This is a genomic window from Exiguobacterium sp. SH3S1 (assembly GCF_004337105.1).
GTDB classification, from domain to species: Bacteria; Bacillota; Bacilli; order Exiguobacteriales; family Exiguobacteriaceae; genus Exiguobacterium; species Exiguobacterium aurantiacum_A.
Genome location: NZ_SJUW01000005.1, coordinates 55874 through 112990, shown reverse-complemented (window position 1 = coordinate 112990; position 57117 = coordinate 55874). Strand labels below are relative to the sequence as shown.

General features: G+C 53.5%; 58 protein-coding genes (2 of these 58 only partly in view). 44 read left to right on the top strand and 14 right to left on the bottom strand.

Going from position 1 to position 57117, the window contains the following annotated elements:
• The 8 genes from EVJ26_RS07350 to EVJ26_RS07315 form a co-directional block, all read left to right on the top strand.
• Positions 1–1128 carry the 3' portion of a competence/damage-inducible protein A gene (locus tag EVJ26_RS07350; RefSeq protein ID WP_131458414.1) on the top strand. It extends 99 nt beyond the left edge of the window, so the window shows 1128 of its 1227 coding nt (coding positions 100–1227); the start codon falls outside the window, past its left edge; it ends in the stop codon at positions 1126–1128.
• A gap of 76 nt (positions 1129–1204) precedes the next feature.
• Entirely contained in the window at positions 1205–2254 is a 1050-nt protein-coding gene (gene recA / locus EVJ26_RS07345) for a recombinase RecA (protein WP_070327130.1), read from the top strand.
• 189 nt (positions 2255–2443) lie between these two features.
• Positions 2444–4006 carry a ribonuclease Y gene (gene rny / locus EVJ26_RS07340; protein ID WP_370246299.1) on the top strand — a complete coding sequence of 521 codons (1563 nt, stop codon included), beginning with the start codon at positions 2444–2446 and terminating at the stop codon, positions 4004–4006.
• Between the two features lie 48 nt (positions 4007–4054).
• Complete coding sequence (locus tag EVJ26_RS07335) at positions 4055–4849, top strand: TIGR00282 family metallophosphoesterase (protein ID WP_035386387.1); 795 nt, start codon at positions 4055–4057, stop codon at positions 4847–4849.
• A gap of 26 nt (positions 4850–4875) precedes the next feature.
• Positions 4876–5136: a stage V sporulation protein S gene (locus EVJ26_RS07330; RefSeq protein WP_016509762.1), complete on the top strand. Its 261-nt coding sequence runs from the start codon at positions 4876–4878 to the stop codon at positions 5134–5136.
• A 169-nt stretch (positions 5137–5305) separates the two neighbouring features.
• On the top strand, positions 5306–6382 hold the full coding sequence (gene tdh / locus EVJ26_RS07325; RefSeq protein ID WP_131470176.1) for an L-threonine 3-dehydrogenase: 1077 nt from the start codon (positions 5306–5308) through the stop codon (positions 6380–6382).
• Positions 6383–6397: 15 nt separating this feature from the next.
• Positions 6398–7579: a glycine C-acetyltransferase gene (locus EVJ26_RS07320; RefSeq protein WP_131467903.1), complete on the top strand. Its 1182-nt coding sequence runs from the start codon at positions 6398–6400 to the stop codon at positions 7577–7579.
• A 282-nt stretch (positions 7580–7861) separates the two neighbouring features.
• Entirely contained in the window at positions 7862–8341 is a 480-nt protein-coding gene (locus EVJ26_RS07315; protein WP_131467905.1) for a hypothetical protein, read from the top strand.
• 24 nt (positions 8342–8365) lie between these two features.
• Here EVJ26_RS07315 and EVJ26_RS07310 read toward each other — a convergent pair whose 3' ends face one another.
• The gene (locus EVJ26_RS07310; RefSeq protein ID WP_131470175.1) at positions 8366–8914 is read right to left on the bottom strand and encodes a DUF4256 domain-containing protein; all 549 of its coding nucleotides are present in this window, start codon (positions 8912–8914) and stop codon (positions 8366–8368) included.
• 90 nt (positions 8915–9004) lie between these two features.
• On the opposite strand from EVJ26_RS07310, the gene EVJ26_RS07305 reads away from it, so the two are divergent.
• From EVJ26_RS07305 to EVJ26_RS07295, 4 genes are all read left to right on the top strand, one after another.
• On the top strand, positions 9005–9406 hold the full coding sequence (locus EVJ26_RS07305) for a hypothetical protein (RefSeq protein WP_131470174.1): 402 nt from the start codon (positions 9005–9007) through the stop codon (positions 9404–9406).
• Positions 9407–9655: 249 nt separating this feature from the next.
• Positions 9656–9820: a DUF2167 domain-containing protein gene (locus tag EVJ26_RS14415; RefSeq protein ID WP_161567612.1), complete on the top strand. Its 165-nt coding sequence runs from the start codon at positions 9656–9658 to the stop codon at positions 9818–9820.
• Complete coding sequence (locus EVJ26_RS07300; protein WP_201738344.1) at positions 9810–10184, top strand: hypothetical protein; 375 nt, start codon at positions 9810–9812, stop codon at positions 10182–10184. The genes EVJ26_RS14415 and EVJ26_RS07300 overlap by 11 nt, the downstream gene beginning before the upstream one ends.
• A 151-nt stretch (positions 10185–10335) precedes the next feature.
• Positions 10336–10884, top strand: a complete 549-nt coding sequence (locus EVJ26_RS07295; protein ID WP_131467914.1) for a GNAT family N-acetyltransferase — start codon at positions 10336–10338, stop codon at positions 10882–10884.
• Positions 10885–10922: 38 nt separating this feature from the next.
• Here EVJ26_RS07295 and EVJ26_RS07290 read toward each other — a convergent pair whose 3' ends face one another.
• Complete coding sequence (locus EVJ26_RS07290) at positions 10923–11918, bottom strand: tyrosine-type recombinase/integrase (protein WP_070327139.1); 996 nt, start codon at positions 11916–11918, stop codon at positions 10923–10925.
• 104 nt (positions 11919–12022) lie between these two features.
• Between EVJ26_RS07290 and hflX the strand changes: the two genes are divergently transcribed.
• The 4 genes from hflX (at position 12023) to glnA (ending at position 16450) form a co-directional block, all read left to right on the top strand.
• Positions 12023–13267, top strand: coding sequence for a GTPase HflX (gene hflX / locus EVJ26_RS07285; RefSeq protein WP_070327140.1), 1245 nt, complete (start codon positions 12023–12025; stop codon positions 13265–13267).
• A 3-nt stretch (positions 13268–13270) separates the two neighbouring features.
• A complete protein-coding gene (locus EVJ26_RS07280; protein ID WP_131458794.1) occupies positions 13271–14566 on the top strand; it encodes a methionine gamma-lyase family protein in 1296 nt (431 codons plus the stop codon).
• 93 nt (positions 14567–14659) lie between these two features.
• Entirely contained in the window at positions 14660–15064 is a 405-nt protein-coding gene (locus EVJ26_RS07275) for a MerR family transcriptional regulator (protein ID WP_070327141.1), read from the top strand.
• A gap of 45 nt (positions 15065–15109) precedes the next feature.
• Complete coding sequence (glnA, locus tag EVJ26_RS07270) at positions 15110–16450, top strand: type I glutamate--ammonia ligase (protein ID WP_131458795.1); 1341 nt, start codon at positions 15110–15112, stop codon at positions 16448–16450.
• Between the two features lie 103 nt (positions 16451–16553).
• Here glnA and EVJ26_RS07265 read toward each other — a convergent pair whose 3' ends face one another.
• Both EVJ26_RS07265 and lexA read right to left on the bottom strand, forming a co-directional pair.
• Positions 16554–16994 (bottom strand): metal-binding protein, encoded by a 441-nt coding sequence (locus EVJ26_RS07265; RefSeq protein ID WP_070327142.1) that lies wholly within the window; start codon positions 16992–16994, stop codon positions 16554–16556.
• Entirely contained in the window at positions 16994–17614 is a 621-nt protein-coding gene (gene lexA / locus EVJ26_RS07260) for a transcriptional repressor LexA (protein WP_131470173.1), read from the bottom strand. The genes EVJ26_RS07265 and lexA overlap by 1 nt, the downstream gene beginning before the upstream one ends.
• A gap of 200 nt (positions 17615–17814) precedes the next feature.
• On the opposite strand from lexA, the gene EVJ26_RS07255 reads away from it, so the two are divergent.
• From EVJ26_RS07255 to EVJ26_RS07225, 7 genes are all read left to right on the top strand, one after another.
• Complete coding sequence (locus tag EVJ26_RS07255; RefSeq protein ID WP_236634058.1) at positions 17815–18051, top strand: hypothetical protein; 237 nt, start codon at positions 17815–17817, stop codon at positions 18049–18051.
• A gap of 73 nt (positions 18052–18124) precedes the next feature.
• On the top strand, positions 18125–18769 hold the full coding sequence (locus EVJ26_RS07250) for a YneB family resolvase-like protein (protein ID WP_035386380.1): 645 nt from the start codon (positions 18125–18127) through the stop codon (positions 18767–18769).
• Between the two features lie 60 nt (positions 18770–18829).
• Positions 18830–19063: a DUF896 domain-containing protein gene (locus EVJ26_RS07245; RefSeq protein WP_070327145.1), complete on the top strand. Its 234-nt coding sequence runs from the start codon at positions 18830–18832 to the stop codon at positions 19061–19063.
• A gap of 199 nt (positions 19064–19262) precedes the next feature.
• Entirely contained in the window at positions 19263–21254 is a 1992-nt protein-coding gene (tkt, locus tag EVJ26_RS07240) for a transketolase (RefSeq protein ID WP_131467916.1), read from the top strand.
• Between the two features lie 128 nt (positions 21255–21382).
• Positions 21383–21616, top strand: a complete 234-nt coding sequence (locus EVJ26_RS07235) for a YneF family protein (protein WP_131439735.1) — start codon at positions 21383–21385, stop codon at positions 21614–21616.
• 124 nt (positions 21617–21740) lie between these two features.
• Positions 21741–23495: an ABC transporter transmembrane domain-containing protein gene (locus EVJ26_RS07230; RefSeq protein WP_131458800.1), complete on the top strand. Its 1755-nt coding sequence runs from the start codon at positions 21741–21743 to the stop codon at positions 23493–23495.
• Complete coding sequence (locus EVJ26_RS07225; protein WP_131470171.1) at positions 23485–25248, top strand: ABC transporter ATP-binding protein; 1764 nt, start codon at positions 23485–23487, stop codon at positions 25246–25248. Before EVJ26_RS07230 ends, EVJ26_RS07225 begins: the two co-directional genes overlap by 11 nt.
• Before the next feature lie 80 nt (positions 25249–25328).
• On the opposite strand, the gene EVJ26_RS07220 is transcribed toward EVJ26_RS07225, so the two are convergent.
• Positions 25329–25508: an aspartyl-phosphate phosphatase Spo0E family protein gene (locus EVJ26_RS07220; protein WP_131458802.1), complete on the bottom strand. Its 180-nt coding sequence runs from the start codon at positions 25506–25508 to the stop codon at positions 25329–25331.
• Positions 25509–25697: 189 nt separating this feature from the next.
• Here EVJ26_RS07220 and EVJ26_RS07215 point away from each other — a divergent pair, with 189 nt between their 5' ends.
• Positions 25698–26396, top strand: coding sequence for a cytochrome c biogenesis CcdA family protein (locus tag EVJ26_RS07215; protein ID WP_131470170.1), 699 nt, complete (start codon positions 25698–25700; stop codon positions 26394–26396).
• Positions 26397–26409: 13 nt separating this feature from the next.
• The gene (locus EVJ26_RS07210; RefSeq protein ID WP_201738343.1) at positions 26410–26868 is read left to right on the top strand and encodes a CcdC family protein; all 459 of its coding nucleotides are present in this window, start codon (positions 26410–26412) and stop codon (positions 26866–26868) included.
• A gap of 36 nt (positions 26869–26904) precedes the next feature.
• Here the strand turns inward: EVJ26_RS07210 and EVJ26_RS07205 are convergent, their stop codons facing one another.
• The 3 genes from EVJ26_RS07205 to EVJ26_RS07195 all read right to left on the bottom strand — a co-directional run bounded on the left by EVJ26_RS07205 (position 26905) and on the right by EVJ26_RS07195 (position 29492).
• Entirely contained in the window at positions 26905–28467 is a 1563-nt protein-coding gene (locus tag EVJ26_RS07205; protein WP_131467918.1) for a solute symporter family protein, read from the bottom strand.
• On the bottom strand, positions 28464–28796 hold the full coding sequence (locus EVJ26_RS07200; RefSeq protein ID WP_131458804.1) for a DUF485 domain-containing protein: 333 nt from the start codon (positions 28794–28796) through the stop codon (positions 28464–28466). The genes EVJ26_RS07205 and EVJ26_RS07200 overlap by 4 nt, the downstream gene beginning before the upstream one ends.
• A gap of 264 nt (positions 28797–29060) precedes the next feature.
• On the bottom strand, positions 29061–29492 hold the full coding sequence (locus tag EVJ26_RS07195) for a DUF2621 family protein (RefSeq protein ID WP_070327153.1): 432 nt from the start codon (positions 29490–29492) through the stop codon (positions 29061–29063).
• Positions 29493–29672: 180 nt separating this feature from the next.
• Here EVJ26_RS07195 and EVJ26_RS07190 point away from each other — a divergent pair, with 180 nt between their 5' ends.
• The 12 genes from EVJ26_RS07190 to EVJ26_RS07135 all read left to right on the top strand — a co-directional run bounded on the left by EVJ26_RS07190 (position 29673) and on the right by EVJ26_RS07135 (position 44002).
• Entirely contained in the window at positions 29673–31268 is a 1596-nt protein-coding gene (locus EVJ26_RS07190) for a peptide chain release factor 3 (RefSeq protein ID WP_131458805.1), read from the top strand.
• A 200-nt stretch (positions 31269–31468) separates the two neighbouring features.
• Entirely contained in the window at positions 31469–34183 is a 2715-nt protein-coding gene (gene acnA, locus EVJ26_RS07185) for an aconitate hydratase AcnA (protein WP_131458806.1), read from the top strand.
• Positions 34184–34289: 106 nt separating this feature from the next.
• The gene (locus EVJ26_RS07180) at positions 34290–34778 is read left to right on the top strand and encodes a DUF3939 domain-containing protein (RefSeq protein WP_083273944.1); all 489 of its coding nucleotides are present in this window, start codon (positions 34290–34292) and stop codon (positions 34776–34778) included.
• A gap of 127 nt (positions 34779–34905) precedes the next feature.
• A complete protein-coding gene (locus EVJ26_RS07175; RefSeq protein ID WP_131470169.1) occupies positions 34906–36471 on the top strand; it encodes a BCCT family transporter in 1566 nt (521 codons plus the stop codon).
• Between the two features lie 103 nt (positions 36472–36574).
• Positions 36575–37261 (top strand): hypothetical protein, encoded by a 687-nt coding sequence (locus EVJ26_RS07170; protein ID WP_131458705.1) that lies wholly within the window; start codon positions 36575–36577, stop codon positions 37259–37261.
• A gap of 57 nt (positions 37262–37318) precedes the next feature.
• Entirely contained in the window at positions 37319–39580 is a 2262-nt protein-coding gene (locus tag EVJ26_RS07165) for an AAA family ATPase (RefSeq protein WP_131458706.1), read from the top strand.
• 30 nt (positions 39581–39610) lie between these two features.
• Positions 39611–40030 carry an acyl-CoA thioesterase gene (locus EVJ26_RS07160; protein ID WP_070327159.1) on the top strand — a complete coding sequence of 140 codons (420 nt, stop codon included), beginning with the start codon at positions 39611–39613 and terminating at the stop codon, positions 40028–40030.
• A 76-nt stretch (positions 40031–40106) separates the two neighbouring features.
• Positions 40107–40991: a M15 family metallopeptidase gene (locus tag EVJ26_RS07155; protein WP_236634060.1), complete on the top strand. Its 885-nt coding sequence runs from the start codon at positions 40107–40109 to the stop codon at positions 40989–40991.
• A gap of 11 nt (positions 40992–41002) precedes the next feature.
• The gene (gene plsY, locus EVJ26_RS07150) at positions 41003–41617 is read left to right on the top strand and encodes a glycerol-3-phosphate 1-O-acyltransferase PlsY (RefSeq protein ID WP_370250774.1); all 615 of its coding nucleotides are present in this window, start codon (positions 41003–41005) and stop codon (positions 41615–41617) included.
• A 226-nt stretch (positions 41618–41843) separates the two neighbouring features.
• Entirely contained in the window at positions 41844–42614 is a 771-nt protein-coding gene (locus EVJ26_RS07145; RefSeq protein ID WP_131458708.1) for a DeoR/GlpR family DNA-binding transcription regulator, read from the top strand.
• An 18-nt stretch (positions 42615–42632) separates the two neighbouring features.
• Complete coding sequence (locus tag EVJ26_RS07140) at positions 42633–43295, top strand: copper homeostasis protein CutC (protein WP_131458709.1); 663 nt, start codon at positions 42633–42635, stop codon at positions 43293–43295.
• Between the two features lie 59 nt (positions 43296–43354).
• The gene (locus EVJ26_RS07135) at positions 43355–44002 is read left to right on the top strand and encodes a DUF975 family protein (protein ID WP_131439712.1); all 648 of its coding nucleotides are present in this window, start codon (positions 43355–43357) and stop codon (positions 44000–44002) included.
• Between the two features lie 22 nt (positions 44003–44024).
• Here EVJ26_RS07135 and EVJ26_RS07130 read toward each other — a convergent pair whose 3' ends face one another.
• From EVJ26_RS07130 to EVJ26_RS07120, 3 genes are read right to left on the bottom strand one after another with little or no spacing between them, the layout of a single operon-like run.
• Positions 44025–44261, bottom strand: a complete 237-nt coding sequence (locus EVJ26_RS07130) for a DUF2188 domain-containing protein (protein ID WP_131470168.1) — start codon at positions 44259–44261, stop codon at positions 44025–44027.
• A gap of 42 nt (positions 44262–44303) precedes the next feature.
• Entirely contained in the window at positions 44304–45176 is an 873-nt protein-coding gene (locus tag EVJ26_RS07125) for an NAD(P)-dependent oxidoreductase (RefSeq protein ID WP_131467924.1), read from the bottom strand.
• Positions 45173–46906, bottom strand: coding sequence for an ABC transporter ATP-binding protein (locus EVJ26_RS07120; protein WP_131467926.1), 1734 nt, complete (start codon positions 46904–46906; stop codon positions 45173–45175). The genes EVJ26_RS07125 and EVJ26_RS07120 overlap by 4 nt, the downstream gene beginning before the upstream one ends.
• 105 nt (positions 46907–47011) lie before the next feature.
• On the opposite strand from EVJ26_RS07120, the gene EVJ26_RS07115 reads away from it, so the two are divergent.
• From EVJ26_RS07115 to EVJ26_RS07085, 7 genes are all read left to right on the top strand, one after another.
• Positions 47012–48118: an exonuclease SbcCD subunit D gene (locus tag EVJ26_RS07115; protein WP_131467928.1), complete on the top strand. Its 1107-nt coding sequence runs from the start codon at positions 47012–47014 to the stop codon at positions 48116–48118.
• Positions 48115–51126 (top strand): AAA family ATPase, encoded by a 3012-nt coding sequence (locus tag EVJ26_RS07110; protein ID WP_131470167.1) that lies wholly within the window; start codon positions 48115–48117, stop codon positions 51124–51126. Before EVJ26_RS07115 ends, EVJ26_RS07110 begins: the two co-directional genes overlap by 4 nt.
• Positions 51127–51131: 5 nt before the next feature.
• Positions 51132–51914 (top strand): AAC(3) family N-acetyltransferase, encoded by a 783-nt coding sequence (locus EVJ26_RS07105; RefSeq protein WP_201738342.1) that lies wholly within the window; start codon positions 51132–51134, stop codon positions 51912–51914.
• A gap of 41 nt (positions 51915–51955) precedes the next feature.
• Positions 51956–52843: an alpha/beta hydrolase gene (locus EVJ26_RS07100; RefSeq protein ID WP_131470166.1), complete on the top strand. Its 888-nt coding sequence runs from the start codon at positions 51956–51958 to the stop codon at positions 52841–52843.
• A gap of 91 nt (positions 52844–52934) precedes the next feature.
• On the top strand, positions 52935–53345 hold the full coding sequence (locus tag EVJ26_RS07095; protein WP_070327171.1) for a WapI family immunity protein: 411 nt from the start codon (positions 52935–52937) through the stop codon (positions 53343–53345).
• A 225-nt stretch (positions 53346–53570) separates the two neighbouring features.
• Positions 53571–53927, top strand: a complete 357-nt coding sequence (locus EVJ26_RS07090; protein ID WP_070327172.1) for a hypothetical protein — start codon at positions 53571–53573, stop codon at positions 53925–53927.
• Positions 53928–54013: 86 nt separating this feature from the next.
• Entirely contained in the window at positions 54014–54865 is an 852-nt protein-coding gene (locus EVJ26_RS07085) for a sulfite exporter TauE/SafE family protein (protein ID WP_236635525.1), read from the top strand.
• Positions 54866–54893: 28 nt separating this feature from the next.
• Here the strand turns inward: EVJ26_RS07085 and EVJ26_RS07080 are convergent, their stop codons facing one another.
• From EVJ26_RS07080 to argH, 3 genes are all read right to left on the bottom strand, one after another.
• Positions 54894–55088, bottom strand: a complete 195-nt coding sequence (locus EVJ26_RS07080; protein ID WP_131458717.1) for a hypothetical protein — start codon at positions 55086–55088, stop codon at positions 54894–54896.
• A gap of 64 nt (positions 55089–55152) precedes the next feature.
• Entirely contained in the window at positions 55153–55683 is a 531-nt protein-coding gene (locus EVJ26_RS07075) for a biotin transporter BioY (RefSeq protein ID WP_131470165.1), read from the bottom strand.
• Positions 55684–55793: 110 nt separating this feature from the next.
• On the bottom strand, positions 55794–57117 hold the 3' portion of the coding sequence (gene argH, locus EVJ26_RS07070) for an argininosuccinate lyase (RefSeq protein WP_131458719.1). It continues 62 nt past the right edge of the window; 1324 of the gene's 1386 nt are visible here — the last part of the coding sequence; its start codon lies off the right edge, out of view; the stop codon is at positions 55794–55796.

The following is a 57117-nucleotide window of genomic DNA, read 5'->3' as shown; positions in this document are numbered from 1 at the left end:
GGACTGTCCGTACTGTATCATGTAGTGGTCGGGGATAACTTCGATCGCTTAAGAGAAACATTCGAGCAAGCGAACCGACGGAGCGAACTCGTGATCGTCACCGGGGGACTCGGTCCGACGAATGATGACATCACGAAACAAGTGCTCGCTGACTTGCTCGGCCGCCCGCTCGTTCGGGACGAAGCGTCTTTAGACACGATCCAGCGCTTTGTCGCCTCGCGGGGACGAGCGATAAACGACGGGGACGCCAGACAAGCGGATGTTTTATCAGGAGCTGAAGTGCTTCACAATCCGGCCGGTCTCGCTCCCGGCATGTGGGTCGAGGACGAGACGACGTGGCTGCTCTTGCCCGGGGTGCCGCGCGAGATGACAGCGATTGTCGAAGCGACGTTTCCGAGCAAATTTTCGGGTGCGACGATCGTTTCTGAATCACTACGTTTTTATGAGATCGGTGAGTCGGCGCTCGACGAGGCGGTATCCGATCTAATGGACGGGGTGAACCCGACTGTCGCCCCGTACGCGGAGTCAGGGGAAGCGCGACTGCGTGTCAGCGCGAAAGCGGAGACCGAGGACGCGGCCCGGCAGATGATCGACCGCGTCAAACGAGACATTCTGTCCCGTGTCGGCGCCTATTATTTCGGTTCGGACGAGGATACGCTGGCTGCGCATTTGATTCGCGAGCTAAGACGGCGCCACGCGACGCTATCGATCGCCGAATCGTTGACTGGGGGACAAGTCCAAGCGATGCTGACGGCGGTCCCAGGGGCGTCAGAAGTCTTTCTAGGAGGCGTCGTCACGTACTCGGACAAGCTAAAAAATAGGTTTTTAGGGGTATCCCTTGCTACAATTGAGTCACAGTCGGTCGTCTCAAAACAAGTTGCTTTAGAAATGATCCAAGGGCTCGTTGATCAGACGGATTCGGATTACGGATTGTCCTTCACCGGTGAGGCCGGACCCGTCTCAAATTCGGGTCGACCGGTCGGCACCGTGTTCATCGGGGTGAAGACGCCGTCAGGTATGGAAGTGATCGAACGCGTCTATCCGCACCAACAGCGGAACGTCATCCAGGCGCGGGCGGCCAAGGACGGGTTATGGGCATTGTGGCAACGAATGAAAAAAGGCGAATAAACGTTCGTAAAAACCTTGTGTAAAAGGTTGGGTTCGTTTATAATGAAGATACAAATCAAAGGAGGCTCATTAATTTATGAGTGATCGTAAACAAGCGTTAGAAATGGCATTACGCCAAATTGAGAAACAATTCGGTAAAGGCTCAATCATGCGCCTCGGTGAAAATACAGATCAACAAGTATCCGTCACTCCGTCAGGATCGATCGCCCTCGACATCGCGCTCGGCGCAGGCGGCTATCCACGTGGTCGTGTCATCGAAGTGTACGGACCGGAATCTTCAGGTAAGACGACAGTGGCGCTCCATGCGATCGCTGAAGTCCAAAAACGCGGTGGCCAAGCAGCGTTCGTCGATGCGGAGCACGCGCTCGATCCGAAGTACGCGCACAACCTCGGTGTCAACATCGATGAACTGCTCTTGTCACAGCCGGACACAGGGGAGCAAGCGCTCGAAATCGCAGAAGCGCTCGTTCGTTCTGGTGCCGTCGACATCCTTGTCGTCGACTCGGTAGCGGCACTCGTGCCAAAAGCTGAAATCGAAGGTGAGATGGGTGACTCACACATGGGACTTCAAGCCCGTCTCATGAGCCAAGCGCTCCGTAAGTTGTCGGGTGCGACGAACAAATCGAAGACGATCGTCATCTTCATCAACCAGATTCGTGAAAAAATCGGTGTCATGTTCGGGAACCCGGAAACAACTCCAGGTGGACGTGCCTTGAAATTCTATTCGTCGGTTCGTTTAGAAGTTCGTCGTGCAGAGACGTTGAAGCAAGGCCAAGAAATGGTCGGTAACCGGACGAAGATCAAAGTCGTCAAGAATAAGGTTGCCCCACCATTTAAAACAGCTGAAGTCGACATCATGTACGGTCTAGGGATCTCACGTGAAGGTGAACTCATCGATATCGGTGCCGATCTTGATATCGTTCAAAAAAGTGGTGCTTGGTATTCGTACAACGAAGAACGCGTTGGACAAGGTCGTGAAAATGCGAAGCAGTTCATGAAAGAAAATCCACAAATCGCCGCAGCGATCGAACAACAAATTCGTGATCACTACGGTCTCAACGGTGAGAAGACGGTCACGGTCGAAGCCGACAGTGATGAAGTGCTCTCACTCATCGAAGAAGATTAAACAAGCGACCCGCCGGATGCGTCCGAGCGGGTTTTTTGTATATCACAATATTTTTTAAGGAATTGGGAGTTCTATCCTGTCCTTGCATTGCATTCTAACAAGTAAATAAGTACAATAAAGCTATGCGCGGGTCCACCCGTGTCATTCAATCTTAAAAAAATAAAATAACCTTGCGAAAGGGAGGTGAACATGATGGAATGGCTAAATTGGCTTATTCTGATCCTCCTTTTGCCGATAGCTTTTGTTGCAGGTTTTTTTGTGCGTAAATCGATCGCCGAAGCGAAGATTCAAGGTGCTGAGACGGAAGCGACCAAGATTGTGGAGCAAGCGAAACAACAATCGGAAGCGATGCAAAAAGAGGCACGGCTTGAAGTAAAAGAAGAGATGATTCAACTTCGCAATGAGACGGAACAAGAGTTACGCGAACGTCGCGAAGAGCAGAAAGTGAAAGAGAATCGCTTCGTTCAAAAAGAAGAGCTTCTTGACCGGAAAGCAGACATGCTCGAACGGAAAGAAGATGCTTTGGATGAACGCGAGGCGGGCATTGCGAAACGGAAACGGGAAGCAGAGACGCTCGAAAGCAAAGTGGAGGAATTATACGAGGAAGCCCGTCAAGAACTTGTACGCGTGGCGGCCTTGTCGAAAGAAGAAGCACGAACCATCATCATGGACGAAGCGAAGCAGGAAGCGCTTCACGATGCTGCTCTCCTTCAAAAAGACATCGAGCAAAAAGCAAAACTTGAAGCTGATAAAAAAGCGAAACACTTGTTGTCTCTCACGATGCAACGTTATGCGGCTGAACATGTCGCTGAGACGACGGTATCCGTCGTCAACTTGCCGAGTGACGAGATGAAAGGGCGCATCATCGGTCGTGAAGGACGTAACATCCGCACGCTCGAGACGCTCACTGGGATCGATCTCATCATCGATGACACGCCTGAAGCGGTCATCTTGTCCGGATTTGACCCGGTCCGTCGTGAGATCGCCAAGATGACGCTAGAAAAACTCGTGCAAGACGGACGGATCCATCCGGCCCGGATCGAAGAGATGGTCGAGAAGTCACGCCGCGAAGTCGATGAGCGCATCCGTGAATACGGTGAGGAAGCGACGTTTGAGGCTGGGATCCACGGGGTACATCCTGACCTTATCAAAACACTCGGACGCATGCGTTACCGGACGAGTTACGGTCAAAACGTACTCGCCCATTCGGTCGAAGTGGCCCACCTCGCCGGCATGATGGCCGCCGAGCTCGGGGAAGACGTGACGCTCGCCAAGCGAGCGGGACTCCTCCACGATATCGGGAAAGCGATCGACCATGAAGTCGAGGGCAGCCATGTCGAAATCGGCGTCGAGCTGGCCACGAAGTATAAAGAACATCCGGTCGTCATCAACTCGATCGCCTCGCACCATGGAGACGTCGAAGCGACATCGACGATCGCTGTTCTCGTCGCGGCGGCAGACGCGTTGTCTGCGGCACGGCCGGGCGCTCGTCAAGAGACGCTCGAGAGTTACATTCGCCGCTTAGAACGCCTCGAGTCAATTTGTGAGTCGTTCGAAGGTGTCGAGAAATCATATGCGATCCAAGCAGGACGCGAAGTCCGCATCATCGTCCGCCCAGACGTCGTCGACGACGTCGTGGCGAACAAGATGGCCCGCGATATTTGCAAACGGATCGAAGATGAACTGGATTATCCAGGACAAATTAAAGTGACGGTCATTCGTGAAACGCGTGCCGTCGATTATGCGAAGTAAAAAGCGGAGACATTCTCCGCTTTTTCTGTTTTGAAGGAGGAAATATTTATGAAGATTTTATTTATCGGTGACGTCGTCGGGAAACCGGGTCGTGACATCTTGGCAGCACAAATCGGGCGCCTGAAAAGCAAGTACAGTCCGACGTTCATGCTCGTCAACGGTGAGAACGCAGCCAACGGGCGCGGTATCACAAAAAAAATATACCAACAATTTCTCGAACTTGGATTCCACGGCGTGACGATGGGGAACCATACATGGGACAACCGTGAAATCTTTGATTGGATCGACGACGCCGAGCGCATCGTCCGTCCGGCCAACTATCCGGACGGCACGCCCGGTGTCGGCATGATGGTGCTCAAGCAGAACGGGAAGAAGCTTGCCGTCATCAACGTCATGGGGACGGTGTTCTTGCCGTCGCTCGATTGTCCGTTCCGCAAAGTCGACGCCCTCGTCGATGAGGTTCGGGATGACGTCGATGCCATCTTCGTCGATATGCACGCCGAGGCGACGAGTGAGAAGATTGCGATGGGGTACCACCTAGACGGTCGTGTCCAAGCCGTCGTCGGGACGCATACCCATGTCCAAACCGCCGATGAGCGCGTGCTCAAAAACGGGACGGCGTATATCACTGATGTCGGGATGACAGGTCCGCTCGACGGTGTCCTCGGCATGGACGCGTCTGTCGTGTTGAAAAAGTTTGTGACACAACTCCCAGTCCGGTTTGAAGTTGCCGAGGGACGGGAACAACTTAATGGAGTTTTAATCACAATCGACGACCAGTCGAAACGAGCGACCAAGATTGAACGCATACACCTAGATGATCAGACCGTCTGGTTTGATTGAACAACCTACCCGAGGGGGAAACAAGAATGGACGTACTCAGAGTTTCAGCAAAATCGAATCCCAACTCCGTTGCGGGTGCATTAGCTGGCGTTCTTCGTGAAAAAGGAACGTGTGAGATTCAAGCGATCGGCGCCGGTGCGCTCAATCAATCCATCAAAGCTGTCGCCATCGCCCGCGGTTTCGTCGCGCCGAGCGGTCTTGATTTGATCTGTATTCCAGCGTTCACGGATATTCTAATTGACGGAGAAGAACGAACTGCCATCAAGCTCATCATCGAACCTAGATGAGCTTGTGCGGTCGGGACATAGGTCCTATTCTTGTGAAGAGAAGCCATCGGAGCGGATGGCTTCTCTTTTTTGTTGAAAAATGAGGTTCTATCTTCTCAGTTTCGTCATTTTATGACAAGATGAAAGAGAACGTGAAGTTCGACAAACAGACAAGAGGGGGACGTTTTCGATGGAACAGCTCGTGTCAACGACAGAGAAGGAAGCAACGACACCTGTGATGAAAGCGATTCAAAAACACACGGCCGGATTTGGGGCAAAGCTGGTCGAGGTGCCGATTCCGACACCGGGTGCCGGTGAAGTATTGATTAAAGTGAAAGCGACATCGATTTGCGGGACCGACGTCCATATTTATGAATGGGACGACTGGGCGAAGAGCCGGGTCAAACCGCCTTACGTGTTCGGGCATGAGTTTTCAGGGGAAGTCGTGGCGCTCGGGGAAGGGGCGAAGCGCATCAAAGTCGGTCAGACCGTGTCGGCCGAGACACACATCGTCTGCCACCAGTGTAAACAATGCTTGCGTGGTCAGTATCACATCTGTAAAAACACGAAAATTATCGGGGTCGACACCCAAGGCTGTTTCGCCGAGTATGTCGTCATGCCGGAAGAGAACTTATGGGTGAACCCGGAGACGATGCCGTCGAAGCTCGCGTCGATTCAAGAACCGCTCGGTAACGCGGTCCATACCGTGCTCGCAAGTGACGTAACGGCACAATCTGTCGCCATCGTCGGCTGCGGCCCGATCGGTCTCATGGCCGTCGGCGTCGCCAAGGCGGCCGGTGCGAGCCGCGTGTATGCGATTGACATCAATCCGTACCGGTTGAAGCTTGCAGAACAGATGGGAGCGGACGTCGTCATCAACAGCATGGACCAAAATCCGCTCGACCTGATCATGGATGAGACGGACGGGGACGGGATCGACGTCGTCTGTGAGATGAGCGGGCATCCGGTCGCGATCGACCAGGCGTTCAAGATGGTGACGGCGGGCGGCGACGTCAACGTCTTGTCACTTCCGGCACGACCGGTCGCGCTCGATTTGACGCGTGACGTCGTCTTCAAAGGAATCCGGGTCCAAGGCATCACCGGTCGTAAAATGTACGAGACGTGGGGCCAAGTGTCGACAATGCTCGCGTCCGGCCAATTGAACGTCGAACCGATCATCACCCACGTCTTCAAGCTCGAGGAGTTCGAGCAAGGTTTCGAGCTCATGCGGGCCGGGAAATGCGGGAAAGTCGTCTTACTACCATAAACAGGGGGAATCGATATGGCATTTGAACATATTACAGAAGCAGTCAATGAAATGAAACAAGCGGGCACGTTCCGCTCGCTCGTGCCGCTCGAATCGGCGCAAGGGAACGAGGTCACAATCAACGGTAAGTCGCTCGTCCAATTGTCGTCGAACAACTACCTCGGACTCGCCAACCACCCACGCTTAAAACAAGCCGCGATCGAAGCGGTCGAAGCGTTCGGGGCCGGGACGGGGTCGGTCCGGACGATCGCCGGAACGTTCGAGATGCACGAGGCGTTCGAGCGTGAACTCGCCGAGTTCAAGCATACGGAAGCGGCACTCGTGTTCCAATCGGGATTCGCGACGAACCTCGGCGTCTTGTCGGCGCTGCTCGGACCGGAAGACGTCGTCATCAGTGACGCGCTCAACCACGCCTCGATCATCGACGGCATCCGTCTGACGAAAGCGGCCCGTCGCATCTACAAGCATACCGACCTTGAAGACTTAGAGGCGGCCTTGAAAGAGACGCAAGACTACCGGACGCGTCTCGTCGTCACGGACGGCGTCTTTTCGATGGACGGCAACATCGCACCGCTCCCGGAGATCGTCGAGCTCGCCGAGAAGTATGATGCTGCGGTCATGGTCGACGACGCGCACGCGTCGGGCGTGCTCGGGCAGAACGGTCGCGGGACGGTCAACCACTTCGGTCTCGATGGCCGCGTCGCGCTTCAAGTCGGGACGTTGTCGAAAGCGATCGGGGTCCTCGGCGGCTACGTCGCCTGTTCGAACGACGTCCGTGACTTCTTGATTCAAAAAGGGCGTCCGTTCTTGTTCTCGACGTCACACCCACCAGCGGTCGTCGCGGCGAACCGTGAGGCGATTCGTGTCATGAAAGAAGAAGAAGAGCTGTTCGACAAGCTTTGGGCGAACACCGAGTTCTTCAAATCGGGTCTCCGTGACCTCGGCTTCGACATCGGCCACGCGACGACGCCGATCACACCGGTCATGCTCGGGGAAGAGACGCTCGCGCACACGTTCTCGGACAAGCTGAAAGACCACGGCGTGTTCGCGCAAAGTATCGCCTTCCCGACGGTCGAGAAGGGCAAGGCCCGCATCCGGACGATTGTGACGGCGGAGCATACGCGTGACGACCTCGACCGCGCGCTCGCTGCCTTCAAGGCGGTCGCGGAAGAGTTGAACGTGACGCTCCACGCGTAAGATTGGACTGCAGACAAATCGTCTGCAGTAGAGGAATGAACCACAGCATGCCTATATCGGGCATGCTGTTTTTGTTTGAAAATTTTGGTAGACATTTAAGAGGACAGGTTCTAAAATTTGAAAAGATGCACTAGAAGATTGAAGTACATATTATTTCAAATACCGAATTTAGAATAAGGAGCTTATACGAATGATGTTAGGAAGCTTTAAGGACGTCGGGATGCACATCGGATTATATGATGAGATTGTTCCGTATGTAAAAGAGATAGGGGAGCGAGGATGATGCAAGCTTCAAGTGTAGTGAGCGGCACGCTCCTGTCCGCTGAAACATTCTCTATCCTGACGATTTCACCGCCATTCATCATCAATGTCATCTTTAGCGTAGTGGCTTTGATGGCAGTGTTCTATTTCCGAAGTGAGAGCTGGAAAGGCCGATTGCTGAATATGGTTGTAATGATGTGGTCGCTATTCTTCATTTCGGTGTATGTGTTCGCTTGGTATGTGAGATTAAAAAACAATATAACTCCGGACTTTGCGGCTTCGTTTGCGCCGGGTCCATTTCCGGGATGGAAAGAGTTGATTGCGCAAAGTATGGAGGAGCCAGATGTTACCGGGAATGCAATCACATATGCTGCGTTTCTATTCCTTACTCGAAAATATAATGATTGGTACATGTGGCCAGTAAAAATCGTCTTTATTTTTTTCGTAGGTCTGTTCTTTGTAAAGTACATCCCCGTCGTCTTTCACTGGCTTATTGGATAAAAAAAGCAAGGCACAAGGCCCTGCTCAAATAGTAAACATCCCGCGGAACCCACGGGCCGCATAGTATGAATCGGCCCCGTTATGGTAGACGAAGATATGGTCATAGCGGCGGTCACAGAACAAGGCGCCGCCCTTTTGACGAATCGCTCCCGGGGTGGCAATCCAGCTCGATGTCTTCAAGTCGAACGCGCCGAGCGTCTGTAAATGGCGATACGTTACTTCGTTCAGTAGCGCTATTCCCATCACCTCAGCCAATGTGACGGCGCTCCCAGACGGCTTGTTCTTCTTGCGAGCCGTCAACGCCGGTTCGTCATAGCACAGGCTGCGGCGACCGCTCGGACTTTCGGCTGAGCAGTCACAGAAGACGAGGTCTCCGTTCGGGAGGCGGATAACATCCGGTTCACCACCGGTCTTTTCCATTTCAGAGAGTGCGATGAGCTTGTTCGAATCCGTCTTAAGCTTCGTCAAGACGTCTGACCAGACGGCATCGAGATGTCGCTCCATGTGGGTGTGAAAGCGTGATTCGACGATAGCTAATAACTCGTTTTTGTCTTCAGCTGAGAGGGTGGCCATGTTTTTTCACTCCGTTTCAGCAGTTTCTACCAGTATAAGATATTTTTTCGTCATCCATTCATAATTCATTGAGCGAAAGGGGGATGTATGATGAACTTCGATGATATAAATGTTGAGCAACTACACGCGCATTCGTTCCAGACGATTGAGTTGTTTCAATTAAGAACAATCTGGTCACAAAGTTTGCCGCGTGATGCTTACCGAGTGACAGACTTTTCAGAGCTGAACTTACATGTGACGAAGCCAGAATTGCTTCAGCTTCGATGGATCGATTTGACGTTACCGTTCGGAATCTATTCGAATGAAAAACTAGTTTTTTTGTATGACCCGTATCATCGCAAGCTACATACAGAAAAAGTTGTGCCTATTGAGTTAGCCGGACACGATGTTTCCATTCTCGATTTTTTATTGGCACACAGCCAGACGTTTCATGATCCGGATTCGTTTTCTGCAAAAATGGGATCACTCTATGATTTTTCTTGGGACAGCTAATGGAGAGAGTTCGGTTTACCAAAATTGAAAGAACATGCACCATTCCTTGCTGATTTATTGGTTACGCTTGGAGTGCAATCGTTTCAAGTCGTGTCATTTAAGAATGAATTTTTGTCCAATTTTGATATCTGGGCGAAGCGTACGGGATGCGACCATTCGATAGAACGTATCGGGAAATGGAAGTGGTCGAAGACGTATAAGGTGAGCTGCGACGTTTCAAGGCTTTCAGAACACGAGATGCGTCAACTTGTGTCAGTAGTCGAACACTATGAAGAGTGGGAAGGGTTCCGATTCTTAAACCCGACCGAGACAGAAACCGTCTCATTGTTCATTGGAGGCAATTTGACGCAAGGATATGGCTACGGTGTGTTTCAGTATGAACATCCTGGAAAGGTGGTTTCCAATGAGATTTGAAGATTTGTTCCTGTATGACGGGACGATTGAGGTGTTCGCTTTCAATTATGACATCGGTCCCAACAAAAGCCTGACATTTAATCTACAGCTCTACGACCATCCTAGGAAGCGGAACGCCTCCTTCCGTGAGCGGCTTGAGGCGAATGGAATTTCTCCGCAAAGCGAGGTGGTGAACGTGAAGCTCTGCTTTGAAGACATCATCTACATGGAAGTCATCGATGAATCGTATGCCGATGGGGTGGTGATGACGCCTCACGACAAATGTGAAGGGAATCAAATCGTTCGTTATACAAGATCAGGCTATCTCGAGCAGCTACAAGAAACGCGTTTCCAATTGTGGGAAGACATCAAACCGGATAAATGACTTCATCACAAATCTCCTCCAGAACTATTCAATTTGGGGTGGGATGAATGAAGCCAGCTTACATATTTTCACCGCTTTCAAATTATTTACAGATGGTTTACAATAAAACGATTACGAAAACAATGATTGGAAATCGTTTTGGGGGATTCTCATGTTGACCTATGACATCAATGGACAGCTACAGTTACGGATGTTTACCATCGACGACGCGGAGGCGTTGTTCCAATTGACGATGGCGTCGAAGCCATATCTTCGCGAGTGGCTCGGATGGCTCGATTACATCGAGACGATCGAGGACTCGAGACGAAACATCGAAGGGCGAATCAAAGGATTGATTGAGACGGGCGGCTATCCGAAATCGTTCGCTATCTTCTATCAAGATGAGCTCGCCGGCACGATCGGCTTCAACGATCTTGATGCGGGCATCAAGTGCGGGACGGTCGGCTATTGGCTCGGCCAAGATTTTCAAGGGAAAGGGATCATGAGCCAAGCGCTCGAAGCGATCATCGAGTACGGATTTAAGGAACTCCGCTTACATAAAATCGAGATCCGTGTCGCGACCGGGAACGTGAAGAGCCGGGCGCTGCCGGAACGGCTCGGCTTCAAACAAGAAGGCGTGCTTCGAGACGCCGAATGGCTGTACGACCGGTACGTCGACCATGTCGTCTACGGGTTACTAGAAGATGAATGGGCCCATTGATCGACAAAGCAAAACCCGTCCTCGGAAAAGGGCGGGTTTTAGTTCGTCACATTTTCACCGAACAGCTCGGCACCGAACTCGGCATACGCCTGCTCGTATCGGCGGAGCGACGACTCTTTATGCATGCACGTCACGTTCATCCGCTCGAGAGAGGTCATGTCGGTCGCATACGTCTTCAAGACATGGGCGTTCCGGAGCATCGACGGGGTGACCGAGCGGGTGACGCCGCTGCGCTCGTTCAACTGGCGCATCATCTTCGTAATCATGACGATCGTCAGCTGTTTCGGCTGGTTTTTGGCGTACACCCAGCGGAACGTCATCCGGGCAAAGTCGAACGAGACGAAGACGGGATCTTCCGAGTACCAGCGCGGGCGCACCGGCGTCGGGATGTCGGCGAGATAGTTCATGAGGAGCGATTGGTCCTCAGGCGTCAGCTTCAGCGTGAACTTGTTACCGAGCCGGTCATAGACGTCGAACTCGTAGCTCGCCAAGTGTAGGTCGTTCATTTTCAGACGGATGATATGATGGACGCGCAAACCGTATTTGTAGAACAGTGTGACGATGAGCGCGTTGCGGTTGACGAGATAGGGATGAGCCTGAAGCTGGTTCTCGCTCAATCCCCGCGGCGACCGGATCGTCCGGACGAGCTTGTCGAACTCGGACTGTAACGCGATCTGGTCGATGGTGAGCGTGTGCGCCGGTTGCGAATAGGCGAGCATCTTTTTGCGGAGCGGGTTCAAAAACTGGGTCAAGCTGTTGATGACGGTGACGATGCGGGCGACCGTCGCCTGTTGGTACTGTTTCTCTTCGATCAAAAAATCGTTGATGAACGTCTTCCATGACTCGAGCGGGACGGCGAGCCATTCCTCGGGGGTGACGAGTTCGACGTTATGGTCGCTGAAGTATTTGTGCACGTCGATCAAGTCGTAGCGATAGCGTTTCAGCGTCGATGGCTGGCGGCCGCTCGCACCGAGATGATATAAATACGTTTCGATATACTCGGGGAGCGAGTACTCTTTTCTGCGTTTCGTCATGGGACGTCCCTCCTTCTCTTCATATCGTACCACAAACGGACGTTCTCCATTCATGGATTCGTGGTAAGATGGAGGATGAGACTTATTAGGAATGAGGGATGTATATGGAACGAGAGAAAGTGATTATCGTCGGGTGTCAGCTACCGACCGTCGACGATTGGACATATGAACAATCGATGGGTGAACTCGTCGAATTGGTCGATACAGCAAAAGGTGAGGTCGTCGCAAGGCTCGACCAGAAACGGCAACAAGTCGACCGCCGGACGTTTATCGGGAAAGGGAAAGTCGAGGAGCTCGCCGTGCTCATCGAACAGTTTGAGCCGGATATCGTCATCTTCAACGCTGAGCTGTCACCGGCCCAATCGAAAAACATTCGGATCTCGTTGAACGACCCGGACGAGATGAAATTGATCGACCGGACGCAACTCATCTTGGACATCTTCGCCGGACGGGCCCAGTCGAAAGAAGGGAAGCTCCAAGTCGAGCTCGCCCAGATGAACTACTTGCTCCCACGCCTGATCGGGCAAGGCACACAGTTGTCACGACTCGGAGGCGGGATCGGGACGCGTGGACCGGGTGAGACGAAACTTGAAAGTGACCGCCGTCACATTAAGCGCCGCATCGATGAGATCAAGAAGCAACTCGAAGGCACGGTCGCGCACCGTGACCGCTACCGTGTGCGCCGGAAAGAGAACCGTGTGTTCCAAGTCGCGCTCGTCGGTTACACGAACGCCGGCAAGTCGACCATCTTCAACCGTCTGACCGATGCCGACACGTATGAACAGGATGAACTGTTCGCGACGCTCGACCCGCTCACGCGTGAGCTCGAACTGCCGCGCGGTGGGAAAGTATTGATCACCGACACGGTCGGGTTCATCCGCGACTTGCCGACGAAACTCGTCGCCGCGTTCCGCTCGACGCTTGAAGAAGTGCTCGGAGCCGACCTCGTGCTTCATGTCATCGACGCGTCGAACCCGCACTACATGAACCAGATCGATACGACCAATTCGGTCTTGTCCGATCTCGGCGCGAGTGAGTTGCCGCAGCTCGAAGTGTACAACAAGAAAGATCGCTTGACGGCTGACTTCGTCGGTGGACCGCTCGTCATCTCGGCGCTCGACTCGGCCGATATCGAGACGCTCATCGGCGCGATCGAGGACAAGATTTCGGACGTGTTGACGAAAGTGCACGTCGTCTTGCCGGTCAGCTCGTTCGAACATTACCATCCGGCCAAAGATTCGATGTACCGGCTCGAGGAGAACTTCCTTGACGACGGCTCGGTCGAACTTGTCGGTTATATGAGAGAAGACACGCGTCTATATGCGACGCTGAAACCATTTGAGGTGTGAATGATGTGGCAAGAAAAGATTGAGCATTACGATGAACTCGCCCCGTTCGTCAAGCAAGCGGAACAACGGGTGAAACCTTATTTTGAAGCGATCGAGGAAACGGCGGAGTTCAACCAATACCGTGTCCTCGAATCGTTCAAGAAGCATAAAGTGTCGGACTTTCATTTCAATCCGACGACCGGGTACGGCTATGACGATATCGGGCGCGACACGCTCGAGTCGATCTATGCGGACGTGTTCGGGGCCGAACTCGCCCTCTGTCGTCCGCAAATCATCTCGGGGACACACGCGATCGGGATTGCCTTGTTCGGTGTGTTGTTACCGGGAGATGAACTCTTGTATATCACGGGTAAACCGTACGATACGCTCGAAGAGATCGTCGGCATCCGTGGCGACGGCCGCGGTTCATTGAAAGAACTCGGTGTCGGCTACGATACGGTCGAGTTGAAAGACGATCAAATCGATGTCGCGACTGCGATCGAACGGATCCGCCCCGAGACGAAGCTCGTCGGCATCCAACGTTCGAAAGGGTACGCCAATCGACGCAGCATCCCGGTGCGTGAAATCGGCGAGGCGATCGCGGCGATCAAAGCAGCGCACCCGCACGTGTTCGTCTTCGTCGACAACTGCTACGGCGAATTTGTCGAGACGATTGAGCCGACACATGTCGGAGCCGACCTCATGGCCGGTTCGCTCATTAAAAACCCGGGCGGTGGCTTGGCGAAGACGGGTGGCTATATCGCCGGGACGAAAGCATTGATCGAACGATGCTCGTTCCGGATGACGACGCCAGGCATCGGCAGCGAGGCCGGTCCGTCGCTCTATTCGCTGCAGGAGATGTATCAAGGCTTTTATATGGCGCCGCACACGGTCGCCCAAGCGTTGAAAGGGGCCCATTTGACGGCGAGCCTGCTCGGCTTGCTCGGCTTTGAGACCGATCCGCATTATACGTCACAGCGGACCGATTTGATTCAATCGGTCACGTTCCGCGACCGCGACAAGATGATCGCGTTCTGTCAGAGCATCCAGATGGCGTCCCCGGTCAACGCCCACGCGCTGCCGGTGCCGGCCTATATGCCAGGCTATGAGGACGACGTCATCATGGCGGCCGGGACGTTCATCCAAGGCTCGTCGATCGAACTTTCAGCGGACGGACCACTCCGGGCGCCGTACACGGCATACGTCCAAGGTGGCTTGACCTATGCACACGTGAAAGTCGCGTTAATGCTCGCCTTGAGCCAATTGCGGACGAAAGGGCTCGTCACATTTGACCGTGAAAATTCAACTCAAACGTTGTAACCGAAATGTCATGTTAACTTTCTTAACATCTATTGACAGGAAAGTTGTCATGTATTATTCTCACATTGTGAGACAGAAAAGGAGGGGTAAGGGATGGCCGATCAATTTCGTCGCTCCAACCCGTTGTTTCCGATTGGGATCGTCCAAGATCTGACGCAACTGACAGGCAGGCAGATTCGATATTACGAAGAACAGGGTCTGGTTTCGCCTAGTCGGACGGAATCGAAACGACGACTTTATTCCTTTAATGATGTCGAACGTTTGCTCGCAATCAAAGATTTCATTGACCAAGGCTTCAACTTGGCGGCGATTCGCCATATGCTCGACAACGACGGTGCCAAAGAGACAGAACAATCTGCTTCTGCGGCTCCGCCAAGCGAACCGCCAAAGATTTCCGAGAAAGAGTTACATCAATTATTGAAAACACAGCTTCAAGAAGCTGGTCGTTTCAATAAAACGTCGCTCATCCAAGGAGAGTTGTCACGTTTTTATCGATGACGCCAGTACACAAACCATTACACAATGTGAGAGGGGACTTTTACCATGGCCAGAAAAACGTTCACAAAAGAAGACATCAAACGGATCGCACAAGAAGAGGACGTACGCTTTATTCGTCTTCAATTCACGGATATCCTCGGTACGATTAAAAACGTCGAGGTGCCAATCAGCCAATTGGACAAAGCACTTGATAACAAGATGATGTTCGATGGCTCTTCAATCGAAGGGTTCGTACGCATCGAGGAATCAGACATGTACCTCTATCCAGACCTTAACACGTGGGTTGTCTTCCCATGGACAGACGGCAGCGGTAAAGTCGCTCGCTTAATTTGTGATATTTATAATCCGGACGGCACACCGTTCAGCGGTGACCCGCGCGGCATTTTGAAACGCAACCTCGAGCACATGCAAAAGCTCGGCTTCTCAGCGTTCAACGTCGGACCAGAGCCAGAATTCTTCCTCTTCAAGAAAGACTTGAACGGACAGCCGACACTCGAATTGAACGACCAAGGCGGTTACTTCGACTTGGCACCGGTCGATTCAGGCGAGAACTGCCGTAAAGAAATCGTTATCGAGCTCGAAAACATGGGCTTCGAGATCGAAGCGTCACACCACGAAGTCGCACCAGGACAGCATGAAATCGACTTCAAATACGCGGATGCGGTAACGACTGCCGACAACATCCAAACGTTCAAACTCGTCGTCAAGACGATCGCGGCGAAGTATGGCCTTCACGCGACGTTCATGCCGAAACCACTCTTCGGTGTCAACGGTTCAGGGATGCATGCGAACATGTCACTCTTTAAAGGCGACACGAACGTGTTCTACGACCCGAACGGTGACATGGAGCTCTCGGATACGGCACGTGCCTTCACAGCTGGTATCCTCGAGCATGCACGTGCGTTCACGGCGATCTGTAACCCAACGGTCAACTCGTACAAGCGTCTCGTGCCTGGATACGAAGCACCATGCTACGTCGCATGGAGCGCCCGTAACCGTTCACCGCTCGTCCGTGTACCGGCTGCCCGTGGCCTCTCGACACGTATCGAAGTACGTTCGGTCGACCCGGCGGCGAACCCGTACCTCGCGCTCTCGGCCCTCTTAGCTTCTGGTCTTGACGGCATCGAGAAAGACTTGAAAGCACCGAAACCGATCGACAGCAACATCTACGTGATGGACAAGCCAGAGCGTGTTGCGAACGGCATCGACGATCTTCCGGCGACACTCTTCGACGCACTCGAAGTACTCCGCGCCGACAAAATCGTCATGGATTCGCTCGGTGACCACATCGGCGAACACTTCCTCGAGTTGAAAGAGATCGAGTGGGACATGTTCCGCACGCAAGTGACGGAGTGGGAACGCGATCAGTACATGACGCTCTACTAAGTCGAATGAACTTGAAAAAACGCTCGATCCAGTTTCTTGGATCGGGCGTTTTTTTAGTCAAAACAAGCGACCACTCGAAATTGAGTGGTCGCTTGTTTTGCGATTAGAACGCACGTTTGAAAAATGTGGACGCATAGTCGAGTGCCGTATGGAGCGTCGTCGCGAACACGAGACCGAGGAAGAACGGGATGCCGTTCAAGTCGAGCCACGTCTTCACAGCCGCTTCATACGGAGTGAACGTAAGGATGAGCGCGAGCGGGAAGCCAAGGTAGATGACACGAATGAGATCGCTCAACACCGGCAAGTGCGACAGCGGCGACCGGTGCGGCATCAGCTTCACGTAAGGGAGCCAAAAGCCACGCAGCGGTCCCCACCGATAGTATGCATCCGATTTCAAATCGAGGTCCGGGGAGAGCCAGAACGTCCCGATAAGCGCACCGAGGAAAAGGGTAGTCGGGATATCGACATCAATAAAAGGCGTGGCAATCGCTAAAGCACCGATTGCCACGAGGTTCGTACGCGTATGTGTCTTGCCGCTAGCCATTAATGGATCGTCCGGTATACACCGATGACCTTCCCTAAAATGGATACGTTATCGAAATACATCGCCTCAAGTTCATCGTTCTCCGGCTGGAGTCGGACTTTCGACGCCTCTTTGTAGATCCGTTTGACGGTCGCCTCACCCTCGTCCGTCATCGCGACGACAATCTCTCCATTGTCTGCCGTGTTCTGTTGTCTGACGAGTACGCGGTCTCCGTCGAGGATTCCGGCGTTGATCATCGAATCGCCAGAGACGGAGAGCATATACACGTTATCCGAACCGACGACGTGGGCCGGGAGCGGGAAGTGTTCTTCCACGTTCTCGATCGCCGTAATCGGTGTTCCGGCCGTAACTTTCCCGATGACCGGAACGTACATGACCGTCTCACGCTCCTCGATAGATGGGGCGTCCTCGCTCAACACTTCGAGCGCGCGCGGTTTTGTCTTATCGCGCCGAATCAATCCACGTTTTTCAAGACGGTCCAAGTGACCGTGCACGGTCGAGCTCGATGCGAGACCGACGGCTTCACCAATTTCGCGGACTGACGGCGGATAACCTTTCGTCCGGACTTCAGCTTTTATAAAATCAAGAATCTGTTGCTGTCTTGCTGACATTTTTTTCAATGGATTTCACCTCGTTTATGTCGAATAACCTGCGAACGCATCCTATTCTTTATGGATTTATTTTAACACAAGAACATATGAGCGTACAAACATTCGTTCGTTTTTTCTTGACCGAACAGAAGTTCTTGTTTTATGATGAGAACAGATGAACGAACAGACGTTCCTAAGAACGCATATTCTCATATTTGGAGGCGGTTCAAATGAAAGATACAATCAACGGATTCATATTGGTCGGAATGGTAGTGCTCGGGATGTTCGCCTTTTACTTAGTCGGCGAGTTTCGCCAAGGCGAAGTTGTCGAGCCGACAATGATGACGGTCGAAAGAAGTATCGAACAAGAAGTTGCGTTCAACGAAGCGGAAACGCTCGAAGCCCAGCTGTTAGCGGAACGTGCGGAAAAAGAAGAACGGAAAACGACGTGGTTCGCCGCTGAATGATCGATTTGGATTGCGAACACCCGCTCATCCTGTGTATCGTAAAAGGATGACTGGAAAGAAAGGGAGTGACGAGATGCGAGTCGTCATTTATTGTCGCGTATCGACGAACAAGTCAACTCAGGAAACCTCGCTCACGAGGCAAGAAGCGGAATTGTTACAGATGGCCAAACGTCTCGATGCGGAAGTAATCGATGTGATCACTGAACAAGAGAGCGGTTTCGAGGTCAATCGGACGGGTCTGCTCGATTTGTTAGAGCATGTATCGGCGTCAAAGCTCGATGCCGTGCTCGTGAGCGATGACAGTCGCCTCGGCCGGGGGAATGCAAAAATCGCCATCTTGCATACGCTCATGAAGCATAACGTCCGGCTGTTGACGATGCAGTCGTCCGATGAATACGTCGTCTCCGACGCCGAAAAGATGGTGCTTGAGATTGTCAGCGTCGTCGAGGAGTATCAACGGAAGATTCATAACGCCAAGATATCGCGCGGCATGCGCCGGGCGGTCGCGAACGGCTTCAACCCGCAACGCAACATTCAGCACCATGACCAAGGTGGGAGGAGCCGGATCGAAGTGCCGATCGAGGAGATCGTCCAACTTCGGGAGCGGGGGCTCACCTTCGCTGAAATCGCGGCCACGCTCCGCGGATTCGGCTACGAAGTCTCGAAAGCGACTGTGAACCGTCGCTATTTGGAACATGTGGCAGTGCCAGAAACTTGATTCCTGCGCCCTGATTTTGTACAGTAGAACTACAAATTCAGTAGAGAGGGGGCGAACCTCATGTTAGCACCCGAACAATTGGAGCGGATTAACTTCCTCGCCAACAAGGCAAAGACAGACGGCTTGTCACAACAAGAGATGGACGAGCAACAAGCGTTACGTCAACAATATTTAAAAGCGTTCCGTCAATCGTTCAAATCCCAGATGATGGGCATGAAAGTCGTCGATCCGGAAGGCAACGACGTGACACCAGAAAAACTAAAAGACGAACAGAACCGACACCGTTCTGAATGAACTCGAATGCACATCCTATTTCGTATAGGATGTGCATGTTTGTTATACACGAAGCTCGATAAGGTTCGACCATTCCCTCGAAAACAGACGTATGGAAGTAAACGATTCCAACCAATGTGACATACTATTTAATTAGTTGTGACACACGATTGAGTGTGCTAAAATATGACGGGTAGAAACTTTCTTAACAACAGAGAGGATGAAATTAGTGGAAACAACTACTAAAGAATTATTAGCGATTAACTCGATTCGGACGCTCTCGATTGATGCTGTCCAACAAGCGAACTCAGGTCACCCAGGTATGCCGATGGGTGCGGCCCCGATGGCGTTCACGCTTTGGACAGACAAAATGCGTCACAACCCGAAAAACCCGAACTGGTTCAACCGCGATCGGTTCGTCCTTTCAGCGGGACACGGTTCGATGCTGTTGTACTCGCTGCTTCACTTGTCTGGTTACGACCTTTCACTCGACGACATCAAGTCGTTCCGTCAAATGGACTCGAAGACGCCAGGACACCCTGAGTATCGTCACACTGCAGGTGTAGACGCAACGACGGGACCACTCGGCCAAGGGATTGCGATGGCTGTAGGTATGGCGATGGCTGAAAAACATTTGGAAGCAACATACAACCGCGATGAGTTCAACGTGGTCGACCACTATACGTTCGGGATCTGTGGAGACGGTGACTTGATGGAAGGTGTGTCGGCCGAGGCTGCCTCGCTCGCCGGTCACTTGAAACTCGGGAAACTCGTCGTCTTGTATGATTCAAACGACATCTCGCTTGATGGCGACCTTCATAAGTCGTTCTCGGAAAGCGTAGAAGATCGGTTCAACGCTTACGGATGGCAAGTCATTCGCGTCGAGGATGGAACGGACATCGATACGATCGCCAAAGCGATCGACGAGGCGAAAGCTGAGACGTCGAAACCGACGATGATTGAAGTGAAGACCGTCATCGGTTTCGGTTCACCGAATAAATCAGGTAAATCAGCATCACACGGCGCTCCACTTGGAGAAGCAGAGATCGAACTCACGAAACAGTTCTATAAATGGGAAGGCGAGACGTTCTACGTCCCGAACGAAGTGTACGACTTGTTCAACGATAAAGTCGTTGAGCCTGGCGCTAAAGCTGAGTCGGATTGGAACGAACTCGTCGCAGCCTACAAATCGGCTCATCCTGAGCTCGGTGCTCAGTTCGAACGTGCGATGAACAACGAACTTCCTGAAGGTTGGGATAGCGAGTTGCCGACGTTTGAAATCGGGTCGAAAAAAGCGACGCGCCAAACGAGCGGAGAAGTCTTGAACGCGATCGCAAAAGCGGTACCGACATTGTTCGGGGGATCGGCTGACCTCGCCGGCTCGAACAACACGATGATTAAAGGCGCTGCTGACTTCGACGAAGATCCGGCCGGCCGTAACATCTGGTTCGGTGTCCGTGAATTCGCAATGGCGGCAGCTGTCAACGGGATGGCGCTTCACGGTGGCGTACTTCCTTATGGCGCAACGTTCTTCGTCTTCTCGGATTACCTCCGCCCAGCGGTCCGTCTCGCTGCACTCATGGGAATCCCGTCGACATTCGTCTTGACGCATGACTCGATCGCAGTCGGTGAAGACGGTCCGACGCACGAACCGGTCGAGCACTTGATGAGCTTCCGGGCGATGCCGAACTTGTCAGTTCTCCGTCCGGCAGACGGAAAAGAGACGATCGCCGCTTGGAAACAAGCGATCACGACGACGTCAGCTCCGTCACTTCTCGTCTTGACGCGTCAAGCGTTGCCAGAACTCGCAGGAACATCTGTCGAAGACGCGGCAAAAGGTGCCTATGTCGTCGCAGGTGACTCGAGCGAAGCGGACGTCCTTCTTCTCGGTACAGGCTCAGAAGTCCACGTCCTCGTCGAAGCACGTGAACAACTCGCTTCTGAAGGCGTGAACGCTGCTGTCGTCTCAATGCCGTCATGGGAACTGTTCGAAGCCCAATCGGCAGAGTACAAAGAATCAGTTCTTCCTTCGTCGATCACGAAGCGCGTCTCGCTTGAAGCGGGTGCGACGCTCGGATGGTACAAGTACGTCGGATTCGGCGGTAAAGTGCTTGGAATCGACAAGTTCGGTGCCTCGGCTCCTGGGGACCTCCTCATGAAAGAGTACGGCATGTCTGTCGAGAATGTCATCGACGCTGTCAAATCACTATAATTGTCATTAAAAACGTGTGATGGCCTAGCAATGTCTAGGTCATCACTTTTTTTTCTGACGACTAGCGAATTAGCGTAATATAGTGTATAGTAAAAAACGATGTTTCATATGGTAGAGGAGGTAAAACCTTGAGTACATTATTTTGGATTCTTCTTGTCGTGGCAGCACTCATCGGGGGTATCGCGATCGGATTCTTCATCGCTCGTAAATACATGATGAACTACCTTGAACAGAACCCACCAATCAACGAAGACATGATTCGTACGTTAATGATGCAGATGGGTCAAAAACCGTCACAGAAAAAAGTCAACCAAGTGATGCGTGCCATGAACGTTCAAGCGAAGAACGAAAAAAAATCATAATGAGTCACCGAAGCACTTCGCACCCGCGAAGTGCTTTTTTTTATTCATCTTTTGTTCGACAATCGAACAAACTTTCGCTACCATAAATGAATAGTCTTATTTCAAGATATAGGGGGCGTTTCAGATTCGTGTATTTAAACAATTAGCTTGGTTCTTCAGGCTCGAATGGCGGACGTATGCAGTCGGTATCGTCTTGCTCATGTTTGTCGCCGCACTCGAGCTCATACCGCCGCGCATCATCGGCCGAGTCATCGATGGGATGAACCAAGGTTCGCTCGAAGCGGACTTGCTGTGGATGCTGCTAGGCGGGCTTGCGGCTGTCGGGATCGGAAACTATGTGGCGCGCTTTTTTTGGCGCTATTTCATTTTCGGGGCCTCGATCCGGCTCGGACGCCTGCTCCGGAGCCAACTATATCGTCACTTCACGGATTTGGATCAACGGTTTTATAAAAAGTCGCGTGTCGGCGATTTGATGGCGCACGCGACGAACGATGTCCAGGCTGTCTCGACGACGGCGGGGGCGGGTATTTTGACGCTCGTCGACAGTGTGACGATGGGTACGTTCGTCATCATCACGATGGTGACGACGATCAGCTGGAAGCTGACGGTCGTCGCTTTACTGCCGCTGCCGATCATGGTTATTTTGACGACACGATATGGAAAGATGCTCCATAGCAGGTTCGGTGTCGCTCAAGCGGCATTTTCCGAATTGAATGACAAGGTTCAGGAGAGCGTGAGTGGGATTCGCGTCTTGAAATCGACCGGGGAAGTCGACCACGACGTCGAATCGTTCGAGAAGTTGTCAGATGAAGTCATGGCAAAAAACGTCCGCGTCGCTAAAATTGACGCTTTGTACGACCCGACAATCTTCGGGATCGTCGGATTATCTTACATATTGTCGATCGGCTACGGGGCCTATTTGATCGAACAAGGCGAGCTCACGATCGGTCAAATCGTCAGTTTTACTGCTTATCTTAGTCTGCTCACTTGGCCGATGCTCGCTTTCGGTTGGTTGTTCAATATCGTCGAACGTGGTCGTGCTTCGTACGACCGGATCGAGCGCATGCTCGCCATCAAGCCAGAGATCCAAGACGATCCGATGGCGGCGACGAAACTGGATCATTCCGAGCTCGAGGCGGATATCGGTTCGTTCCGTTATGACGATACGACCGTGCTGCGTGATGTCACATTCCGGATCGAGCGCGGCAAGACACTCGGGATTGTCGGTCGGACCGGTTCTGGTAAGACGACGATCGTTCGATTGTTGACCCGGGAATATGACGTGACCGACGGTAAAATTAAAATCGGCGGCGTCAATGTTCGTCAAGTCAAAAAATCACTTCTACTAGATAAAGTCGCCCTCGTCCCGCAAGACCACTTCCTGTTCTCGGATTCGATTGCGAGCAATATCGCCTTCGGAAAACCGGAAGCAAAAATGGATGAGATCATGGCGGCTGCCAAGATCGCCGAAGTGCATGACGATATCATGCGGCTGCCGGAAGGGTATGCCACGCTCGTCGGTGAACGCGGCGTGACACTCTCGGGGGGACAGAAGCAACGTATCTCGATTGCCCGGGCGCTCATGATCGAGGCCGATCTCTTGATCCTTGATGACGCGTTGTCCGCCGTCGATGCGAAGACGGAAGAAGCTATCATCGAACATTTCCGTGTCGGCAATCCGGAGCAATCTCGATTGATCGTCGCCCACCGTCTGTCGGCAGTGGAGCATGCCGATGAGATTCTCGTACTCGCTGATGGCCAAGTCATTCAGCGGGGCCGACACAACGATCTCATTCGAGAACCGGGCTGGTACAAAGAAACGTACGACCGCCAACAACTTGAGGCGATCGTGGAAGGAGGGGGCCACCATGAAGCATGATATTCAAGAATGGGCGGTCATCAAGCGGTTATTGGCCTATACGAAACGATACGGCCGGCCGCTCAGCCTCGCCTTCGTCTTTTTGCTTCTTGCGACGGGAGCGAAGCTTGCCGGACCGTTTTTAATCAAAGTGTTCATCGATGAGTTCGTGACACCGGGCGTCTATCCGACGAATTGGGTCGTCACGCTGCTCGTCGTCTATATGGTGTTACACATCTCGGCCGTCATCTTCGACTATTTACAATCGATTGCGTTTCAGAAGATCGCCCTTAAAATCGTCCAAAATATTCGAATGGACATCTTCCGTCATGTGATGGGGCTGCGTCTCGCCTATTTCGACCGGACGCCAGCGGGTGTGCTCGTCTCCCGGATCACGAACGACACGGAAGCGGTGAAAGAGTTGTACGTCGGCGTGATGAGCACGTTCGTCCAGTCGGGCGTTCAATTGCTCGGGACGTACATCTTCCTGTACATTTTAGAGCCGACGCTCGCCACGATCGGGCTCGTCCTCCTCCCGTTGTTTTGGCTCATCATTTGGGCGTATCGCCGGTACTCGACTAAATATTTTGCCCAAGTCCGTGATTTGTTATCGCAACTGAACGCGCAGTTGAGCGAGTCGATCAACGGGATGGGAATCGTTCAACAGTTCCGTCAAGAAGAGCGTCTCGTCCGTCAGTTCGAAGCGACGAACGAGGCGCATCAAGAAGCGCGGTTCAAGAACTTGAAGCTCGATAGTATGTTGCTCCGCCCGATCATCGAGCTATTGCTTGCGTTCTCGATCATCGGTTTGCTCGGTTACTATGGCTTCCTGTCAATGACGGAACAAGTTCAAGTCGGGGTCGTCTATGCGTTCATCAGTTATATCGAGCGCATTTTCCGCCCCGTGCTCGATATCATGCAACGGCTGAGTGAATTCCAACAAGCGGTCGTCTCGGCAGACCGCGTCTTCAAAGTGCTCGACACCGATGAACCGGCGCCAGGAAAAAGTCTTTCCGGCGAGGCAGCGATCGGGGCAGGAGAAGTTCGGTTTGACGATGTCACGTTCAGTTATGACGGGGAAGTCGATGTTTTGAAGAACATCTCATTCGTCGCCAAGCCGGGTGAGACGGTCGCGCTCGTCGGTCACACGGGGAGCGGGAAAAGTTCGATCATCAACTTGCTCACTCGGTTTTACCCGTACGAAGGTGGACAGATCACCATCGACGGACACCCGCTCGAACAGTTCGAGGAAGTGGAACTTCGCGATAAGATCGGTCTCGTCTTGCAAGACCCGTTCCTGTTCAGCGGCACGATCGAAGATAATTTAAAATTGTTCAATCCGACAGTTAATTCCGATAAAGTTCGCCAGTCGGCGGAATTTGTCCAAGCCAATACGTTCATCGAAAAACTCGAGATGGGATATGGCCACGCAGTCGGTGAACGGGGGGCGACGTTCTCGAGCGGGGAACGGCAACTGCTCGCCTTCGCCCGAACGGTCGCCCGTGATCCGAAAATACTGATTTTGGACGAGGCGACGAGCTCGATCGATACGGAGACAGAGGAGCGGGTACAGTTCGCGCTCGACCGGATGCGTCGTGGACGAACGACGATCGCGATCGCCCACCGCTTGTCGACGATTCAGGATGCCGACTTGATTCTTGTCTTACATCGCGGCGAAATCGTCGAACGGGGCAATCATCAGGCCTTATTGAAGCATGATGGATTGTACAAAAAAATGTACGAGTTACAGTCAGGACAACGTCTGATGTCATAATTTACAAAGGACACCCGTGGGGGTGTCCTTTTTCCATGGAAAAAGCTCGCCACTAGAAAGTGACGAGCTGGAGTTGATGATTAATTTAAGTTGTCTGCTAGGTGTTTGGAAAGGACGTGAGACGTGATTAACGTGTCTAGCTCTTGGCTGACATGAATCACTTCTGGAGACGTCCAACTGTACTGCGAGGCGATTTCATACAGTTCATCGCGTTTTCGTTCAATGGCATAGTGTAAGGTTTCAGCTGTGATGACCGCCACGGTATTTCCCCCATCATATTAAAATAGAACCTAGTGAAGTAGAATATCCAAATCTTAGCATTCAACACTACACATCACAAGTTACATTTCCATTTCAATGATTACAAAATCGGACGAAGTGGACGGAGAAAAGATGCGAGCATTTTGAAATGGTTTTCGCTATAATGGGGCTGAAAGGTGGAAAAACGCATGGAAGTCACTTTATGGCTCGCTTTTGGGGCGGGCGTCTTGTCTTTTTTATCACCGTGTACGCTGCCGCTCTATCCGGTCTTTTTATCGTATATCACAGGGGTATCTGTCTCTGACTTGAAAAGCGAAGGGCTCCGGCAACGGACGGCTTGGTTTCATACGTTCTCATTCTTATTCGGATTCTCGATCGTCTTTCTCGTCCTCGGGTTATCTACTTCGTTGATCGCCGACTTCTTCATTCAATTTAAAGATAGTCTACGCATGTTCGGAGCAATCCTTATTTTTGTGTTCGGGGTCTTTTTAGCAGGGATATGGCAACCGCGCTTCATGATGCGCGAGAAGAAGCTCGCACTTGGAGAACGGAAGAGCGGATATTTCGGGACCGTGTTGATCGGAATCGGATTCGCAGCCGGATGGACGCCGTGCACAGGACCGATTCTCGCCGGGGTGATCGCACTCGCTGCGTCTAACCCGAGCCAAGGCATGGGGTATATGCTCGCTTACGTCATCGGATTCTCGATCCCGTTTCTCGTCATGGCCGGTTTCGTCGGTAAAATCCAATACTTGGCGCGCAACAGCGCGAAAGTAACAAAGTTCGGAGGCTATTTGATGATGGCTTTCGGAGTCGTATTATATTTTGATGGAATGAACCGCTTCGCTGCCTGGATGAGCGAATTAGTGGGATTCACCGGATTCTAAAGGGGCTGACCATATGTCGATATTTTGGGGATCGACTCTCGTCGCATTGCTGATGGGGGTCATCGCGAGTTTCGTTCGCGTGAAGGCATCGGCCCGACCGACGAATGCGAAAAAAATCTTGATTCCACCGCTCGCGATGTCGACAGGCATGCTGCAATTTGTAGTGCCGGCTTTTCGTCTGACTTGGCTCGAAGTCGGTGAGGCGCTTGTCGTAGGCTTGATTTTCAGTATCTTTTTGATCAAGACGTCCAATTTTGAAAAACGTGATGGTGAGGTTTATTTATCCCGCTCGAAAGCGTTTTTCATCGTCGTCTTCGCCTTACTCGCGATCCGGACGGTCATGAAAGCGTTCCTCGGCGATGAGGTCAACATTTTCGCGACGGGCGGCTTGTTCTATTTGATCGCTTGGGGCATGATTGTGCCATGGCGGATCGCCATGTATCAAAAATATAAGCGCATCGCGACGACATAAACAACGGCGTACCTCGAGCGAGGTACGCCGTTGTTTTCAGTTTGAGCGTTTGGCCATGGCGACTTCGGTCTTGGCATCGATCCCGGTGTTCGCTTTCACAAGAATCCGTTCGAAGTTTCCGACGGCCTCGTCCGACTTCGTCAAATATGTCCCGACGATGGCAGCAAGGAAACCGAGCGGGATCGACACGATGCCCGGGTTCGTCAGCGGGAACAACGCTGCGCCGACGAAGATGGCTGAGCCGTCCGGTGCCCATAGGTTCGGACTGATTGCGACGAGGAAGAGCGACGAGAACAACCCGACGACCATCCCGAAGATGGCTCCGCCCGTATTGAAGCGTCGCCAGTAGATCGTGAACAAAATGACCGGCAAGTTCGCGCTCGCCGCGACCGCGAAAGCGAGCGAGACGAGAAACGCGACGTTCATCGATTGGGCGAAGAAAGCGAGTCCCATCGAGACGATCGCGACGGCGATCGAGGCGATCCGTGCGGCCAAGACTTGTTCTTTCTCCGTCGCTTCACCTTTTCTGACGATGTGCCCGTAAAAGTCGTGGGCAAAAGCCGATGCCGCCGACAAGACGAGTCCGGCGACGACGGCAAGAATCGTCGCGAATGCGATCGCTGCCACGAAGGCAAACAATAAGTCGCCGCCGAGTACTTGCGCGAGGAGCGGTGCGGCCATGTTACCAGCTGGGTTCGCCGCGATGATGGCGTCTGACCCGACGAAGGCGGCAGCGCCGAAACCGAGGAAGATCGTGAGGATGTAAAACGCTCCGATGATCCAAGTCGCGTAGACGACGGATTGACGCGCGGTCGGTGCGTCCTTGACCGTGAAGAAACGGATGAGAATATGCGGCAGCCCGGCCGTCCCGAGGACGAGCGCCAAGTTCAACGAGATCGTATCGAGCGGAAGTTTGAATTTGTTACCCGGATTCAAGAAGCTTTCCCCGAGCGGTGTCGCTTTGCTGACTTCGGAGAACATGTTGAGCACTGAGAAATCAAATCTCGCGAACACGAGAAACGAGATGATCGCCGTCCCGATCATCAAGAGCACCGCTTTCGTAATCTGGACCCAAGACGTCGCCGTCATGCCGCCGAAGACGACGTAAACGGTCATCAACAAGCCGACAACGACGACACTCGTCGTGTAAGGGATGCCGAGCAGGAGCTCGATGAGCGCACCGGCGCCAACGAGCTGGGCAATCATGTAGAAAATCGAAATGACGATCGCGTTCATCGCTGCGACCCCGCGGACGCGCGGCTTGTTGAATCGGGCAGCGATCATGTCGGCCATCGTGTACTTGCCGAGGTTACGAAGCGGTTCGGCGACGAGGTATAAGACGACCAGATAAGCGACGAGGAAACCGATCGAATAAAAGAAACCGTCAAATCCGGCGAGTGCGATCATCCCGGCGATGCCGAGGAATGAGGCGGCCGACATGTAGTCCCCGGCAATGGCGAGCCCGTTTTGAAAACCGGTCAAGCCGCCGTCGGCCGTATAGAAGTCACTCGCCGTCTTCGTCTTGCGGGCGGCGAAGAACGTGATCACGAGCGTCAAGCCGACAATGGCGAGGAACAAGAGAATGGCTGTCCAGTTCATCGTCCGTCCTCCTCTTGCTTGATTTTCTCGACGAACTTGTCAAAGCGACGAGCACGGCGGCTATACAAAACGCAAAACGTCCACGTCATGAAGAACTGGGCGAAAGCAAGGACCCAGGCCCAAGTGATATCCCCAGCCGCAGGGATGTTGAGGAACGTGAAATAGCTCGTAGAGATGGGGAGCGTGAAATAGAAGATAAGGGAAAAGATGATGGACGGAAGAATGAAACGGTTTTTTTCTCGCATCAGTTGGTGGAATGTGGCACTTTCGACGATTGATTCGGCAGAACGTGTACTTTCCGTACGCGTGGCTTGCGTGACGTCATGCATCGGTGGACCTCCTCGGTAATCAAGATAGCTACATTATAGAAACGGTACGAAAGGAAAAGCTATCCATTTTTTATTCGTTATTATCCATTTATTATACTAATATTGGTCATACCAATTAAATGTAAGCGTTCTCTATATTGTCTATAATTTGAACTATATACAAGAATACTAAAAAGAAGACAAAAAGGTACTTTAGACCTAGTAACCGTATGTCACATATTGGCGAACGTGCATCAAAAAATGAGCCCCGTGGAATCCAGGGGCTCACTGTTGGAAATAACGTTTATAAGTCATCCAATCGATTTGCTCTTCTTCGAGCGCTTTCTTCAAAAACTTGTGGTCCCGCTTCGGTGTGGCGGCGATATATCCTTTGACGACGAGTTCCGTCGTCATCACTTTCGCTCTCGATTCGAGCGCGAACTGTCCGATCTTGCCGGCAATCTTGCGAATGGCGACATCGCGGAACAGCTCAGGCACTGGCGTGACGAGCCGATCGAGTAGCGTCCGTGTCTCGGGTGTCCACAGGTGGCGTGTCTTCGCGATGTAATCGTCCTCGATATCTAGGAGAGAGCGGCCGTCTTCTTTCGGCATCCGTTTTAAAAACTTACGGAACATGAAGTATCCGCCGATCGTCATCAACCCGATCATCACAAATCCCCAGAAGACAATGAAATACATCATCAAGTTTTCTGGCATCGTCTTTCCCCCGTTCTTTCATTTCACAATCATTCAAGCTTAGTATACAAAAAAGACCGCGAATACAAAAGCATGAGCATCCCATAATGATGGACGAAACGACGCCGTTTCGTTAGAATAGAGAGCGTTGCAGTCAGAAATGAGAATGAATTTGAAAGTCTGGAAAGGAAAGGACTCTATATGAATCAATTAAAACAAGAAGTAGAGAAACGCCGCATTTTCGGCATCATCTCCCACCCGGATGCCGGTAAGACGACACTCACGGAGAAATTGCTCTTACACGGGGGAGCGATCCGCGAGGCGGGAACGGTCAAAGCCCGCAAAAATTCAAAACACGCCAAGTCCGATTGGATGGAGATCGAGAAGCAACGGGGCATCTCTGTCACGTCGTCTGTCATGCAGTTCGTCTATCGCGACAAGGTCGTCTCGATCATGGACACGCCGGGTCACAACGACTTCGGAGAAGACACGTACCGCGTCTTGACGTCTGTCGACAGTGCGGTCATGGTCATCGATGCCGCCAAAGGGATCGAGACACAGACGAAGAAATTATTCCAAGTCTGTCGTATGCGTGGTATTCCGATCTTCACGTTCATGAACAAGTTGGACCGTCAGGCGAAAGATCCGCTCGAGCTCATGGAAGAACTTGAAGAAGTGCTCGGTATGCCTTCGGTCGCCGTCACATGGCCAATCGGCAGCGGGATGCAGTTCGAAGGTGTGTTCGATCGTATCAAGAACGAGATCCACTTGTTCCGTGGCGAGAAAGGCAAGCTCACGTTGAACGAGGACGGGGTCAACGATCCTGTGCTCGCCGACTACTTGACAGAAGAAAACTTGACGAACTTGCGCGACGAGATCGACCTGTTAGACGGTGCCGGCAACGACATCGACGTCGAGGCGATCCAATCAGGTAAGCTGACACCTGTCTTCTTCGGTACGGCGCTCGTCGACTTCGGGGTGACATCGTTCTTAGACCACTACCTCGACATGTCGCCGGCCCCAGAGGCCCGTAAATCGAACGTCGGTCCGATCGACCCGACGTCTGAAGACTTCAGCGGTTTCGTCTTCAAGATTCAAGCGAACATGAACCCGGCCCACCGTGACCGCATCGCCTTCGTCCGCATCTGTTCGGGTGTGTTCGAACGGGGAATGGACGTCACGTTGACGCGGACCGGCAAGAAAATCAAACTGAGTCAATCGACGCAGTTGATGGCCAACGACCGGGAGACTGTCGATAAGGCGTTTGCCGGTGACGTCATCGGGATCTACGATTCTGGGACGTACCAGATCGGTGACACGATCACGACGTCGAAGCAAAAGATCGCGTTCGAGGCGTTGCCGACGTTCCCGCCGGAATTGTTCATGCGCGTCTCGCCGATCAACTCGCTCAAGTCGAAACACTTCCACAAAGGTGTCGAGCAACTCGCCCAAGAAGGAGCGATCCAAGTGTACCGCAACGAGTATAACGAGATTTATCTCGGCGCGGTCGGTCAACTCCAGTTCGAGGTGTTCGAATATCGTCTCAATAACGAGTACGGGGTCGACATCCGGATGGAGCCGGTATCGTACAGTGTCGCTCGCTGGGTGAAGGACAAAGAATTGAAGGCGCTCAAGCCGTTCCAAGACTCACGAAACATGCTCGTGACCGACCGTTGGGAACGCCCTGTGTTCTTGTTCGCCAACGAGTTCACGTTTGACCGTTTCAAAGAACGCTATGAAGATGAGTTGACGCTCGTCGACGCACTCGATGTCAATGTCGAGATCGGTGCCGAATAAGCTAGATTGTAAAGACGGCCTTAGATGGCCGTCTTTTTTCGTGTTTTGAGACGATCAGAGCAATTGATAAGTTTTACTTATGACTAATTTGTGACGGAATGTATTTTACGTCACGCTATAGTTGTATTATGATAAACATGTGATAAGTAAGCGATTACGGCAACTGCTGTGGTCGTCGCTTTCAAAAAGGGGGAAATTGTATGGAACAGACGAACGTAGTAGACGCTTTTTCATCTCGGACACAGTTCGAGGTCAACGGACAAGCGTACGATTATTACCGGCTTAAAAAGTTAGAGGAAGAAGGGGTGACGGAACTCAGTCGCCTCCCGTACTCGATTCGTGTCTTGCTCGAGTCGGTTTTGCGTCAACAAGACGGCCGTGCCATCACGAAGGAACATGTCGAGAACTTGGCAAAATGGGGTACTGCCGGCGTCTCGAAAGACATTGACGTACCGTTCAAACCGGCTCGCGTCGTCTTGCAAGATTTCACGGGTGTCCCGACGGTCGTCGACCTCGCTTCACTTCGTAAAGCGATGGCTGACCTTGGTGGCGACCCGAACAAGATCAACCCGGAAATCCCGGTCGATCTCGTCGTCGACCACTCGGTCCAAGTCGATGCCTACGGATTCGCCGGCGCGCTCATGAAAAACATGGACATCGAGTTCGAGCGGAACGAAGAGCGTTACAAATTCTTGCGTTGGGCTCAGACGGCGTTTGACAACTACCGTGCCGTACCACCGGCGACGGGAATCGTCCACCAAGTCAACCTCGAGTACTTGGCGTCGGTCGTGCTTGAAAAGAATGATGGGACAGGTAATGTCGCGTATCCAGATTCACTCGTCGGAACGGATTCGCACACAACCATGATCAACGGACTCGGTGTCCTCGGCTGGGGCGTCGGCGGAATCGAAGCCGAAGCGAGCATGCTCGGACAACCGTCATACTTCCCGGTACCAGACGTCGTCGGCGTCAAAATCATCGGTGAGGTCAACCCAGGTGTCACAGCGACAGACGTCGCGCTCGTCGTGACCGAGATGCTCCGTAACGAGAAAGTCGTCGGTAAGTTCGTCGAGTTCTTCGGACCGTCACTCCACACGATGCCGCTCTCTGACCGGGCGACGATCGCCAACATGGCGCCTGAGTACGGGGCGACTTGCGGCTTCTTCCCGGTCGATACGGAAACGTTGAACTACATGCGTACGACAGGACGCTCAGAAGAGTTGATCGACCTCGTCGAGGCGTACTCAAAAGCGAACGACATGTTTTACACACCTGATCAAGCCGATCCGGCGTTCACAAAGACGCTCACACTCGACTTGTCTAAAGTAGAACCTTCACTCGCAGGCCCGAAACGTCCGCAAGATCGCATCAACTTGTCTGACTTGCATACGGCGTTCATCGACAGCTTGAGCGCACCGGCCGGGCACAGCGGCTTCGGTCTCGACCGTGCCGAGCTCGACAAGAAAGCTGCCATCCATTATGAGGATGGACCGGTCGACATGCAGACGGGTGACGTCGCGATCGCGGCGATCACGAGCTGTACGAACACGTCGAACCCTTACGTCATGGTCGGCGCTGGCCTCGTGGCCAAGAAAGCCGTCGAGCGTGGACTCACAGTACCGAAATACGTGAAGACGTCGCTCGCCCCGGGCTCGAAAGTCGTTACTGACTACCTCGATAAAGCCGGACTCACGACGTACCTCGACCAGCTCGGGTTCAACACGGTCGGTTACGGCTGTACGACATGTATCGGGAACTCTGGGCCGCTCGACCGCGAAGTCGAAGAGACGATCACGTCGAACGACTTGCTCGTGTCGTCCGTGCTCTCGGGTAACCGTAACTTCGAAGGCCGCGTCCATCCGCTCGTCAAAGCGAACTTCTTGGCGTCACCGCCACTCGTCGTCGCTTACGCGCTCGCAGGATCGGTCAACTTCGACATCATGAACGAATCATTCGGGACGGATAAAGACGGCAACGAAGTCTTCTTCAAAGACATCTGGCCGTCAAACGATGAGATCAAGATGGTCGTTCAAGACGTCGTCTCGCCGGAAGCGTTCCGTAAAGAGTACGACACGGTGTTCACAGGCAACGAACGTTGGAACGCACTCGCCGTCCCAGAAGGTAACTTGTACGACTTCTCGGACGATTCGACGTACATCCAAAACCCGCCGTTCTTCGAAAACCTCGAACCGGAAGCGGGCGTAGTGCTCCCACTCAATGGTCTTCGTGTCATCGGGAAGTTCGCCGATTCGGTGACGACTGACCACATCTCGCCGGCAGGAGCGTTCTCGAAGACGACACCAGCTGGGCAATACCTGCAGTCGAAAGGCGTCGCACCGCTCGACTTCAACTCATACGGGTCGCGTCGTGGTAACCACGAAGTGATGATGCGCGGTACGTTCGCGAACATTCGCATCCGTAACCAAGTCGCGCCTGGCACAGAAGGCGGATACACGACGTACTGGCCGACAGGTGAGATCATGCCGATGTATGATGCGGCTATGAAATATAAAGAGCAAGGCACAGGTTTGATCGTGCTCGCCGGAAACGACTACGGCATGGGCTCGTCGCGTGACTGGGCAGCCAAAGGTACGAACCTGCTCGGCATTCGTGCCGTCATCGCCCAAAGTTTCGAACGGATTCACCGTTCAAACCTCGTCATGATGGGTGTGTTACCGCTCCAGTTCATGGACGGGGAGTCTGCGGAATCACTCGGACTGACAGGCGAAGAGGCACTTGATATCCAAGTCGATGAGTCGGTACGTCCGCGCGATATTTTGAACGTCACGGCCACGCATGAAAATGGCACGGTGACAGCGTTCAAAGTCGTCGCCCGCTTCGACTCGGAAATTGAGATCGACTACTACCGTCACGGCGGGATCCTCCAGATGGTCCTCCGTAACAAATTGAAGTAAGCGTCAGACCTTCCTTTGAAAAAAGGAAGGTTTTTTTCGTGAATGTGCGAATATAAGGTGAGAGGATAACAGATATCGGGAAAGGAACGGGGAGAGGGGGGAGTGTATGGAACGACAAACAAGGTCAGGAAAAAATTGGTGGCAGCGTCTGACGCAAAAAGAAGAAGTAGTGGAGCAAGAAGTCGATATCACGTTGCCGCAACTGCGGGAAGCCATCCATGAGTACGAACAGACATTGCCGAAAGGGGTCAACCGGACGGTACTGTTGGACGAGTCCCAAGAAATCGACCTTGGACGCTTGAAACGTCATTTGCCAGGCAAGCCAAGACAGCGGTTTTACATGTCAAAAGAGACGTTCCACATCGCCCCGGAGGACGAACGTGACGTCGTCTATGAGATGGACCAGGTGCAGCGGGCGCTCGACTTATATTTCGAACAAGAAAAAAAGTTACCGTTACGCAAATTCCAACAGTCGGCGCAACTTGATTTGACACGTCTGCGTGAAGGCGGCTATTTGAAAGTGTTGCCGAAACGACCCTATTATGTCGTCGATGAGACGTTGATTGTATCGTTAGAACCGAAGCCGACCGAGTGACGAGATTACATCGTCACTTTTTTCATCGTGACACGAGCGAACACGTTTTCGGGTTGTGCCGAGATTGTAAACTGTGTTAGGGTGGAAAACGTATATGAAAATAAGAGAATTAAATAGGAGTGAGATTATGGAAAGAGAAAGTCGAGTGACGACCGTATTTATCGTATCAGCCATCATTACGGTCCTCTTTACGATTTGGGGAATCTTCCCTGAGCGTTGGCTCGGAAACACAAGCTTGATCAACGTGACGACGAAACTGCAAGGTTTGCTCTCGAACGGGATGGGCTGGTTCTACCTGCTCAGCGCGACCGGCATTTTACTCGTCGCGATTTTTTTAATCTTTTCGCGCTTCGGGTCGATCCGACTCGGAAAAGATACAGACCGACCGGATTTTGGATATTTAACATGGTTCGCCATGCTGTTCAGCGCCGGGATGGGAATTGGTCTCATCTTCTGGGGAGCGGCGGAACCGTTGCTTCACTTCCACGCGCCACCATTCGAATCGCTGACGCCGGAAGGGAATGCGCGCACGGCGATGCGTTACGCCTTCTTCCATTGGGGCTTCCACCCATGGGCGATTTACGCGATGATCGCTCTCGCCATCGCCTACTCGACGTTCCGCAAAGGGCGTCCGGCGACAATCGGGGAGACGATCGGTTCACTCGTCAACGACCGCTATGAACGTCCGGTCAAACAGACGGTCGACATTTTGGCCGTCGTCGCGACAGTATTCGGGGTCGCGACGTCGCTCGGGTTTGGTGCCAAACAGATTGCTGGTGGGCTTCACTATTTAATTCCGGGCGTACCGAACGCGTTCTCGACGCAGTTGATCATCATCGCTGTCGTGACGGTGCTGTATATGCTCAGCGCTTCGACCGGGCTCGATAAAGGGATTCGCATTCTCAGTAACACGAACATCTTCCTCGCCGTCGTCTTGCTAGTCGCGACGCTCATCGCCGGACCGAGCGCGTTCATCCTCGACTTGTTCACGCAGACGATCGGGACGTACTTGCAACAATTGCCGACGACGAGCTTCCGTACGGGTGCTTTTGAACCGGTCGAGCGTGAGTGGATCAACGGCTGGACGATCTTCTACTGGGCGTGGTGGATCTCATGGTCACCGTTCGTCGGGACGTTTATCGCCCGTGTCTCAAAAGGTCGGACGATTCGCGAGTTCCTCATCGGAATCTTGCTCGTGCCAACGTCGTTCGGACTGCTTTGGTTCTCTGTCTTCGGCGGATCGGCCATTTGGGCTGACTTGTTCGGTGGGGCGAACTTGATCGACACAGTCAACGAGGTTGGAACGGAAGTCGGACTGTTCGCCTTGTTCGAGACGTTCGGTGGATTCGGGACGGTGCTCAGCATCGTCGCCATCTTCTTGATCTCGACGTTCTTCATCACTTCAGCCGACTCGGCAACATATGTGCTCGGGATGCTGACGACAGGAGGGAAACTCATCCCGCCGATGCGGATCAAGTTGATTTGGGGCTTCATCCAATCATCGATCGCAGCCGTGCTCTTGTACGCGGGTGGTCTCGGCGCGCTTCAAGCCGTTGCGATCCTTGTCGCCTTCCCGTTCATCTTCGTGCTGATTCTGATGATAGTCGCCTTGTTCAAGGACTTGGCCGATGAACCGGACGAACGGGATAAGTGGATTGAAAGCTATAAGCGTGATGAAGATAAACTTGGATAACATTAAGGGGTCTCAGTCGAGGCCCTTTTTTTAGTTGTAAATGTTTTGCATGGCACCCTCGCTAGTGTAGGATAGTAAGTGAAGAATATTGGGAGGGCATGTTATGAAACGAGAAGTGAAAAAGCAGCTCAGTTGGATTATTTTTGCCGGCATCCTCATCGTCGGCGCTCTGCTCGCTTATAATTTTTATTTGGTCACCAACTTGAATGATGACGACAACGGTCGTGAGAACCGGACCGAACCGTTCTACACGTCCGTCGAAATCGGCTATGAAGAGAAGAAGTTGCCGGCAGACGGGGAGACGCTCGAAGTACGCAACTACCTCGTCACGTACGATGAGAACGGACATTTCGTATCCGAGGTCGTATCGGGACCGAACGCCGGTGCCCGGGCCGAATGGGATGGCACGATGTACCGTGAGTTCAATCCGGAAGGCGACGAAACGAACAGTCAAGAGACGAGTTCGGGTGCAGTCGCACCCCATCCGTTCTTGTCGCGGGCGACGAACGAACAGATTCGCAAGTGGCTTGATGACGGGACGCTAGGTACGGGTGAAGGAGACGTCAATATCATCGGTCGGACAGCTCAGGCGTTCGTCAAAACGGAATCCGCCGAGGCGGTACCTGCGGAGTGGGTCGAGAAATACCCATCGATCTTCGACGAAGGCGAAAATGAGGAAGCAGTGACGTATTACGTCGATGTGAACGAACGGATCCTGCTCGCTGCCGAGTCACGCAACAACGGGAACTTGTTCCACTCGATTCGCATGACTTCTTTTGAAGCACTATAACCCGACGAGGAGCAGACTGAGACGTCGGCTCCTTTGTCGTCTGAAAGGGAGAACTTTATGAAACAGATCCATTTGGAACAAGTTCAGCATGACTTGGAACGGTGGGAACAAGGCGACAAGGTCGATGAAGCGGCGCTCTTGTCCTATGCCCACTGGTCGCGTGCGACAGAGCATAACGACGAGTTGATCCGGACGTTGACACTGCTCTCGACGAGACGGTTGCAGCACAACCAAACGATCGATCCGCTTCTCAATCGCTGGGTGAAGGAACTCGAGTCGCTCGGCGCCTTACCGGCCGAACTGAGAGTCAGCCAACTGAATGAGAAGTTGCGCCGCTTCAGACAATCGCTCCATGTCGACTGGCCGACTCTTCGCGAAGCCGACTACGCCTCGATGAAAGTCCAAATTTTGACCGAGTACGAAGCGAAGACGTCCGAACTGCTCGATCAGCTCGATCGGTTACACGACGAAATCGAACGGGCCAAGTCAGATCTGCGGGACTCCGAGTTCAAAGATCAATTGGAGCGTTTGTTCGAGGTCGTCATCGAAGCGATGCAAGAAGTCGCGTCACTCGAAGATGACACCGCGTCGCTGCTCGCGTCGATGCAAGGCAACTACTTCAGCCGGGAGGCGTTCCGTCGTTTCGGTGAGCGGGTCGGTCTCGTCAAACAACGGATCGAGGCGATTTGCGAGCTGTTGCCAGAACGTCCGCGGGAGGTCCGCTCGAGTGCGATCGAGTCGCTCGAGTCGATGATCGGTCTAACGGAAGTGAAGCAGCGGGTGAAAGCATGGTATCGGTTCTTGTTGTTCCAAAAAGAACGGGACAAGGCCGGTTTCTCGTCGAAACATCAACCATCGCTCCATCTCGTCTTCACAGGGAACCCCGGTACCGGCAAGACGACGCTCGCCCGGCTCATGGCCGAGATCTATTTCGAGCTCGGTCTTCTCGGACGACCCGATGTCATCGAGGCAGACCGCTCGAGCCTTGTCGGTGCCTTCGTCGGCCAGACGGAAGAACAAGTCATGAATAAAGTCAAGGAAGCCGAAGGGGGCGTCTTGTTCATCGATGAGGCATACGCGCTCAAACGGCAAGATGCGAGCGGGAGCGATTACGGGCAGGCGGCAATCGACACACTCGTCGCCGCGATGACGAGTGGAGAATATGCCGGGAAGTTCGTCGTCATCCTGGCCGGTTATCCGGAAGAGATGCGCCACTTCTTACTCGCGAACCCAGGACTCAGGTCGCGGTTCCCTGAATCGAACCATTACGAGCTGCCGAACTACAGCGACGAAGAGCTCGTCGCGATCGGTGAGAAAGTGGCCGAAGAGAACAACTATGTGCTGACGACCGATGCCAAGCGCGCCCTCATCGCCCGGATTGACCGGGAACGAGTCGATGCGACGTTTGGGAACGCCCGGACCGTCCATAACATCTTGCTCGATGCGATGTTCAAAAAAGGATCTCGTTTCGGTGCCGACGCCCCGCTCGACGAGATGGCTTTGTTGACAGAGCTCGATTTTGAAGAGGCGACGAGCGAAGACGGCACGGCTCCGACGCTCGATGACATGATCGGGATGGAAGAAGCGAAACGACAGCTTCAGGAGATCGAGGCACTGATCACGATTCAAAGACGGCGGCGCGAGCTCGGGCTGAAGACGGCTCCGGTCCAACTTCACGCCGCGCTCGTCGGCAACAGCGGTACCGGCAAGACGACGTTCGCGCACGTGTACGCTCAGTTGTTGAAGAAGACGGGCTACTTGAAACGGGGACATTTGAAAGTCGTCAGCCGTGCCGACCTCGTCAGCGGCTACGTCGGGCAGACGGCCCAAAAGACGAAAGCAGCCATCCGCGACGCGCTCGGCGGGGTATTGCTGATCGATGAGGCGTACAGTTTGAACGGCGGTCCGAACGACTACGGACGCGAAGCGATCGATACGCTCGTCGACGAGATGCCGAAGCACGGGGAGAACCTCGTCGTCATCTTGGCGGGCTATGAGGCGCCGATGCGCCGGTTGATCGATTCGAACCCGGGACTGAGCAGTCGGATCAAGCGAACGATTCAGTTCGACGACTATTCACTCGCGCAACTTTCCCAAATCGCGAACAGCTATGCCGAGAAGTTTGGTTATGCGTTCGGGGACGGTGTCGAAGCTGCGCTGGCCGAACGACTGAAGCATGCAGATAAACCGAACGCACGGACGGCGCTGTCGCTCGTCGATGAGGCGATCGCCCGGCAATCGTACCGGCTCATCGCCGAGAACGCCGAGGATAGCGAGTTAAATCAGATTTTAGTAGTAGATATTAAGAGTAAGTTATAATATACTGTAGACTGAAAAGAGGGCGATTTGATGCATACGATTCAGATTCCTGTACGATACCAAGAGACGGACATGATGGGGATCGTCTATCATGCGAATTATTTAGTCTACCTTGAGATCGCGAGAACCGAGTTGTTACGACAACTCGGAGTGGAATATAAAGACATGGAACAGGCCGGGTTCGTGTCGCCGGTGACGAACGTGACGGTCGACTATAAGAAGAGCGTCACGTTCGGGGACACGGTCAACGTGCGCGTCTGGGTCGACAGTTATTCGAAGATCCGTACTGTCTACGGGTACGAGTTGACCGATCAAAACAATGATTTGGTCGGGACGGCGAAGACGACGCATGTCGTCGTGAAGCGCGGCGATTTCAAGCCGATCCGGCTCGACCGGGAATTCCCGGCATGGCACGATATGTATTTGAAAGTCTTGAGCCCGGTTCAATAACAGTCGTTCCTTTGTACCGTCAGTGTGGTATCATATCTTGACGGTATTTTTTTGTATGAAGAAAGGGGAAGATCGCATGCGAAAACCATCTGTGTTGATGGTGTGCTGCGCCTTGACGCTCACGTTAGTGGGATGTACGACAAGCGAACAAGCTGATCCGAACGAACCGATAGAACAACCGACCGTGTCTGACACGGAGAAGCCGGCGGAAACGCCGACTGATAACGAGACAGCACCGGCAGAGCCGGCTCCGGAAGCGGAAGAGCCGGCCGAAACGGACAAGGACGAACAACCGGCGACCGAACCAGAGCCGCCGGCCGAGGAAGAACCAGTGGCCGAGCCGGCAGAGCCGAGTCAACCGATTGAATTGAACGGGCAAGCAAACCTTGAGTTGGACGCACTCGTCCTCGTCAATAAACAGATTGCCTTGCCGAGTGATTATCAACCGGCTGATTTGGTGACGGCGAACATCGATTTCGTCGATTCGGCGACCGGTGAGCGTAGAATGTTGCGTAAAGAAGCGGCCCGTGCCATCGAGTCACTCATGAAGGACGCGAAAGCGGCCGGGATTGACTTGAAAGGGACGAGCGCGTTTCGGACGTATGCGTATCAAGTGCAGTTGTTCAACGCCTACGTCGCGCGTGACGGCAAGGAGCAGGCCATGAAGTACTCGGCGCCTCCGGGACACTCAGAGCATCAGACAGGGCTCGCGATCGACGTCTCGAGCGCGTCAGTCGGTTATCAACTGACGCAAGAGCTTGAACAGACGACAGAGGGCAAGTGGCTTGCTGATAATGCACACAAATACGGTTTTATCGTCCGTTACCAACGTGCATACGAAACGGAAACCGGTTATATGTATGAACCGTGGCACTTACGATATATCGGGGTAGACCATGCGACGAACGTTCATAAAACGAACGTTCCGTTCGAGCGCTACCTCGAGCAATTAATGGACTAAGGGGAATTGCGATGCCTTATATGACAGAAGTGATAATCATCATCGTCAGCTATTTGCTCGGCTCGATCCCGTTCGCGCTCATCGTCGGAAAGCTCGGCTATCGAGTCGACGTGCGGGAGCATGGGAGCGGGAACTTAGGGACGACGAACACGTTCCGCGTGCTCGGAAAAAAAGCGGGGACGCTCGTATTATTAGGAGATATAGGCAAAGGGTTGGTTGCGGCGCTGTTGCCGCTCCTGTTCGGGAGCGACATGAGTCTCTTGCTCGCAGGGATTCCAGCCATCATCGGCCATTCGTACCCGATCTTTGCCAAGTTCAAAGGCGGAAAATCGGTCGCGACGAGCGCCGGGATCTTACTCGCGGCGTTCCCGTGGTTCTTCTTCGTCGTCGTCGGGACGTTTATCGTGGCGCTCCTCATCTCGAGGATGGTGTCGCTCTCATCGATGGCGGCGTCAGCCGTCGGACTCGTGACGGTCGTGACGTATAGTGTCATCACAAAAGATTGGTTGCCACTCATCGTCATCGTACCGCTCGCCTCGTTCATCATCATCAAGCACCGCACGAACTGGCAACGGATCCGCGCGGGCACCGAACCGAAAGTGCCGCTGTTCCAAAAGAAAAAATAAAGATGTTACCGAACGGAACCTGTCTAGCAGGTTCCGTTCGGTTTTTTAGCGTTTGCGACGAAACGATTTCGAACGACCGACCAATTGTTGTGGATTTCCGTGGATTTTTGCTAAAAAGAATGAAAAAAGTGTTGGATTTGCCCGTTCTTTACTTTCAGTTTACGTTAAATTTACATCCGTTCGCTAAAATAGAAGAGGAAGCGATTTTTGCGGAGGAGGCAGGCTTGTGTCGTTAATTGGAGAAGAACGTAAACAAAAGATTGTCGAGTGGATCGAGCGGGAAGGTAAAGTGAAGACGAGTGAACTGATCGAACGGTTGAACGTCTCGGGGGAGTCGATTCGCCGCTACTTAGAAGAGCTTGAGAAAGAACATCGCATCAAACGGGTATACGGGGGAGCCGTCTTGCATCAAAGCGTCTCGTTCCAACCGATGACGATTTCGAACATGGACGGGATTCGTCGCATCGCCTATACGGCGTTTCAACTCGTCGAAGACGACATGCTACTCTACATCGGGCATGGTGTCGCCCCCGAGCAAGTCGCGTCAAGGCTCCGCGGGCGAAACTTGACGGTCGTCACGCCTTCACTCATGGTTGCGAAAGCGCTATTCGAGCAGCGGGCCAAAGGTGTGTTCACGGGCGATATCCAATTGCTCGGGGGTACGATCGACCCGAAACATCTCGTTACCGTCGGCGAACAAGTGCTTCAACAACTGAAAGCGTACGTGTTCGATATGGCGATTTTGTCTGTCGAAGGGGTCGATGCGACGCTCGGGCTGACGTGTGACGCCCATGGGCTGTCGACCGTGACGCAAGCCGTCATGACGCAGAGCCGTATGTGTTATCTACTCGCCGACCACACCCAGTTCAATCAACAGAGACGATATCGTGTCTCCGACTTCTCGACGGTGACGACGATCATCTCAGATTTTCCAGAACCGACCGATTGGAAGCGAGCGTTGGCCGAACACGAAGTCGAATGGCGTTTCGCTCCATAACTAAAGGAGGAGTCATTTATGATCGAAGTCATCGTCACGACGTTAAACGAAGCGAAAGCAGCGGCACGATATGGGGCGAATCGGCTCGAACTGATTGCCGATATGCGTGCCGGTGGGACGACCCCGAGCTTCGGGACGATCCGTAACGTATTGGAGAACGTCACGGTCCCTGTCCACGTCATGATCCGGCCGCATACCGACTCGTTCGTCTACAGCGAAGATGATAGTGAGACGATTTTGGCGGATGTCGGGCTATGCCGTGAGCTCGGGGCCGACGGGATCGTCTTCGGTGCATTGACGGAAGACGGACGAATCGATGAACGGCTGCTCGGCGAGGTCATCAAGCATAAAGGCGACATGGCGCTCACGTTTCACCGGGCGATCGACGAGGCGGCTGATCTCGTTCAAGCAGTGGACGTGTTGAACGGATTTCCGGAAGTCGATCAAATTTTGACGTCCGGGGGAGCGGTGACGGCCCTCGAAGGGATCGAACGTCTCGAAGCGATGCGGGACGCGGCGACGATGACGATACTGCCTGGAGCCGGGATCACGGCGGACAACGTCGCTCAACTCGTCGCCCGGCTCGATGTTCCTTTCGTCCATGTCGGCAACGGCGTTCGGACGGACGGGAGACTCGACGAGGCGAAATTTCAAAACCTGCTCGAGCAAATGAAACGCTAAAAACAGTCGGATGACTGTTTTTTTGCTATAATGAAAAAAACGATAATGAAGGTGACGTCATGCAATCAGCAGTCTATAAACAATTTGCGCTCCGGATGTTGTCCGGAAACTGGGGGATCTCACTCCTTGCCGTGCTCTCGACGATGCTCGTTCAAGCGATGATCACGACGCAACTCGATTTGTCATCGACGGACCCGTCCGTCATGCTCGTCTCGATCGGTCTCTTGTACGGTGCGACCGTCTTGCTCGCCCCGCTCGAGATGGGACGAAACTGGATCTTCCTCGACATCGCCAAAGCGGAAAAACCAAGGTTCGGTCTTTTGCTCGAGTCGTTCGGATCCGTTAAAGACTACGTCCGTGCCGTCACGTATTACGCCGTGTTCTATCTTGGGTTGAACGTGCTCATGCTCTTCTTGATCGTCCCGGGCGTTTGGTTTTACTTGACGTATCGAATGGTCCCGTTCATCCTTCGCGATCAACCTGAACTGACGGCGTTCACGGCGATGCGTGAGAGCCGACGCCTCATGCGCGGGAAAAAACAGATCATGCTCAGGCTGTATGCAAGCTTTATCGGTTGGTACGTGCTTGTCCTCATGACAGGCGGAATCGCCTATATCTTCGTCCAGCCGTATCTTCATACGGCGCTCGGCGGGCTCTACCTCGAAATCAAAGCAGAAAAACAAGCAAACGAAACCACGGCCGGCTGAATCTCAGCCGACCGTGGTTTTTTTATGATTCGTGCCGATCTGACTTCTGTGGATCGGGAGCGTCCTTAAAGTCTTGTCTCTCTTCATTCGTCGCATGTTCATGCCACTTTTTAGCCTGTTCTGTCGCGATCGGTATCGCTTTTTGATCGGAATACCCTTGAGCTATGAGGGCGTTGGCGATATCGATCGCTTTCTTTTTGACGAGCGGGTCGAAGTTTTTCAGTGACTCTGGATAATCTTTCATATTCCAAGGCATCATGATCACTCCCTTCTGTACTACTAATTCCACAACAACGTCGATTCAAACGTCTTGATTCATATAGTATTCGATGAGCGCCTGCGTCCCGTTCTCACCGTATCCGTTCTCTTCTAAAATCGAATAGAGTCGGTATGCGAGCTCGAGGCTTGGCAGTTTGACACCTAACTCTTTCGCGCTCTCGAGGGCGAGCGCCATGTCCTTGATGAAGTGTTTGATGAAGAAGCCTGGCGAATAATCTTCGACGATCATGCGAGGTACCAGGTTCTCGAGCGTCCAACTGCCGGCCGCGCCGCCACGGATCGTCTGGCGCAATTGATCGGGGTCGAGACCGGCACGCTTCGTGAAGGCGAGTAGTTCGGCGTTGCCCATCATGATGCCTGCGATCGCAATCTGGTTGGCGAGTTTGGCGTACTGGCCGCTCCCGGCGTATCCCATCCGTTCGATCGCTTGCCCCATCGCTTCAAACAGCGGCATTGCTTTCGTGAACGCGAATTCGCCACCGCCGACGAGAATCGATAGCGTCCCGTTCTTGGCGCCGACATCGCCGCCCGTGACCGGGGCGTCGAGCGGGAGCAGGCTGCGGTCGATCGCGGCCTCAGCGATTCGTTCGGCGAGCTTCGGTGACGACGTCGTCATGTCGATGACGAGTGTGCCGGGTTCGGCGGAGTCGAGAATCATCCCTTTACCGAAATAGATGCTTTCGACGTCTGACGGATAGCCGACGATCGTGATGACCGCATCGGCGTTTTGACACGCCGCTTCGATGGAGTCACACCACGCCACGCCTTCTGCGAGCAGGTCGGCGGCCTTGTCTTTCGTCCGCGTGTACGCTTGGACGGTATAGCCTGCCTTCATTAAGTTTCTGACCATCGATTGACCCATGACGCCGAGTCCGATAAATCCGATTGTCTTCATGGTTGATTTCCTCCTAGTAGTTGCTGTTTAACGAGCCGTTCATATAATTTGTTGTCTTGAAGCAGCGTCTTGTGCGTGCCGAGCCCGCTGATCCCTCCGTTCTCAAGGACGATAATTTGATCGGCGTGTTGGACGGTCGAGAGGCGGTGGGCGATGACGAGCGTCGTCCGTCCCCGCATGAGCCGGTCGAGCGCCTCTTGGACGACACGCTCGGACTCTGAATCAAGGCTCGACGTCGCTTCATCGAGCAACAAGATTTGGGGGTCACGGAGCAGCGCCCGGGCGATGGCGAGCCGTTGCCGTTGGCCACCCGATAAACGGACACCGCGTTCACCGATCTCGGTCTCGAGCCCGTTCGGCATCGTATCGATGAACGACCAAGCGTTCGCCATCTCACAGGCGTTTTTAATCTCGGTCTCGGTCGCGTCACGCTTCAGGCCGTACAAGATGTTTTGGCGGACCGTTCCCGAGAGGACGGGTGAGTCTTGGGCGACATAACCGATGACTTGCCGCCAATTGTCGCGGCCGTACGAATCGATGTCGCGGTCGCCGTACAGGATGCGCCCCGACGATGGAACGTAAAACTGTTCGACGAGCGCGAACAGCGTCGTCTTGCCGGCGCCGCTCCGTCCGACGATCGCGGTCGTCGCCCCGAACGGCACGGTCATCGAGATGGCATCGATGACTGGTTGCTCATCGTAGCGGAACGTGACGTCCTCGAACGTCAGTGTCGACTGTTGGATGTGTTCCGTGGCAGCGGCGTAACGTTCCGGTTCGACCGCGAGCAGTTCAGAGATGCGCTCGGTCGCGCCGCGAGCCTTTTGCAGGCGCGTGATAAATTCTGTCATCGTGATGAGCGGGGTGATGATTTGGAACAAGTAGAGCATGAAAGCGAGCAGCGCCCCGGTCGATAACGCCCCGGTCGAGACACGGTACGCCCCGAAACCGAGGATGGCGATCAGCATCGCCGTCAGCGTGACGTTCAAGAGTGGGATCAAGATCGCTTGAATCCGTCCTTCTTTCACACCGTAATCGAACAAGCGTTCAATCCGCCGGCTCCCTTCGGCTACTTCCTCACGTTCGGTCGCCTGTGATTTGACGAGCCGGATCTCACCGAGCAGCTCGGCGAAAAATCCAGACAACCCGCCAAGTTCGTGTTGCGTCTTCTTGGCGATCGTTCTAAGTTTGCGGCCGAGCGGGATGACGATCACGAGCGTCGTCGGGACCGAGAACAAGATGACGAGCGTCATCTGCCAGTCGAGCGTGAACAAGATACCGACGGCCCCGATGACCGATACGAACGAAGTGAGCAGGCGGACGCTCTGTTCCGACAACAGCTGTTGCAGCGTCGTCGTATCGCTGTTCAGGCGTGAGACGAGGTCCCCCGATTTGACACCGTCATAGAACGGGATCGGCAACGCGACGAGGTGCTCCCATAACGTCGTCCGGAGATTGGCGACGACGCGTTGTCCGACGATATGTAGCCAATAGATGGAAATGGCGCTCGAGACGACTTGAACGAGAAAAGCGACGACAAAAATGGCGACGAGCCGGGCATCGAGCACGGCCTCGCTCCAATTGTCGACGACACGTTGCAAAATGAGCGGGATGGCGAGGGCCGCCATCGCTTGGACTAAAGAAATCAATACGGCACCGATAAACAATTGTTTCGGCGGTTTGGCGACTCGGAACAAGCGAAGGAAAGCTTGCCAAGTAGTTGTGGACTCCATCGAACGTCCCCCTTTCCTATTAACTTTCGCTGTTTCGAAAACAAGTGTCAAGACGTCGAATCGTTGCGGTGAAAAATGCTAGAATGGGAAGAGAGGTGAGGACGAATGAAATGGATACATACGGCCGATTGGCATTTAGGAAAAATCGTCCACGGCCGCCATATGACAGAAGATCAACGCATCATTTTATTTGAATCGTTTTTACAGATTGTCGACGAGGAGAAGCCGGACGCAATCGTCGTCGCGGGAGACCTATACGACCGGTCCGTTCCCCCGGTTGAAGCAGTCGATTTGCTTGACGAGATGTGGCAAGCGCTCGTGCTCGAGCGGAACATCCCCGTGCTCGCAATCGCCGGCAACCACGATTCGGCCGAACGGCTCCAATATAGTTCGAAACTGTTGACGAAAGTCGGGCTCCATATCGTCGGGAAGTATGAGCCGGGTGCGGGACCGATCATCGTCGCGGGCATCCCGTTTTACTTGATGCCGTTTTTAGAACCGGCCCGGATCCGCTACACGCTGCAAGACGAGACGATCCGGACCCATCACGACGCGCTCACGGCCGTCGTCGAATCGTTCGGTTCCATCGATGCCCGAGCGGTCGGGGTCGGCCACAGCTTCGTCGCCGGCGGTCTCGAGACCGACTCTGAGCGGCAACTGTCGGTCGGCACGGCCGGACAAGTCGCCAAAGGACTATACGAACCGTTCGGTTATACGGCGCTCGGCCATCTCCATAACCGCGACGCGCTCCGCGACGACAAGATCGCCTATAGCGGTTCGCTCATGAAATATTCATTCTCTGAGGCGAACCACGTGAAATCGGTCGACGTCATCGAATGGGACGGAGGATGGACGCGCCGACGTCGTCCGCTTCAAGCAAGACGCGACTTGCGCATCTTGACGGGCACGTTGAATGAACTACTCGATCCGGTGTTCTATCAAGACGAGAAAACGGATGATTACTTGAAAATCGTCTTGACCGACGAGTCTGCCTTATTCGACCCGATGGCGAAACTGCGGACCGTCTATCCGAACATCTTGCATCTCGAGCTTGAACTGTTGCGCCGCCAAGACGAGACGTCCCGCTTCGAGCGTGAGACGCTCGAACGGCAGTCAATCGAGGACGTCTATATGGAGTTCTATAAAGCTGTCCATGGCCGAGACGCCGATGAGACGGTACGACGATTCGTGGAAGGAGATGGACCGATATGAGACCTGAACGATTGACGATCACCGCATTCGGTCCTTACGCCGAGACAGAACAGATCGACTTCACACAGCTTGAAGGGCGCTCGATGTTCGTCATCAGTGGACGAACCGGCGCCGGCAAGACGACGATTTTTGATGCGATGACGTTCGCCTTGTATGGACGGGCGAGCGGTGCCCTCCGGAACGCCAGCGATTTTAGAAGCCAATACGCCGAACCGGAACGAAAGACGGAGATTGATTTCTCGTTCACGATTCGTGAGGAACGGTACCGGATCGTCCGCCAGCCCCAACAACCGCACCCGAAAAATAAGACACCGATCCCGCATGAGGCGGTCCTCTATGAATGGGCGGACAGCTGGAAACCGCTGGCGACGAAAGTCGGGGATGTCGAGCAGCAGATCGAATCGTTGCTGCAACTTGATTATGAGCAGTTCAGCCAAATCCTGCTGCTCCCGCAAAACCAGTTCCGCCAACTACTCGACTCGGACTCGATGAAGAAACAACAGATCCTCCAGTCGATCTTTAAGACCGAGGCGTATCGAGCGTTTCAAGAGAATTGGGTCGAGCGGTATGGCAAGTATCGGAAACAAGTCGAGTGGGCGACCGAGACGACACGCTTGAAGCTGCTTGAACTTGAAGACGATGACATCGAAACCGTCGCCGAGCGTAACTTGCCGGAGATTCAGGACTGGCTCGAGGCCAGAGAAGAGCGCCTGCTGACGGCGACCGAGTCGTTACGAGGCGAACGGGACGTACAATCGAAACGGGTCGATGCGATACGGAGCGAACTCGAACAGGCGAACGCGCTCGTCCGTTTGTTCGTCGAACGTGACGAGCAGGCACGCGCCCTTGAACGCTACAAATCGGGTGAAGCCGATCGGATGGAGCGCCGCCGATTGATTGAACGGTTGGAGGCGTCAAGCCGTGTCCGGCCGTTATACGATCGCTACTTGGCGAATCGACAAGATATCGAACGGCTAAATCATGACATCGACGGTGTTCAAACACGGTTGACACAATACGCGAGCAAACTAGACGAGCTCCACGCCAAGACGGAGCGCATCGCGACTTCGAAGCAAGAAGTCGAGACGATCACCGCCCGTCTGAAAGCCATCGATGACATGCTTCCGTTCGTTGACGAATGGCAGACCGCCGTGACAGAGCGAGACGAGTTGAAACGCTTGACCGACCAACTCGCTGTCTTCAAGGACGATTCTCGTTTAACCGAACTGAGACGGCAGGAAGAGGTGTTGTCAGCAGAGCTCGCACAGGAAACGACACCGAACCGTCTCGTCGAAGCTGAACGAAAGTATGACCGGCTCACGGCACACACGCAACTCGAAGCAAGATTTCAAGCTGTAACGGAGCGGCTCGCATCGTGTGAGCGCAACGGCAAGGAAGCGCAACGGCGTCACAAGGCCCAGTCGGATATCGTCGAGCAGTTCATGCATGAAGAGCAGGCGTTATGGGCACAGAAGCTCAGTGTGACGCTCGTCGACGGTGAGCCTTGTCCCGTATGTGGATCGCGGACACATGGGACGGTCGCGTCGCACGAGGTGACGAGTGACCAAGGCGAGCTCGTCGCCGCGACGGAGATGCTGAAACAATATGAGGCGGCCTTGCACGAGGCGAGAGCGGACTACCGGGCGTTGAAGCAACAGGCCGAAGAAGTCCGAGGCGAACTCGAATCGTCAAGACAGGCACTCGACTTGTCCGGGTCGGTTCAAGAGGCGACCGCTCTGCAAGAGCGACTCATCCGTTCGCTTCGAGATGAAGAGCGGGCGCGTGCTCAAGCGGAACGTACGTACCGCACGGTCATGACAGAACTAAAACGATTAGAGAAAGAGAAACGCGAACTGACGGAGCGACGGCAGCAATTGCTCGAGCGGTTGCAAGCCGTCCAAGAACGGCTGCAAGTGATGCGGCAACCGGATGCGGCCTCGCTTCAACAACTGCAAGCCGAACGTGACGCGCAATCGACGCGGCTCGACCGGCTGCAGCAAGTTATCGCGCAGTATGAACGCGAACTCGAGGACGTGACACGCTTGAAGTGGACCGAAGCAGAACGTTTGCGGCTTCTGAACGAACGGCTCGACCTCGAGCAGAAACGTTTTGACCAGACCGAGACCGAGCTCGAGAAGTCGCTAGCGAAAAACGAATTGAGCCGTGACGTCTTTTTGACACACGTCGAACAGATCGACACGGTGTCGTCGTTGCAAGAACAACTCGCGGAAGAACAGGCAGACGGGATCCGCCTCGAACATGGCTTCAACGCATTGACCGACAAGATCGGTGATGCGGTCAAACCGGATCTCGTTCTGTTAAACGACCGACTGACGACAGCGCAGGCAAGTCTCGACGCATTGGCGGAACAACTCGTCACTGCGGACAGCCAATTGAAGCGCCATCGCCATGTCATTTCGGAATGGGACCGGCTTCGAGACCAGACCGCAGACGAGCAACGCAATCTCGAGACGGTCAAACTGATCGCCGACACGGGTCGTGGTTTGAACCCACAGAAACTGACGTTCGAGACGTATGTGCAGACCGCGTTCTTCGATCAGATTTTACATGCGGCCAACATTCATCTTGATCTGATGACGAGTGGGCAGTTCCAACTCGAGCGAAAAGTCGAGACGGCGAAAGGGAACGCAAAATCTGGACTCGAACTATTGGTCTTTGACGCCTATACGGGACAATCCCGGCGCGTCCAAAACTTGTCGGGCGGGGAAGGGTTCAAAGCCTCGCTCGCCCTCGCGCTCGGGTTGGCCGAGGTCGTCCAGCAACTGAGCGGTGGTGTCAGCCTCGAGACGATGCTCATCGACGAAGGATTCGGGACGCTCGACGCCGAATCGCTCGACCAGGCGATCGAACTGTTGATGTCGCTGCAGTCGAGCGGACGTCTCGTCGGTGTCATCAGCCACGTCCAAGAGTTGAAAGACCGCGTCGATGCGCGGATCGAAGTGAAAAAATCAAGAAGCGGGTCGACGATCCAGCTCGTTGTGGAGTGAAACCGATGAAACATATGGAAACAAGATCAAGTTTGGTCGCCCGGTTGCGCGAGAGCGGCATCAAGTCGGGGGAATCATTATTCGTGCACAGCTCGTTATCCAAGCTCGGGTGGGTTTGCGGCGGACCGGAGGCGGTGATCGAAGCGTTACAAGACGTCGTCGGGCCGACCGGGCTCATCATGATGGCGACTCAAAGTGGGGACAACTCGGACCCGGCCGAATGGGAGGCGCCGCCCGTCCCAAGCGAGTGGTGGGACGAAATCCGAGCCGAGATGCCTGCTTTTGATCAACGGAAAACGGCGACTCGCGGCATGGGCCGCGTCCCCGAGCTGTTCCGGACGTATCCGGACGTACACCGGAGCGAGCATCCGATGTGGTCGGTCGCGGCCTGGGGTCGTGACGCCGAGCAACTGGTCGCGAATCACACGACCGATATCGGATTCGGACCAGGGTCACCGATCGAAAAAATGATCGAACGAGACGCTCGTATCCTCCATCTCGGGTCGCCGCTCGATGCGACGACGTTATGGCATTATGCCGAATATGGGATCGACGGACCGGTGAAGCAGTTCGGTTGCGCCTTATACGAGAATGGCGAGCGGGTGTGGAAGACGTTCGAACATACGGACGTCAACAGCGACCCGTTCGGTGCCATCGGGGAGAACATCGTCAAGCGGGCGGACGTCAAGACGTTCGTGATCCATGAAGCAACGTGTTACTTGATCCCGGCGTCGACATGGGAGCCGGTGCAACACGCCTTGATCGCGTTACGGAGCTGGCTCCGATGAAACGATCGGGCAATATTTTGAAGATGAAGGAGAGTCGGGCGATGAGTCGATGGGGAAAATATATAGGAATTGCGGTAAGTGTCGTGGTGATCGTCGCCATGTTGGCCGTCGTCGGCATCTCGGCCCATATCGGCGACCAATTGACGTCGCCGGTGCGGGAGACGTTGACGTTCACGCCAAAGGCGCTCGGCATCAAATATGAGAACGTGACGATCCAGGCAGAGGACGACAGCGACCTGTACGGTTGGTGGATCCCTCATCCGACGCCACGGGCGACGATCGTCTTCGCCCACGGTTATGGGAAAAACCGCGAGCAGTCCGACTTGCCGCTGAAAGAACTCATCCCTGAGTTCCATGAGCAAGGCTACCAGTTTTTGACGTTTGATTTTCGTGGCTCGGGCATCTCGGAAGGAGATCGCGTGACGGTCGGGGCGAAAGAACAGACGGACCTGATGGCGGCCATCGATTTTGCGAATGAGCGAACGGATGGACCGATCGTCCTATACGGCGTATCGATGGGAGCGGCGACGGCACTCGCGACAGCCGATGAGACGGCCGTCGCGGCCGTCATCGCCGACAGTCCGTTTAGCGATCTTCGCGGTTATCTCGAGACGAATCTGCCGATATGGAGCGATTTGCCGAACTTCCCGTTCACACCGGTCATCATGACCGTGACGCCGTGGTTCACTGGCCTTGACGCGGATATCGTGAAGCCGATTGACGATGTCGCTCAAATTGAGGCCCCGATCCTGCTCATTCACGGGAAAGGCGACGACGCCATCCCAGTGTCTGAAAGTGAGCAGTTGGTGGAGAAAAATGACGGGATCGAGCTCTGGGTGACCGACAGTGACGGACACGTGGCGTCACACGAATCATTCCAGACGGAGTACCGTCAAAAACTGTTCGACTTTTTAGAGCGGGTACTGTAATCAAAAGAGTCCAGCGAAACCTGGACTCTTGTCGTAAGAACGGTCATTGGCGCGGTGTCGATAGGTAAAGTGAAACCGATTGGAGTGGCATATGGCGAAGATTCAACATGAGGACGTAACGATTGAACTGTTCCCAAGAAAGTATTCAGAAAAAGGGGAAGACGTGTTCATCGCTTCCTTGTTCACGATCGAGGTAGAACAGCTATTCATCTTCAAGTTTTATGGCTCGTTGCTCCTCAAATCGGAGTTCCAAGATCTTTTGTTTCATATGAGGAAATTGTTAGATGGCACCTCGGACAAGTGTTTACTCGATCCGATTGAACCGTATTTCGTATTGAGGATTGAACGTAAAGCGGACGACTTGTATAAATGGACGTTCTGGGCCAGGATTGGACCGAAGCGGGTGGATGCATTCTTCTTCCCGAAAGAGGAGATGGAACAGTTCTATAGACAGTTGGAGCAAGAGATGACTGAAATATTGCCTCCGCCGTTTTTGCCATAAGTGAATCATAAAGCGATTTATGCTTTTGACTGGGATGAGACTGAAGCAGATGAGAATGGAACTTATTTCAGACTAATGCATGCTGTCGATGACCTCCAATACGTTAAGCGACGGGCTGAGGCACGTGAACGGTATTGTTAAGAAAAGTGATTGCTGAAGCATGATGGACGATATGAGAGGAATACGCGCTTCGATATTCGAGGTGTAAGAGGGGAAGATGTACAGATGAGTGAAAAGACTGAACTATTCGTGAAGGCTGTGTATGAGACTGTCGTGCAGGAAGGTCTTCACATGTATAAGGAAATGTACGAAGAAGAACTATCTTCTTCAGATGATGATTTATACAGTCAAGCGATTCACATGTATCAACAGATGAATGCAGAGCAACAACGGTTGATGATGCATATGATTGAAGTCGTGATGGTGGACACGGTCTCACACATCTTCGGATTGATTGACGGTAGCTCGGGATTGAATGGATCAGACATTGAAGCGACATTATTACTCGATGATGTCGATACGGAAGGATATCTTCAGGACTTGTATATTGGTTACTTACAGGATGAAGACTTGTATCCGTAATCGATTCAAAGTTAATTCTAGGGGCGCATGAAGCGCTCCTTTTTTGATATGATTAGTTATGAAAAGGAAAGAAGGAAGGGACTACCATGGATGTAATGGCATTACTATCGTTTCTACTGCTCGGTACGCTCATCGGGATTTTGAGCGGATTCTTCGGCATCGGAGGCGGTATCTTACTCACGCCGCTCTTACTCGTCTTCGGATATGAAGCGAGTGCGGCCATCGCGCTCAGCTTGATGCTGACGCTCGGGTCGACGACGGCCGGGACGATTTCACATCTCAAACTGAAGAACGTCAATCCAAAACACGCCCTCTTGATTGGAGCGTTCGGGGTCGTCGGGACGTGGGTGGCGACGCCGCTCGTCTTTTACTTAGAGACGCTCGACGGTGCGAAGCCGGTCATCTCGCTCGCCTACATCGCGCTACTCACATACTTCGCCGTCTCGTTTTTCCGTTCGAAGCAACATGAGGAGGGAAGTATCGGATCGGAATCGGTGCCACGACTCGGTTTTATCGGTCTGTTCGGCGGATTCATCTCGTCACTCATGGGCGTCAGCGGCGGGTTCGTGTTGACCCCGCTCCAAGTCAAGCTGCTCAACACCGAGATGAAACGGGCCGTCGGGACGAGTATCGCCGCGGCGTTCCTCATCGTCGTCTCGGGCGTGATCAATTACGCGGTCGCCGGTGCCGATACGAACTATTGGCACGGTTTGGCGCTTATTGCCGGTGCGATGATCGGTTCGCCGATCGGTGCGAAGCAGTTGCAGCGGTTCAGTTCGCAGCTCGTCAAGAAAGCGCTCGGCGGATTTTACGTCGCCGTCGCCATCAGCGTCGCCCTCAACTTGCTCGGCTTCAATGACATCTCTCTCGGACTGCTCGTCGTCCTGGCGCTTTCGTTCATCGTCGCACTGTTCATCCGGCCGCGACGAAAGAAATGACAACAAAACCCCGTCCGTGGACGGGGTTTTAGCGTCTAGAAATATGATCAATGTTCTCTTGGATTTCGCCGACTTTGCTCTTCGCTTCACGGAGTCGTCGTTCGAACGCCTCTGTGTCGCGTTTCTCATGACGCGATTCATCTTTGCCGCGCTTTGGTCCTTTTGTGGAGCGATGGAGATGGGTCGCTTTCATCAAGCGTTTTTTAAACGTTGAATCGCTCATAAGGACACCCCCCTTCCATACTATATAAGTTCCACATAAGGGAGAAGGCGAAACGTTTGAACACTCACGAAGCAAGTAAATGTCGGACTTGCGAATTTGCCGAGACTTTGACGGCGATGGCTGCGGCGAGCACCGCTTTAATGACGTCGCCGAAGATGAACGGGATGTTCACTTTAAGCGCATCGATAAACGATAGACCGAATACGGCTTGGAGGCCGAGGCTGCCGATGAGATAGACGAAGCCGAGACCGATCAACAGGTTGTAGGCGATAAGGGCGGGGAAAGAGCGATATCGTTCTGACAACCACCCGATCAAGTAAGCGGCAAGCGGGAACGCGATCAAATAACCGACCGTCGGGCCGACGAACGGGGCCAAGCCGCCGGAACCGCTGAGCACCGGGAGACCGATCATTCCGAGAAGTAGATAGACGACGACGGCGAGTCCGCCTTTTTTCGCACCGAGAATGGCGCCGATCGTCATGATGCCGAGCATTTGCAGCGTGATCGGGACGGGTCCAATCGGGATGGCGACAGAACCGATACTAGCCAGCAATGCGGCACCGATGGCCACTTGTGTCAAATCATGAATCTTCATATGTAAACCTCTTTTCTGTTAACGTTGACTATATATAGGTTAACATCTAGTGATTTACGTTGGCAAGCATAAAATGAGCACCTGGTCATGAGTGGCCAGGTGCTTTCGTGTCAACTCGTTGGTTGATGAAGTTTGGTGGCCGCTTCCGTAAGTTGCGTCCGTACCGCATCGAAGCCGGTCCCGCCGTAGCTATTCCGGCGTTTGACGGCCGTGACCGGTGAGAGTGCCTCGTAGACGTCAGTCCCGATCAAAGTGGAGTGGGTTTGATACGTCTCTAAAGGAAGCTCTGACAAGTAGAGGCGCTGCTCGATACAGTAGCGGACGAGCGTACCCGTCACTTCGTGGGCCTCGCGGAACGCCAGTCCTTTCGCGGTCAAGTAGTCGGCGAGCTCGGTCGCGTTCGAAAAATCGCGCTCGGTCGCTTGTTTCATCGTCTCGGCGTGGAACGTCATGTCTTGAATCATGCCGGTCATGATGCTCAAACTACCTTGAAGTGTCTTGACCGTGTCGAACATACCTTCCTTATCTTCTTGCAAGTCCTTGTTGTAAGCGAGCGGCAGACCTTTCATGATCGTGAGTAGACCCATCAGGTTACCGATGACGCGACCCGATTTGCCGCGGACGAGCTCGGCCATGTCGGGGTTTTTCTTTTGCGGCATCATGCTCGAACCAGTCGAGAACACGTCTGAGATCGTGATGAATTTAAATTCTTCGCTGCTCCACAAAATCAGTTCCTCACAAAACCGGGACAAGTGCATCATCAGGAGTGACGCGTTCGACAAATATTCTAAAATGAAATCACGGTCGCTGACGGCGTCGAGGCTGTTCGGATAGACCCGGCTGAAACCGAGCAGCTCGGCCGACCGATGGCGGTCGATCGGGAACGTCGTCCCGGCGAGCGCGCCGGCACCGAGCGGACTCATATCGATCCGTTTCAAACTGTCACTGAAGCGTTCCTTGTCACGGTCGAGCATCCAAAAATAAGCGAGCAAATGGTGGGCGAGCGAGACCGGTTGCGCCCGTTGCAAGTGCGTGTAGCCAGGCATGATCGTCTCGACGTTGTTTGCCGCATGGTTATAGAGCGCCGTCTGTAGTGCTTCAATGCCTTCGATCGTCTCACCGACGCGACGCTTCAAATATAGGTGCATGTCGGTCGCGACTTGGTCGTTTCGACTGCGCGCCGTATGCATCTTCCCGGCGACCGGACCGATTTCCTCGCGAAGTAACGACTCGAGGTTCATGTGGATGTCTTCATGGAACACGCTGAACGACAGCTCGCCGGCTTGTGCTTTCTCAGCGAGGGTGTTCAGACCGCCGATGATCTGTTCGGACTCGTCAGCGGTTAAAATGTGCTGGTCCCCGAGCATCGTCACATGGGCGATGCTCCCTTCGATATCTTCTAGCACGAGCTGGGCGTCGAAATGGATCGAGGCA

Coding starts and splice junctions, on each gene's coding strand:
- plsY (WP_370250774.1), top strand. CDS start 41,003: ATGCCTTATATGACAGAAGTGATAATCATCATCGTCAGCTATTTGCTC.
- EVJ26_RS07125 (WP_131467924.1), bottom strand. CDS start 45,176: ATGAAGACAATCGGATTTATCGGACTCGGCGTCATGGGTCAATCGATG.
- glnA (WP_131458795.1), top strand. CDS start 15,110: ATGGCCAGAAAAACGTTCACAAAAGAAGACATCAAACGGATCGCACAA.
- rny (WP_370246299.1), top strand. CDS start 2,444: ATGATGGAATGGCTAAATTGGCTTATTCTGATCCTCCTTTTGCCGATA.
- EVJ26_RS07095 (WP_070327171.1), top strand. CDS start 52,935: ATGGCGAAGATTCAACATGAGGACGTAACGATTGAACTGTTCCCAAGA.
- EVJ26_RS07215 (WP_131470170.1), top strand. CDS start 25,698: ATGGAAGTCACTTTATGGCTCGCTTTTGGGGCGGGCGTCTTGTCTTTT.
- EVJ26_RS07190 (WP_131458805.1), top strand. CDS start 29,673: ATGAATCAATTAAAACAAGAAGTAGAGAAACGCCGCATTTTCGGCATC.
- EVJ26_RS07330 (WP_016509762.1), top strand. CDS start 4,876: ATGGACGTACTCAGAGTTTCAGCAAAATCGAATCCCAACTCCGTTGCG.
- EVJ26_RS07115 (WP_131467928.1), top strand. CDS start 47,012: ATGAAATGGATACATACGGCCGATTGGCATTTAGGAAAAATCGTCCAC.
- EVJ26_RS07320 (WP_131467903.1), top strand. CDS start 6,398: ATGGCATTTGAACATATTACAGAAGCAGTCAATGAAATGAAACAAGCG.
- EVJ26_RS07300 (WP_201738344.1), top strand. CDS start 9,810: ATGAGATTTGAAGATTTGTTCCTGTATGACGGGACGATTGAGGTGTTC.
- EVJ26_RS07135 (WP_131439712.1), top strand. CDS start 43,355: ATGCAATCAGCAGTCTATAAACAATTTGCGCTCCGGATGTTGTCCGGA.
- EVJ26_RS07080 (WP_131458717.1), bottom strand. CDS start 55,088: ATGAGCGATTCAACGTTTAAAAAACGCTTGATGAAAGCGACCCATCTC.
- EVJ26_RS07175 (WP_131470169.1), top strand. CDS start 34,906: ATGGAAAGAGAAAGTCGAGTGACGACCGTATTTATCGTATCAGCCATC.
- EVJ26_RS07265 (WP_070327142.1), bottom strand. CDS start 16,994: ATGGCTAGCGGCAAGACACATACGCGTACGAACCTCGTGGCAATCGGT.
- tkt (WP_131467916.1), top strand. CDS start 19,263: ATGAAATTAGTGGAAACAACTACTAAAGAATTATTAGCGATTAACTCG.
- EVJ26_RS07310 (WP_131470175.1), bottom strand. CDS start 8,914: ATGGCCACCCTCTCAGCTGAAGACAAAAACGAGTTATTAGCTATCGTC.
- EVJ26_RS07280 (WP_131458794.1), top strand. CDS start 13,271: ATGTGGCAAGAAAAGATTGAGCATTACGATGAACTCGCCCCGTTCGTC.
- hflX (WP_070327140.1), top strand. CDS start 12,023: ATGGAACGAGAGAAAGTGATTATCGTCGGGTGTCAGCTACCGACCGTC.
- acnA (WP_131458806.1), top strand. CDS start 31,469: ATGGAACAGACGAACGTAGTAGACGCTTTTTCATCTCGGACACAGTTC.
- EVJ26_RS07155 (WP_236634060.1), top strand. CDS start 40,107: ATGCGAAAACCATCTGTGTTGATGGTGTGCTGCGCCTTGACGCTCACG.
- EVJ26_RS07295 (WP_131467914.1), top strand. CDS start 10,336: ATGTTGACCTATGACATCAATGGACAGCTACAGTTACGGATGTTTACC.
- EVJ26_RS07075 (WP_131470165.1), bottom strand. CDS start 55,683: ATGAAGATTCATGATTTGACACAAGTGGCCATCGGTGCCGCATTGCTG.
- EVJ26_RS07180 (WP_083273944.1), top strand. CDS start 34,290: ATGGAACGACAAACAAGGTCAGGAAAAAATTGGTGGCAGCGTCTGACG.
- recA (WP_070327130.1), top strand. CDS start 1,205: ATGAGTGATCGTAAACAAGCGTTAGAAATGGCATTACGCCAAATTGAG.
- EVJ26_RS07130 (WP_131470168.1), bottom strand. CDS start 44,261: ATGATGCCTTGGAATATGAAAGATTATCCAGAGTCACTGAAAAACTTC.
- EVJ26_RS07090 (WP_070327172.1), top strand. CDS start 53,571: ATGAGTGAAAAGACTGAACTATTCGTGAAGGCTGTGTATGAGACTGTC.
- tdh (WP_131470176.1), top strand. CDS start 5,306: ATGGAACAGCTCGTGTCAACGACAGAGAAGGAAGCAACGACACCTGTG.
- EVJ26_RS07225 (WP_131470171.1), top strand. CDS start 23,485: ATGAAGCATGATATTCAAGAATGGGCGGTCATCAAGCGGTTATTGGCC.
- EVJ26_RS07100 (WP_131470166.1), top strand. CDS start 51,956: ATGAGTCGATGGGGAAAATATATAGGAATTGCGGTAAGTGTCGTGGTG.
- EVJ26_RS07110 (WP_131470167.1), top strand. CDS start 48,115: ATGAGACCTGAACGATTGACGATCACCGCATTCGGTCCTTACGCCGAG.
- EVJ26_RS07200 (WP_131458804.1), bottom strand. CDS start 28,796: ATGCATGACGTCACGCAAGCCACGCGTACGGAAAGTACACGTTCTGCC.
- EVJ26_RS07250 (WP_035386380.1), top strand. CDS start 18,125: ATGCGAGTCGTCATTTATTGTCGCGTATCGACGAACAAGTCAACTCAG.
- EVJ26_RS07315 (WP_131467905.1), top strand. CDS start 7,862: ATGCAAGCTTCAAGTGTAGTGAGCGGCACGCTCCTGTCCGCTGAAACA.
- EVJ26_RS07140 (WP_131458709.1), top strand. CDS start 42,633: ATGATCGAAGTCATCGTCACGACGTTAAACGAAGCGAAAGCAGCGGCA.
- EVJ26_RS07160 (WP_070327159.1), top strand. CDS start 39,611: ATGCATACGATTCAGATTCCTGTACGATACCAAGAGACGGACATGATG.
- EVJ26_RS07245 (WP_070327145.1), top strand. CDS start 18,830: ATGTTAGCACCCGAACAATTGGAGCGGATTAACTTCCTCGCCAACAAG.
- EVJ26_RS07205 (WP_131467918.1), bottom strand. CDS start 28,467: ATGAACTGGACAGCCATTCTCTTGTTCCTCGCCATTGTCGGCTTGACG.
- EVJ26_RS07170 (WP_131458705.1), top strand. CDS start 36,575: ATGAAACGAGAAGTGAAAAAGCAGCTCAGTTGGATTATTTTTGCCGGC.
- EVJ26_RS07120 (WP_131467926.1), bottom strand. CDS start 46,906: ATGGAGTCCACAACTACTTGGCAAGCTTTCCTTCGCTTGTTCCGAGTC.
- EVJ26_RS07255 (WP_236634058.1), top strand. CDS start 17,815: ATGAAAGATACAATCAACGGATTCATATTGGTCGGAATGGTAGTGCTC.
- EVJ26_RS07085 (WP_236635525.1), top strand. CDS start 54,014: ATGGATGTAATGGCATTACTATCGTTTCTACTGCTCGGTACGCTCATC.
- EVJ26_RS07305 (WP_131470174.1), top strand. CDS start 9,005: ATGAACTTCGATGATATAAATGTTGAGCAACTACACGCGCATTCGTTC.
- EVJ26_RS07105 (WP_201738342.1), top strand. CDS start 51,132: ATGAAACATATGGAAACAAGATCAAGTTTGGTCGCCCGGTTGCGCGAG.
- EVJ26_RS07275 (WP_070327141.1), top strand. CDS start 14,660: ATGGCCGATCAATTTCGTCGCTCCAACCCGTTGTTTCCGATTGGGATC.
- EVJ26_RS07195 (WP_070327153.1), bottom strand. CDS start 29,492: ATGCCAGAAAACTTGATGATGTATTTCATTGTCTTCTGGGGATTTGTG.
- EVJ26_RS07290 (WP_070327139.1), bottom strand. CDS start 11,918: ATGACGAAACGCAGAAAAGAGTACTCGCTCCCCGAGTATATCGAAACG.
- EVJ26_RS07210 (WP_201738343.1), top strand. CDS start 26,410: ATGTCGATATTTTGGGGATCGACTCTCGTCGCATTGCTGATGGGGGTC.
- EVJ26_RS07335 (WP_035386387.1), top strand. CDS start 4,055: ATGAAGATTTTATTTATCGGTGACGTCGTCGGGAAACCGGGTCGTGAC.
- EVJ26_RS07165 (WP_131458706.1), top strand. CDS start 37,319: ATGAAACAGATCCATTTGGAACAAGTTCAGCATGACTTGGAACGGTGG.